We start from the raw sequence: 57,671 nt of genomic DNA on the forward strand, positions 1-57,671 counted from the left end.
CTACGATCTTAGAATGAAGCTATTTGCTGGTATCATTAATTCCGAGCTTAAACTATGACTTTTGCAAGAGGTCTATTGATTTGAAGTCCTAAACGCTATTAATACTGAAGCAGTTGAACTGTTAACGAATGCTTTAGAAAAATGGGAGAAAGACTCTAACGTAGTGTTTGTTTATATAGTCGATACCAAATAAAATCGATACGTTGTAACGTGATGCGCAACTGGTATAAATTTTTCTTGCTTGCTGTGTCTACGCTGACAGAGGCTGCAAAAAATTTATACCAGTCTCGCTGTATCGTTTTTATAGCGAATTGACTATATGGTGAGGGTCAAAAAGGATTTTGTGCGGGAGGAGGCATGCGCAAATTCTATGACTTGAAAGCTGAAGATGTCATATCTTATGCAGAGAGTTTCTTTTCGACAGAATACCGTCTAGATGCACTTATACATGACGTTATGTTTTGTCAGGACTAATTATTCCACTATCCCCCCAAGCTATGGTCTTTATAGAATAATTTTGTTAATAATTGAAGTAATGCTTAATGCTGCAAGAAGTTAGACTGCCTAAATTATTCAATCTAACATACTTATGTATAGTAAATTTAAACGTAAAAGACGTTTACAGCCTTTGCATTAGTAGTTTTACTTCCCATAGCTTTTTATACCGTTTCTCTTTAGACTAGGACTGCGTCAGTCGGGGCAATTAATCTATATTTGTGTTTTCATAACCTCAAATATAACATCTTTGCTTTGGCTGGCACCCCTCCTTTATTTAATCAGCATATTTACTCAGCATAATTTTTGATACATTACCGGAACTTCTACAGAGCCGACTAAATAGTATATCGACACTGGCCATCTTTGCTGCATCCGTGGGTCGAAGAGCTGCACTTATTTAATGAAAACAAGAACAGAGCAAGAGGAAGCAATGAAAGAGATTAATGGAAAGCGGTTATCCTATCTTTATGAGGCTGTAACTATGGGTACGATCCGGGCTGCAGCAGATAAGCTCAATATTGCTCCCTCGGCTATTAGCCGGCAAATATCTCTGTTAGAGGAAGAATTAGCATGCATTCTTATTGAACGGCATCGTAAAGGAGTAACACCGACAGAAGCTGGTAGTATTCTCTTACAGTTTTATCGGGAATCACTCTCCGCTGAAGAGAATTGTGTTTCCAAATTACAGGCGTTGTTGGGATTACAACGGGGACATATAAAATTAGCTATGGGTGATGGTTTCGTTGGGGATTTGATGTTGGGCCCACTATCTGAATTCGCCCGTCTATATCCGGCGCTGACGCTTTCAATCAGTACTGGTGGATCAAACGAAGTGATTCGTCAGGTTGAGGAAGATGAAGCACATATCGGGCTAGTGTTCCATCCCAGCAGTCATCCGCGCATCCGCTCACAGGTTGTAAGTTGTCAGCCAATGTATATTATTATGTCCCCTGACCACCCTTTAGCCGATCAAGATAAACCGATGCAGTTGAAGGAGCTTCTAGAATACCCAGTGGGGCTGGCTGAAAGTCGTTTTGGCATACGTCAGTTACTAGCGATGGCCGAATTTCAACAAAAAATTCGATTTAACCCTATCCTAACAACTGACTCATTCGCCGTACTAAAGAATTTTGCCCGCTCAAATATGGGATTTACCTTTCTACCGTATTTTGTAGTGTCCAAAGAAGTGAAAGACGGACATCTGGTAGCAATCCCTATAGACAATGCGCTACTGGCAAGCGGTGAAGCTCATATTGTAACTCGGTTGGGTCGTCATCTATCCCAAGGCCCGCATGAATTATTACAACATCTAAAGTCATGGATGAAAGCTTTGTAAGCGGGCGGCACGATTTATCGCTGTTTACAACAACGCCTGTGCGATAATCGCCGAGCCTAAAAAAGTACCAGTAAAGGTTAGCAGCGCTACAATAGCTATCTTAAAGCCAGACTTTTTGAATAAGTCCACCTCCATTTGCGAGATGGCGAAACCTGCGTAAGCTAGTACCGGGGTAATGAGTTGTAGCACACCCAGCTTATCAGTCTCGACTAAAACATAGTCACTAAATGGAAACTGCGGCAGCGATATCAAAATAGCGACAATAGATATCCAAGCAATAGCAGGCACATTAATTGGAATGACTCGTTTTAGTAGTATGCCAACGACACAACAGCCAAATAATATGAGCATACCAGGTAGCGCAGCAATCGGATTAAAACCTTGTCCAACCCAATTACTCAATAATAGCACGCCGCATATAGCGACCAATAATGATACTGACTGCCATACTGATAAGATAGCCTGCTCTTGCAAACCAAAATCCATGGCTTTACTGATATCAGCGCCATTATTTTTTCTGAATTTACTGGTAACTTTGTATAAAAACTCAGCGGCTGGTAGCGCTATGAATAAGCTGACAAACAGACCTGTAGCATAGGTAAGCAAATTAGAAGTCGCGGCAAAGGCAGTAATGGTCTCCTCTTGCGCCGGGACAGTCTCTGCTAGCGCTGCTGAACAGGCACCCATCATACTACCACTACCGATACCACAAGCCATTGCTAAAGCACGTATATCTAGAATGTCTAAAGAGGCAATGACCCCTGCCATAAGTGAAAAATAAATTGCACCAAATAAAGTACCCATCACATAGACACCCATTACGCCGATACCTTCAGCGCTCTGAAGTCCATATTTATCAGCAATTAGCGCAATATTAGGCTCACGAGCAATTGAGTGAGTGGCACCAATAGCCTCTCTTCCCATTCCAAACACCAATACAGCAACAGGCAAGGCGATAACGGCAGTAGCTACATTGCCTAACTCTTGTAATAAAAGGGCGGGACCTGCAGCTATTATTTCTTCTACTTTAGGGCCGACGCCAACGCCAAATTTTGCAATGAAAGGCATGATACTTAAAAGAACGGCGTAGCTTGCAAATTTTGCTCGGTCTTTGGAGATAACCGCTTTCATTGAGGATATGACGTTGGGGTTCAACAATATTGTAAATATAAATGCGTATAGTAGAGGCAGTAAGACTAATGTACCAATACCAATCGGAATCTTAATGATCCCTATCCATTCTGCAAGTAGCGATGTAATAATCACTAGTAAATGCAGCTTCCAATCAAATAAGCTCTTCGTCATTGTACTTGATAGCACACTGGTATTATTCATAGCAACTCCCTTTGCATTTTATGATTTCTAAGTTTTTTTATTATTTGGTTTATGCAGCATTTTTTGGTAGTTGAGACTCAACTAAAGAAGTCCATACTTTGATACCTGTCTCAATAGCATCGTCATTAAAATCATAAGACGCATTGTGTAATGGTTTGGAGGGGCTGCTACCATCAACACCTAACCAAAAATAAGCGCCTTTAACCACTTGGCTCATGAATGAAAAATCTTCAGAAGCCATTGATGGCTCTACGGCAGTATTTACCTTATCAGCACCCAGCACTTTAGTAGCAGCCTCTTTGATTTCAAGATAAGCTTGACTATTATTAGTGGTTACTGGATAGCGAATATGGTAATCCATCTCGCCTGTGACACCATATAGAGGCGGTAGTGTTTTAACCATTTCTGTGAGCATATCTTGCATGGACTGGCGTACGTCCATATCAAAGCTACGAACGGTTCCTTTTAAAATGGCGTAATCAGGGATGACGTTGGTAGTATCCCCACTATTCATCTGCGTTACGCTAATAACGCCTGATTTGAGCGGAGATATTCGACGAGAGACAATAGATTGAATATTAGTAATTAAAGCGGCTCCCGCTGCTATAGGATCAGCCCCTAAATGTGGCATAGCTGCATGAGTGCCTTTACCAGTCAAAGTAATCTCAAAGGTATCAAATGACGCCATCATCGGTCCATCATTAACGGCAACTTGTCCTACAGGAAGCCCTGGCCAATTGTGCAATCCATAGACCGCATCCATCGGGAATTTATCAAATAAGCCGTCATCAATCATGGCCTTAGCACCACCTAAGACCTCCTCAGCAGGTTGAAATATAAAATGAATGGTGCCATTAAAGTTTTTATGTTGGCTAAGGTGCTTTGCTGTACCAAGCAGAACTGAAGTGTGCCCATCATGGCCACAGGCGTGCATGCAGTTTTCATGAGTAGATTTATAATCAATGTCGTTTTGCTCTGCTATGGGTAAAGCATCGATATCTGCTCGTATGCCGATAGTAGGGCCTGAGCCATTCTTTAGAGTACCGACAACACCAGTACCGCCCAATCCTTGATACACCTCAATTCCAAAGGACTGTAACTTATCGACAATAAATGATGACGTTTTGAACTCTTTAAAACCGAGCTCTGGTTGACTATGAATCTGCTTACGCCACTGCTTTACTTCACTTAGTAGAGTTTCATTAATTAACATTTATTTTCTCCTTTTATTGAATTGAATAACCAAATTGAATAGCAGAATCTTTTGCGGTTTCGACCCATACACTTTTAGTCTGTGTATATTCGAGTAAACCTTCGTAGCCACTAGATCGGCCATAGCCGCTTTCACCAAAGCCACCAAACGGCGACATGACATTGATTGCTTTATAGCTATTTACCCAGAATGTTCCCGCATTTACTTGAGCGGCCATCCGATGAGCACGACCTACATCAGCAGTCCACACAGCGCCAGCTAAACCAAACCGGCTGTCGTTGGCTAACGCTACCGCTTCTTCTTCTTCTTCAAATAAAATCACAGAAACAACAGGTCCAAAAATTTCTTCCTGTGCTACACGCATATTATTTTTCACGTTGGCCAAAACTGTTGGCTGATAAAAATAACCATTTTCACCTCCACAAATTTCACCAGGCTTTCCGCCTGCGGCAACAACAGCACCTTCAGCAATACCATCAGAAACTAACGAACGCACGTGACTAAACTGTTTCTGGTTATTAATGGGCCCCACCATCGTGCCTTCATCCCATGGCAAACCTACAGGCAACTTACTGGCTGCCGAGGCAACACGCTCCACTACTTCTTTATAAACATCCCGATGAACCAATAACCGAGAACCCGATACACAGCTCTGTCCAGCGGCAGAAAATACGGCAGCTTGCGCACCCACTACCGCACGATCAAGATCAGCATCTGGAAAAATTATATTGGCTGACTTTCCACCTAGCTCCAATACACAAGGGATGACACGCTTTGCAGATGCCGAAGCAATGAGAGCACCGGTCTGTGGTGAACCTACAAAAACCACTTTTTTAGTCGCCGGATTAGTGATTGCGGCAGTACCTGTGGTATGCCCTAGTCCATTAATGACATTCACCAAACCACGCGGAATACCTGCTTGCTCAAGAATTTTGGCGAGTACTGTTGAGCTTAGTGGGGTTAATTCAGATGGCTTCAGTAAGACTGCATTTCCTGCACAGATAGCAGGGGCAATCTGCCAGCCTCCGGTAAATATAGGGGCGTTCCAAGGTGTGATTTGAGTCACCACACCATAAGGCTCATGACGAGTGTAGTTTAAGTGACTTGTTGGTACGGGAATAACTTGTCCCATAATTTTGTCACACCAACCAGCATAGTATTCAAACATATCTGCAACTTTTGCCACTTCAACCCGGCAATCGCGAATAGGCTTACCTGCAGATATACATTCTAGGCGTGCCAGAGATTCCGCGACGGCACGTATTTTCATGCCGCACTGCCACATTAACTGACCTCTTGCACTGGCGGTCATTGACCACCACACTTTTTGAGCTTTTATAGCCGCATCGGCTGCATTAGCAACAATATCTTTCCCCGCATCACGATAGATTAAAAATACCTGACCGGTTGCTGGGTTAATCAGCTCGATGTCGTCACCATTACCTGCAACCAATTCTCCATCAATCAAGCTGCCAAACTTTGAAGTACCCAGTAGTTCATTAAGCAGTATTTCAACTTGTTGCGCGCCATTTCCTTCTACTTCAAAACCCATAATCTATTCTCCCAAGCCGGCATTTTTGATAATGCAATTAAAATCATCCTGATCAGGTATGTTTTTTTCGCTCTGCGACCAAATTTCGGCTACCTGTTTAGCCAAAGGTAACTCTAATCCCATCTCACCGATCATATTTTCCGCCAGACGCACATCTTTACGCATCAGCTGCATAGTGAAACCGGAGTCAAAACCTTTATTAAGAATCCAACGAGGAAAATTCACTTCACTGATTGCACTACGACCTGAACCGGCGTTCAAACCAGCAATAAGGTCTGCAGGATCAAGTCCTGCCTTAGTACCTAGAGCTACTGCTTCGGCGGTAGTTATTAGATGTGCAGCACATAGTAGATTATTGATCAGTTTAGCCGCATGTCCATTGCCAGACTTTCCCATGTAGACCACTTTTGAGCTCAAGGCATCCAGATACACCTGTGCACGTTCAAGGGAACTACGTTCACCTCCAACAACCATTACCATAGTACCGGCTGCAGCACCCGCTGGACCGCCACTGACAGGACAGTCCAATAACTGATGGCCTAACTGATCCAGCTCTATCGAGAGTGCCCGCGTCACCTCTGGTTCTGAAGTAGAAGTATCAATAATCAGAGTTTTAGGCTGAGCAAAGTTAATAATGCCATCTTTGCCTTTAACAACTGCTTGTACATGCTTTGCCATTGGCAAAGATAGAATGATGACACTAGATTCAGCACACAGAGCTTTAATATCTGCAACAACATTTACGCCGATTTCCCTGGCAGCTTGGCTTTGTGCTTCCCCAATGTCCGTGCCGAACACTTTAAAACCTTTGCGAAGCAAAGACTGAGCCATACCGTTGCCCATACGGCCTAACCCGACGATACCTATAGTTTTTGTAGTCATGCCTACCTCCTTGTTTTGGTGCTTTCTATCACTTTTATTATGACTAATAAGCTATTAAGAAGAAGCATAACAAATAAACTTTTGTGTTCTAAAAAAGGCAACACCAAATTAAGCAGTTAGATAGATTCGTCCTCATCTAGCCCAAGTTTTAGCTCCTATGACGATATATCGCTAAAAATGGTTTTGAATATTAATACAATAAAAAAATGCATGCAGCTATTAAATCTTAATACCAATAAGAAAGGTTGCTAACGCTATGTACAGTATAGTTTTAGCAACCTTTTTCTAGTTGAGAATTTTACTCAGATGATGTTTTCAAAATTGGGGTTTGGGACGTGTTCCGTGGTTTGGAAGATTGAGGATTAGGGGATCAATGCATAATTTCAAGAAAAGCTTTGCATTAAGACATATTTAGTTTGGTATTATTAAATTCTTTTCAATTAAAAACGAAGCTAATGCACCTTAAATCATTTACCTTAAGAAGAAACTATAAGCGCTGATTTAACAGGTTTTGATAAACTAAGCAAAAATTCTTTCAATCTATTTGAGGAATATAGCGTCCAACTAGGCGAGCCTATTAACTCTCAACTCATAATCTGGGGAAAAATTTAGATATCTACAGACGTGGTATACGTATAAAATAACCTTTAGAAAGATTCGTAATAGATTATATATTTTAAAAAAGTCCCACAAACGCGAAGCCTTTTTCATTCAATATAGCAACGCTTTTTATCAGGATTAAGTTTGAGAGTCTGTTTATATTTATAATCTTACTTAGCCCCTCAACGTAAAAAAACGATCAATATATCATCGTCTTTTTTATTTTGGTCGTCTTACCAATGACTCAACCTAAACTCTATCAGCCTTGAGGGCTTTGGGTCATTTGACGACAGTAGCCTGCTAGGTTCTCAGGTAAATCCTCTGGACAGACACCGCATTGCTGATTGCCAGGTACCGCGTGATCAATGAATTTTGGATACGGCAGGTTCAAGTTATTCATGATATCTCGAAACGCCTCAATAGATATATCTCCGCCAAGCCGTGGATTACGCTTCTTTTCTTGTGCAATTGAGGAGACAAAGCGCTCTTTATAATCATGGGCAGGATAGACTAGCGTCTCATCAGGCAAAGCAAACAGTTTGTTGCGCACAGAGTCATACAAGGCATCGGCATCACCGTTTTGAAAGTCCGTACGACCGCAACCCTCAATCAATAAAGCATCTCCTGTGAATACCCGCCCATCAAATAGATAAGCAAAATGCCCAGCGGTATGCCCTGGCGTATGTAGAGGGTCTATAGTGATGCCAGCTACTGTTAAAGGGATACCCTCCTCCAGACCGATATCAGCACACTCTAACCGATCATAAGCTGGCGCTGCAATCTGACTGCCAACGGCGCGCTTCATCTCTAATGCAGCAGTGATATGGTCAGCATGAATATGCGTGTCCACAGTGTATGCCAGCTTTAAGCCCAGCTTGTGCAATTCGGCCAAATCTCGATCCATAGTGGCGATCACCGGATCAATTAAAATCGCCTCCCCTGTGTCTTCATCCCCTATTAAATAGGTATAAGTGCTCGAGAGAGGCTCGTACAATTGCCGAAAAATCATAACGCTTCCTTATTTGTTATAGACTCAATATATATGATATCCATATATTATATTACAGTATAGTATTTTTATATAACGCTACACAATAGATAACGTATGCTGATTCTAACTGCACATAGTCGTATAGCGCTTATTTGATGTCTATATAAGGCATTAACGGTCGCTAAAGCTAACAAGTCATCTAAGCGAGCAATGGAAACTGATAAATACCTGCATATATCAAAGTACCAATTAGCACACTAATGATACTAAACCCAACCAAATAGGCCTGCTTGTTTGACCAAGGTATTTGCCAGTTAATTTTATCTTTAGTGGTCAACCATTCCGTCACGCTGATCGCCACTAGCAGCCATAGCGTGCCAACCAAATAGCCGCCTAATACATCGCTCAAATAATGCTCATTTAGTAGTATTCGACTCAGCCCTATCAGTACGGTTAATAAAATAGTTGCCATAACGATGCGTACTTGTGTCGCAAAGTGCTGGCTAAAGCGAATAGCGATGTATGCGACAAACCCATATAAGGCAACGGTGACGGTAGCGTGTCCACTAGGAAAAGAGTATGTGCCCTCATACAATAAGATATCTATAGGACGAGCACGCTCGAAGATCATTTTACTTAAAAAGGTAAATGCCGTGCTGCCGATGACGGCTATTAGTAAGCCTATGATGATATAATGTTGGCGCACAACCCAGCATGTGATAGCCGTCAATAACACCACTAAAATGGTAATTGGCGTAGAGGCTAAGCTGGTAATTAAAATAAAAAAATGTATGACGCCAGCTTCATTTAATAAGCTCATCTGCTTCGAGACCAAGAGATCGAGCGCAACTATCGCGTCGGAGGTGACCACATCCTCAACCAATCCCACGAACACCGCTGCTATATAGACCATTAACAAGAACAAGATAGTCAGCGGCAAGCCATAAAAATGCTCAACGTGTAGTCGCTGCCAAAAAAACTGATAAAGCTTTGGCTGGCTATTTTTTAAGTGAGTCAGTCGCCTATCCACGCCAAAATACTGCTCAAACTTGCACCAATATCTCCTGGCTAGCATAAAGGCGCGTTTGCCATAGCGAATGACAACGTATTGCAATGCCCATAAAACTACGATAACGATTAATAGTAGAATACTTAGTAAAAATAGCGGTGGCTGAGTTTGTAGAACAGTGATCACACCTAGCCCTCAAGAGTTTGTGGTCATAGTGCTAGGAGATAAAATCGCTGCTAGCGGCTCAGCGCTTAGTAGCCCTTCGCTTCTGACCAGCTCTGCCACGCCTAAGCCACTGTCCAAAGCTAGGCCTGCGATACGGCTAGCATTATCATAACCAATATGGGGTACAAGGGCGGTGACGATACCGATGCTTCTCTCGGCATACCGCGCGCAGTGCTCCTCATTCGCCGTAGTGCTATAAATACTATGTTCGTCCTCAATCAGCTCTATACATACGCGCGTAAATGGATCGTGGCTGGCTGATTTTTTTATTGTTATCATAGTTATGATCCTAGTTGTAATCTTTATCGGTGCTAAAACTGTCGTACTACTATTGGGTGAATTAAATGGAGGGTGCTTTTCAGCCCATTCTCATAAAACGTACTTACCATACTATGAGCTAGGATAAAGGTTTTCTAATCTTTATCCTAGCTCATGAAAAAATTCATAGCAAAAACCCCCCTATAAGTATTCACTTACAGAGGTTATTTTATGCTTTACCATCAGGGCCATTTATTTAGTATGGCAAGCTATGCTAATTTTATAGGTTAAACGGCTCTTGATTGAGCGCCAAGTCAGCGTAGCTATATTAAGTCAGACACAGATGTCATCTACGACACTACGTTTGATGGCCATTGCTTAATTGTGTCTATTGCCTGACATTTTTAACCGCCTGCGACTGGCGTGATGAATACCACGTTATCACCTTCATGTATCTCATCTGTCCACTTAGCAAAATAGTCATTTACTGCCACTCTTAGATCAGACTGTGGAAGATCAAAACGGTGCTGTTGACAAAGCGTCTCGTACAGCTCAGTTAATGATATTGATGGTGGCACTTGTATTTTTTCTTCATTACATCTGGCTTTATCAGCTAGACTGGCAAAATATAAAACATTAATATTTATTAAAGTATCTGTGTCCATGTTTTTAGCGATAACGCTCATTGCTTTTATCCTCTTATTTAATAAACCAGATTACTGTTGGGGTAGGTCATCAACTAAAACACGTACATTTTATAGACTAAAAACCTAGTCACTAAGAGCCTATTCTAGGTATGCTTATAAAAGGATGACAAAACAGGATCAGGTCATGGGTACGGTTAAGTAACACTGTATTTTTTGGTCATCTTAGTAGATTTAGCCATGACTAGGATTTACCCGCATAAAGTGCGGCACAAAGTTACAAGGACGCGTACGGCTATCAAATTGCTCTTGTAATATCTCCTCCCAACCAGTGCGGCAGGCTCCTGTCGATCCTGGCAGACAAAAGATACCCGTACCATTGGCCATGCCAGCCACTGCTCGCGATTGTACTGTTGACATACCGATATCGTCTTTTGAGATTAGACGGAACATCTCACCAAAGCCGTCGATAGCTTTATCGAACAACACCCCTACCGCCTCCGGCATACTGTCTCTAATATAAAAGCCCGTGCCACCAGTAGTAATTACTGCATGCACATCAGAATCTGCTATCCAGCGACTAATTACCGCCCTGATTTGATAGATATCATCTTTAATCAGCTTACGGTCCGCCAAATGATGACCTGCGGTGGTTAGCTGATCGACCAAATATTGTCCTGAGCTATCTTGAGCGGTAGTGCGACTATCGGAGACTGTCAAAATAGCGATATTAAGAGGGATAAAGTCAGCGGCAGGCTTACTCATGGATATTCCTTAATAGTTATTTGGTTGTTATAAAATTAGTGATGAAGAATTTTAACCACCAATCATCGACAAGTTATGCATCATGCCACTATTGGCATCGTGCAAATGATGGTGCTCAGGCTTAATCGGCATAAAGCTATATAAGGTGTTGATGAGCCCTTCGACATCATCACCTTTTAGATGCTCACGAATATCGTAATTGCCTTGATCAAAGAGACATAAATGTACCTTGCCCTGAGAGCTTACACGCAGACGATTACAGCTATCACAAAAGTGTGCAGCATAGGGAGCAATCATACCAATGCGTCCTAGGTAGTCTGGGTGACTGTATTCGATAGCGGGGCCATCTGCATGACCGCGCGCGTGTGGCTGCCAACCGTGGCTAATCAGATAATTGGTAATCAGCTCGGACTGGGCGTGTTGAGCGAAGAATAATTCGCTGTTATCACTGGTCTGCATAAACTCAATAAAGCGATAAGTGACTGGGCGCTGTTTGATATAGTCGATGGCATTAATAAGATTTTCATAGGCGGTTTCGGCCATCAAAATACTGTTTATCTTTAGTTTAATATCAGTAGTGGCCAATAGCTCATCCATATCAGCCATCAATTGCGGTAGCATATTAAACCCTGTCACCTTATGAAAAACATCAGGCTCAAAACTATCCATACTGATATTAATCTGGTTCAGCCCAGCAGCTTGCCAACTCGCTAAATGCTTGCCAAGTTTATAGCCATTGCTCGTCATCGCGACCATCTCAATACCGGGAGTTTGTTTGATGGTCTTAATGATATCGACGACATCGCGGCGAATAGAGGGCTCGCCGCCGGTAATCCTCACTTTGGTCGTACCTACTTGCGCAAACCCACGCACTAGCGTTGCAATTTCAGCGACTGTCAATTCATCTTCAGGAGGCCTACCTTGGTAACCATCGGGCAAGCAATACTCACAGCGAAAGTTGCAAAAGTCAGTAATAGACAAACGCAGATATGTCAGCTCCCGAGCAAAACTATCCGTCAGCGGTCGTTGGGGTTCGCTACGATTAAAAAGCGCTGTAGACGCTACAGCAGTAGCTGCTGATGGTATGGACAATGCTTTATGATCAGCAGTAAAGGCGGCGTCTTTACTGGGATAATAGCGTTGCACGTTCCCTAAAGTGGGGGCAAGATGGGTCATATCAGTATACCGTTAATAAGGATAAATGGTTGGCTCTAAGCATCGCCTCAGGTTATGAATGGAAAAATAATAGTGAATAGCTATTATGACAAAAAACGATTACCGACGAAATAACCCTAAATGATCTCACCTCTACCCCTTAAGGAGTAGAAACTAGATTACTTAGGGTTCATGAGACGCTATAAAGTTTTTATGGGAAGTATAGAAAAACAGTACAAAGGCCACTACCCTCGAAAGATGTTTTCTTGCTCCAGACTCATCTCAATACCTTCTATATTGGCCTCATTGGCTAAAGTAAAAAGGTAATCACATAATGCTTGATGAAAAGCTTGTTGGCTAAGCTTATTGTGAATGGCCGGACTCACCTGCTCATAAGTCATTTGAATGCCCGGCTGCTTATCTAGCACCTCAACAATATGAAAACCATATCGGCTCTCAATAGGGCTGGGTGCCAATCCTTTATCTAGTTTAAACAAATGGCTTTCAAACTCTGGCACGGTTTGTCCTTTATCAATCACGCCAAGCTCGCCGCCCTGCTCTCTTGAGGGGCAAGCAGAATACTGACGAGCCAGTTCAATAAACTGTGCACTAGGATTGGCATCGTTGTTAATTTGCTTAATCAGCTCATAAGCATTCTTTTTTAGTTTTAGACGTTCATCGCCGTCATCAGGGGCGCACGCTAACAAAATATGCCGCACCGACATAATAGGATCGGTCTTAAAGTCAGTGATATTTTGCTGATAATAACGCTCACAAGTGGCGGTATCCGCAATAGTGGCTTGCACATTTTTATCAATTAAATTAGAGATAGCCTGCTCTTCATCTTGCTTCCAAGCAGAGATGCCAAGACTTGGCTCAGCTAGTACTGCTAGGCGCAACAGCTCGCGCACGACCAAAGCTTGCGTCGCCAAAAACACCGCGTCTTCTTTATTAGCGGCCGGATGATACTGTAGCTCTTGCGCAATATCAGTGCGATCAATCATTACCCCGTTGACGGTGACAGAGGGTAGCTCATCTCGGCTAGAAGCAATTAGGTTTTTGTGGTTACTACGCTCCTCACTCATCGCTCGTTCGATAAACTCTTGATCCGAATGCGGTTTTTTCAGGTCTGCTGTCGTTGGCATGATACGGATAATATCCTCGTTATTCTCCATAGCAGCATTCGGGGCTTTAGACTCGTGATTTACGTGGTGGCTTGGGTGATAAGTATTGACAGTCATCATTGTTGCTCCGCTCAGTATTCGTATGTAGAAATTTTAGATATCGTTGCATCATTTTATAATTACTAGCCCACTCGCGACTAGCAATCAAAGCTTTTTTTAACATCACTTTAAGCCAGTTATTAGCCTAAAATGACCACTATCTTATTGTGATTTTTTCTGTCTGACGATCTGATAACGACGGCCAAAGTACCATACCGGCGCACTGATAATATGAATCAAGCGCGTGAATGGGAAGATCATAATCAAGGTAATCCCAAGTGCCATGTGCAGCTGATAAATCAGATCCGCCTGCTCAATACGCGCCGCGGCTTGCAGTGGTCTTAGCACGGTAATGTCCTGCGCCCAGCCAGCGAAGTTGAGCATGGTTAAACCATCTAAATGCTGCGCTGAGGTAAAGATGGTGATCATCCCTAACGTCAATTGGATAAATAACAGAACCAGTACCAGCTTGTCGGAGAAATTTGAGGTGTTAGAGATGCGATCATCAGTGAAGCGGCGCCACATCAGCATCACCAGCCCCACCCAGCAAAACGCGCCTGCGATACCGCCGACCACGACCGCTAAGATTTGCTTATTGCCGGCGCTGATAAAGCGATCATAAAAAATATGCGGCGTGAGTAGACCGAAAAAATGTCCCAGCAGTACAATGATGATACCGACATGGAATAGATTGCTTGCCCAGCGCATGTTTTTAGATCTGAGCATCTGCGAGGAGCCCGTCTTCCATGAGTACTGCGACAAATCAAAGCGTACCCAAGTGCCAACGATAGCAACCGCTAGCGCAATATAGGGATACACCCCAAAAAGGAATATTTGCAGCCAATTTAGGCTGGCTAAAGCTTGTATACTAGGCGCTCCAAGATTCATGTCCTCTCTCCTTATGATTGGCTAGCCGATTGATTTTGTTTTGGACTTTGGTTAAAGTCCACCCAATGCACCGGAGCATCCACCATAGGCGCTGTTGAGTTGGCCTTAACGCCCGCTTTAGCCGCAAGGTTTTGCGTGCTGGTTTGCGAAGGACAACGCTCTTCTTGCTGCGCATCTAAGAAGGTCACCACTTCTTCTTCCCACTCTTTATCTAGTGCATCAAAGGTATCATCACGCTGCTCTTCGCTGATTTTTTCTTGATATTCCTCAACTATCTCTAGAGGCTTGCCAGCAATCTGTAATAGCGCATTAAAACAGCCTTGATAGACACTGCCGCGATCCTCAAGTCTTGCTGCAAGTAGCGCAATGATATGGCTGACGTCAGCAATATCCATACGGATTTGAATATCGTCGTTGATGACGGCGGCTTGATAAGCCAAAAACTCAAGATATAACGGTAAGAAATCAGGCAGCTCTTTAACGCTAATCTCAAAACCGGCTTCCTGATACTGATTCATCAGATCAACCATCGCTTGGCCGCGATCACGCGATTCGCCATGCACATGCTCAAACAGCCATAGCGATAACGAGCGACCACGCTCAAAGAGGCCGTCATAACGCGCCTGCGCCTCAAGGCAACCGGTATCGATTAAGTCTTCAATCAAGTCGATAATTTGTGTGCGTACTTGCGGGCTAATCAATGTCGACCTAGCAACAATCTCGGTACAATCGGCCAAGGTATCGCCTAAGAATAGCTCGTTGCTTGGATAGTCGATAAGCAGGCTTAAGACTTTGAGTATCTTTAGGTCTGATGAGCCGATTACGGCCGGCTCAATAGACTCATGCACTGTGCTGTCATTGTGAGTTTGAGTAGTTTGCATCTTATGACTCCCACTTTTGTACGGTATCGATAAAATCACGACGATTGGTTTTGCGTTGACCGAACATACTGTTATCAGATTGTCCTGAACAACCTTCACCAAAGCTAAAGCCGCAGCCATTACGTTCCGCGAAAGCATCGCTCAATGCCTCTTCGCGGTGCGCGGTTGGAATGACAAAACGATCTTCATAATTGGCAATCGCCAGGTAACGATACATCTCTTCCACTTGGTGCTTGGTCAAACCAACTTCGTCCAAAATGCTTTGTACCTCTTGCTTCTCAACCAATTGCATACGCTTGTAGCTACGCATGGCAAGCAAGCGTTTGAGCGCTAAACGTACCGGTTCTTCATCGCCTGCGGTGAGCATATTGGCCAAATAACGCAGCGGAATACGCAAGCTATCGACATCTGGAATCAGACCATCCATACCGACTTTGCCCGCTTCAGCCGCGTTTTGAATCGGTGATAATGGCGGTACATACCAGACCATCGGTAGCGTCCGGTATTCAGGGTGTAGTGGTAACGCAAGCTTCCAATCCATCGCCAGCTTATAAACGGGTGATTTCTGCGCTGAATCAATGACCGATTGCGGCACGCCATCTTTTAGGGCTTGCGCGATAACTGCTGGGTCATTAGGATCTAAGAACACATCGAGCTGCGCTTGATACAGATCTTGCTCGTTTGGCATGCTGGCCGCTTCGGCGATTTTGTCTGCATCATAAAGTAGCACGCCTAGGTAGCGAATACGGCCAACACAGGTCTCTGAGCAAACCGTTGGCATGCCCGCCTCGATACGTGGATAGCAGAAAATGCATTTCTCTGACTTGCCCGATTTCCAGTTGTAGTAAATCTTTTTGTATGGGCAGCCTGAGATACACATGCGCCAGCCGCGGCATTTTTCTTGGTCGATGAGGACAATGCCGTCTTCTTCACGCTTATAAATTGCGCCACTGGGGCATGACGCCACACAGGTGGGATTCAGACAATGCTCGCATAGACGCGGCAAATACATCATAAAAGTGTTTTCGTATTCGCCATAAATTTCAGCTTGAATATTGTCGAAGTTTTTATCCTTACGGCGTTTTTCAAACTCTGAGCCGAGGATTTCCTCCCAGTTAGGACCCCATTCAATCTTTTGCATCCGCTTGCCGGTGATGGCTGAGCGCGGGCGGGCGATTGGGGAGTAGTTACCGATAGGCGCGGTATGCAGATGTTGATAATCAAAATCAAACGGCTCGTAATAATCATCAATCTCTGGCAAATCAGGGTTGGCAAAAATATTGGCCAGTACGCGAAACTTACCGCCAATACGCGGGTTTATCGTGCCGTTGGCATTACGTATCCAGCCGCCGCGCCATTTGCTTTGATTTTCCCACTCTTTGGGATAACCAATACCAGGCTTTGATTCAACGTTATTAAACCACGCGTATTCCATCCCTTCGCGGCTGGTCCAGACGTTTTTACAGGTAACTGAGCAAGTGTGACAACCGATACATTTATCAAGGTTAAGCACCATGCCGACTTGTGAACGAATTTTCATGGGTGTGCTCCAAATAGTAGTAAAAAAGCAGCTTTGGTTTCTTAAGAGATAGCCAAAAATTAGGATATCTCTTTGAGAAAAATAGCTTTAGCCATCGATGCTAGTAGGCAATGGGCGCGGTAATGAGTCATCTGGTTTTTCCTCTAACCAGTCGATCTTCGACATTTTGCGAATTACCACAAACTCATCGCGGTTACAGCCGACTGTGCCATAGTAGTTGAAGCCATAAGACTGCTGGGCATAGCTACCAATCATATGCGTCGGTTTTAAGATAGTACGGGTCACCGAGTTATGGATACCACCGCGGATACCGGTTTGCTGCGAGCCGGGTACATTGACCAATTTTTCTTGCGCGTGATACATCATGGTCATGCCTTCTTTGACGCGCTGACTGACGATGGCGCGAGCCGTGATAGCGCCGTTGGCATTAAAAACCTCAATCCAGTCGTTATCGACAATACCGGCTTTTTGTGCATCCACTTCTGACATCCAAACACAAGGACCACCGCGACTTAGCGTCAGCATCAGCAGGTTTTCAGAGTAGGTACTGTGGATGCCCCATTTTTGGTGCGGCGTTAAGAAGTTCAGTACGATCTCTTTATTACCATTGGGTTTGGTGTTTTGGATGATATCGGTGGTCTTGGTGTCGATAGGCGGACGATATTGCTGCATCTGCTCACCGAACGCTTGCATCCATGGGTGATCCTGATAAAACTGCTGACGGCCGGTAATGGTGCGCCAGGGGATCAGCTCATGAACGTTGGTATAGCCGGCGTTATAGCTCACCTCATCAGACTCAATGCCAGACCACGTCGGGCTTGAGATAATTTTACGCGGTTGGGCGACGATGTCTTTAAAGCGGATTTTTTCGTGCTCGCTGGATTTGGCCAAATGGGTATGATCGCGACCCGTAAACTCAGACAATGCCGACCACCCTTTGACCGCCACGTGACCATTGGTTTCAGGCGCCAGCATCAAAATCATCTCAGAGGCATTCACTGCGGTATTCAGACGGGGTCGCCCTTCAGAGATACCTGGCTCAGTGACACGGTGGTTTAAGTCGCCCAATTGTTTGACTTCGGTTTTCATATCCCAATTCAGACCTTTTGAGCCGTTGCCTAATGCCTCAAGCGCCGGCCCCATAGAGGTGAACTTCTTATAGGTATTGGGATAATCGCGCTCAACGATCTTAATCATGGGACAGTTTTTACCCGGTACTGGTTTTTCACCGGCAGTTTTCCAGTCCGTACCACCAAAGGGCTGCGCTAGCTCACCTGGGCTATCATGCTGCATTGGCAAAGTCACCACATCAGTTTCAACACCTAAATGACCTTTTGAGAGCTCAGAGAAGCTTTTGGCGATACCTTTATAGATTTCCCAGTCTGATTTGGACTCCCAAGCAGGGTCGGTTGCCGCCGTTAAGGGATGAATAAACGGATGCATGTCTGAGGTATTCATGTCATCTTTTTCGTACCACGTCGCTGTTGGCAAAACGATGTCTGAGTATAGACAAGTCGAGGACATCCGAAAATCTAAGGTAACGACCAAATCAAGCTTGCCAGTTGGGCCTTTTTCGACCCAATCGACTTCTTTTGGCTGCAAATGACCCGTAGGGTTTTCTTCATTTAAGAGACCGTTTCTGGTCCCTAAGAAGTAATGCAGCATATATTCGTGGCCCTTTCCTGATGAGCCCAGCAGGTTTGAGCGCCAAATAAACATGTTGCGTGGGAAGTTAGCAGGATTATCTGGAGACTCACAGGCAAAACGTAGGCTATTATCTTGTAGTGAGTCCACTACGTATTCTTCAACGCCCTTACCACTAGCTTTAGCTTGGGCTGCTATCGTCAATGGGTTACGGTTGAGCTGCGGCGCTGATGGCAACCAGCCAGCACGCTCAGCCTGAATGTTGTAATCCAGCATGTGCTCAGGGAAGAATTTTTTATTGGCATTGGGCGAGAGTATCTCGTGAGCGGAGATAGTCTCGTGACGCCACTGTGAGCTGTGCGCGTAGAAAAAACTCGTCCCGTTCATATGACGCGGCGGACGGTGCCAATCAAGGGCAAAGGCTAGTGGTAACCAGCCGGTTTGCGGGCGCAGTTTTTCTTGACCGACATAATGCGCCCAGCCGCCGCCAGATTTGCCGATACAGCCGCAGAGCATGAGCATGTTAATGACGCCGCGATAGTTCATATCGAGGTGATACCAGTGGTTCATGCCGGCACCAATAATAATCATCGATTTACCATGAGTTTTATGCGCGTTTTCTGCAAACTCGCGCGCGACTTGAATGACACGCTCACGGCTAAGACCGGTGATCACTTCTTGCCAAGCTGGCGTGCCTGGTACCATAGCATCATTATAATCATCGGTGACATGTTCGCCGCCAACGCCATTATCGACACCAAGATTGACCACAGTTAAATCAAAAACGGTTGCCACAATAGCGGTACTACCATCGGCCAGGGTGATGGTTTTACAAGGGACAGTTTTTCGTTGTATTGGCTCGCCTGGCACTGAGGTAAAGTGCGGATGATCGACATGACCAAAGTAATCAAAGTCAACGACACAAGTCTCAGAGCTGCCTTTTAGAGTCAAAGTTAAGTCAATATCTGCGCCTGTTGCGCCGTTTTTTTGTTCAAGATTCCATTTGCCTTTTTCGCCCCAGCGATAGCCGATAGAGCCTAGTGGCGATACCAGTTCACCATCATTATTTAAGCCAATAGTTTTCCATTCTGGATTGTTTGCTTCCCCTAAATTGTCCACCAAGTCAGAAGCGCGCAAATAACGACCCGCACGGCGCGAATTCTCATCTCCTTCTAACATCACTAGCACCGGCAAATCGGTATAGCGCTTGGCATAGTCTAAGAAATAATCGCTTGGCTGCTTAAGATAAAACTCTTTGATAATCACATGACAAAAGGCTTGCGCCACTGCCGCATCCGTTCCTTGCTTTGGGTTGAGCCATAAGTCGGTCAGCTTAGAGATCTCAGCATAATCAGGCGTGATAGAAACGGTCTTAGTGCCTTTATAGCGAACTTCGGTAAAAAAGTGCGCGTCAGGCGTGCGCGTTTGTGGTACGTTTGAGCCCCAAGCGATGATATAGTCAGAGTTGTACCAATCAGCGGATTCTGGCACGTCGGTTTGCTCGCCCCAAGTCATCGGGGATGCTGGCGGCAGATCACAATACCAGTCATAAAACGACAAACAGACCCCGCCAATGAGTGATAAATAGCGACTACCAGAAGCATAGCTGACCATCGACATCGCCGGAATCGGTGAGAAACCAATAATGCGATCAGGGCCAAAAGTTTTGGCAGTATAGACGTTACTGGCGGCGATAATCTCATTCACCTCCACCCACGTCGAGCGAATAAAGCCGCCCAAGCCGCGCTTAGACTTGTACTGCTCAGCTTTGATTGGGTCCTCAACGATACTGGCCCAAGCATCGACGGGATCAGGATATTGGGCTTTGGCTTCGCGCCATAGTTTGAGTAGCGGCTTACGTACCTTTGGGTATTTGACGCGGTTGGCTGAGTACATATACCAGCTATAGCTTGCGCCTCGTGGGCAGCCGCGTGGTTCGTGGTTTGGTAGATCAGGGCGGGTTTCTGGATAGTCAGTTTGCTGCGTCTCCCACGTCACCAAGCCGTTTTTGACATAGATTTTCCATGAGCAAGAACCTGTGCAGTTGACCCCATGCGTTGAGCGCACAATCTTGTCATACTGCCAGCGGCTACGATAGACGTTCTCCCACGCGCGCGACTCATCACGAGTCTCGCCATGTCCATCGGCAAATTCGCCTTGTTTGCGTTTAAAAAAGCGGAACTGGTCGAGTAAATGACTCATTTGGCTATCCTCTACTTAATGGCTTATATTGTGAACAGGGATTGATTGAGCGCTAAAGTCATAAAATTGGGTTTGTGTGACAGGCTTTGGATAAATCGCTCTATGCTTAACAGCTGTTCATACTGTTTTGATAAATACTATTTAGATATCATCATTCTAAGTGAGCCTTGATAACCTGACTATCAGCTAATATGAGCAGTGCTCTACCTCCTAAGTAGTAGTTACTATCATGCTTGACCTATAAAAAACGCTCCTAAAGCACATAGACTTAACCACACAAAAACAAATTTTTGGCAAAAAAAATGCCACTTACTGGAGTAAGTAGCATTATCAAAAACCTTTAAGCTTATAAAACTAAAGCGATAACCTTAACAAGGAATCTCAGCATTGCCGCGGCTGTAATACCACCAAGTCAGCACGATACAAATGACATAAAAGATGATTAAAGCGATAAAGGTGCCATTGACACCCAATCCTGAGCCAAACATTTTTGGGACAAAAAATGCCCCGTAAGCGGCTATAGCAGCGGTAAAGCCAACCACCGCTGCGGACTCTTTACGTATCTCAATAAATAGCTCTTCAGTGCCAACTTTACTCGGATGGCGGCGCTCCAAAAAGGTTCTAAAAATATTCGGAATCATGCTAAAGGTGGAGCCATTACCGATACCCGTAGTGATAAACAGCACCATAAAGGAGATGAAATAGCCGACAAAGCTACCTGGATGGCTGTCACTAGGTAAGAAATACATCACGCTTACCACCGCCAGCACCATCACAATATAATTCCAAAACGTCACTCTCGCGCCGCCGATCTTATCCGCTATCCAGCCGCCCAGTGGACGAAATATGGCACCAACAAAAGGCCCTAAAAAGGCGTATTTGAGTGGATTGATATCAGGGAAGGCGTTTCTAATGAGCATGGGGAAGGCGGCAGAGAAACCAATAAATGAGCCAAAGGTTGCCATATAAAGGATGCACATGATCCAGTTGTGTTTACGTTTAAAAATAACCGACTGATCTTTAAAAGAGGCTTTGGCTGAGGAGATATCATTCATCATAAACCAAGCCAATACAGAGACCAAGGCGATAAAGGGCACCCAAATAAAGCCCGCGTTTTGTAAATAAAGCGCTTTCCCCGCCGCGGTTATCTGCGGTGCGCCGCCCAAAGCACCAAAGACACCTAGCCCAATGACAATAGGAATAGCGAACTGCATGACTGAGACGCCAAGATTACCTAAGCCGGCATTGAGACCGAGCGCTGTCCCTTGTTCAGCCTTGGGGTAGAAAAATGAGATATTAGACATTGAAGATGAGAAGTTTGCACCGCCAAAGCCGCAAAGTAGCGCAATGATGGCAAAAATCATAAATGGCGTATCAGGGTTTTGTACCGCAAAGCCCATCCATAGTGCCGGAATCAGTAATGACGCGGTTGAGATAGCAGTCCAGCGTCTGCCGCCAAAGATAGGCACCATAAAGGAGTAAAAAATACGCAAGGTCGCCCCCGTCAGACCGGGCAGTGCGGCAAGCCAAAACAGTTGACCATCATCAAACGAAAAGCCAATGTCTGGCAAATTAACGATGACCGCGCTCCATACCATCCATACTGCAAACGCTAGTAGTAGCGCGGGTATCGATATCCATAAGTTACGCGTGGCGACTTTTTTGCCGCCGTTTTGCCAAAACTCATCTACTTCAGGACGCCAATCAGTAATGAGCTTACCGCCTTTTGTATAATATTTACCGCTCATCTTTTCCTCACTTAATAGAGTTTATCCCATTATTAGTAGTAGGCTTATCTAGTTAACCAGTGATAGAAGTTAAAAAGCATGCAGCGAGTGATGACGGTTTGGCTATGACTACTAAGCGGTTGCTACTAGTCTGTTACTACTTGGCAGCAACTCAACTATCCTTGCTTGCTCAGCCGGCTTTTAAACTTGATCACGCATTAACAAAAAGTCATAACTCAGCTTACTGAGTTGCCTTTTTGATTGGTATTCACATATAGAGGTAGACTATTATCTAAAGGAGTTAATTGACGTACGCCAAATTGGCTACTGCTTTAGAGGTATAGCGAGTAATGGGAAATAAGTGATAAGGTACGATGGCAGTTTTTTAGCGTTTAAAAAGTACGATGTGAAAACAGATTAGTTATAAGGAATACATTTTTCCATTATGAAAAATTACTTAGGACGTTCTTTGCCTGCCCAAGCGTTAGCATCTGTGTTTGCTATTGCTATACTTTGCTTTATATCTGCTGTAGGCAGCGGCGTGTTGGCTTGGGTGTCTCAAGCAGATGGCCAAGCCATCAATACGGCAGGCTCGATACGTATGGCGACTTATCGTATCAAGTTTCAAATAGCGACTGACTTTGATAGGCTCTACTCCGCTGATTTGGATAGCAACCCCAAAACCAATCCGGCACAGACGGACTCTGCCAGTTACTCTGATGCGTCCGCTTTTTTGATTACTGACATGGAGAACCGGCTAGCCAGCCTAAGACAATATCAACGTCACTATGGTAATGAACATGACAGTATTAATGATCAATTAGCAAAGATCGAAACACAGTGGTTCAATGGTCTAAAACCTGCTTTACTGTCTCGTGATAAAGCCTCTTTATATAGTGCATCAGACTCCTACGTCAAAGACGCAGATGGATTGGTTGATGCATTACAGTATCGCAACGAGCAAAGACAGATGTGGCAGCAGTTGTTACAGATCGCCTCTTTGGTATTAACGCTTATCATCATGCTTGTTGGTTTTGCTAAGTTACAGCAAAACGTTTTATTACCCGTGCAGCGCTTAATCACAGCCAATAGCCAATTTCGACAAGGCAAGCGCGATACTAGAGTGTCCATCTCAGGCTATAAAGAATTCAAAAAACTGGGCGATTCTTTTAATGATATGGCGCGCACGATTGAAACCTCTCAGCAATCATTAGAAAATGAAGTACAAATAAAAACGCGGCATCTGATTAAAGCCAATCAAGCCTTATCGTTGTTTTATGATTTCTCTAAACAGCTCACCATTAGCCCCGTCAGCTTACATAAGCTGGACAGTCTGATTACCGATTTTGGTCATATTTTTTCGCATTTAGACATCACTTTATGTATACAAAGCAATATATTGAGTAATAAAGACAGCATCGCCTTGCACGATGACAGAATGAAAGAGTTATGCACCAAGCTTACTTGCGACAACTGCATTATTAAAGACAATAGCCATACCCAAACTTTCCCGATTGTTCACCAAGATGTCGAGTTTGGTGAACTAAACGTTCGGCCCAAATCCGTCTTATTATCAAATGACGCCTTCTTGACAGATAATGCCAATACCAACGCCAATGTCGATCTCAATGCCAACGCTAATACCAACCAAGAGTCCTCGTCATCGCGTATCAATATGGTAGATATAGATAGCACGTATTTGGATGCTAGAAGTCATGAGCTGATTGTCGCGCTCACCAACCTTGTCAGTACCGCCCTATCTTTACGTAAGCAAAAACAACAAGAGCATCAGCTGATCTTACTTGAAGAGAGGTCAACTATTGCAAGAGAGCTACACGACTCTCTAGCCCAGTCGTTATCTTATTTGAAGATACAAGTGAGTGTGCTTGAGAAACATCTAAAAAAATACTCAGATAAAAACTATCAGCACCCTTTTGATGAGCAAAATCAAGCCAGCGTCTGGCAGCATATCTCTCAAATTAAAACGGGGCTTAATTCAGCTTATCAAGAGCTGCGAGACTTGCTGACTACTTTTCGACTCTCTATTGATAGTGCTAATTTTGATGAAGCCTTATATGAAGCCGCTGATGAGTTCGCTGTAAAAGGCGACTTTGCGGTGAAAGTAAACAATCAAATCATGTCACTAAATTTGAGCGCTGCCGAGCAGGTACATCTGATACAAATTATCAGAGAGGCGCTATCCAACGTTAGCCGTCATGCGCAAGCCAAAAACGTCACTATAGATTTGGGTTATGATGATGAGAGCAATTATATCGCCCTAGCAGTGATAGACGATGGCATCGGTATGTCAGGTACGGTCAATCAAACGCAGCATCATGGTCTCATGATTATGAAAGAGCGGGCTTATAAGCTTGGCGGCGACCTGATTGTCACTGCCAATGAACCAACAGGCGTCAGTGTTATTGTTAGGTTTGTACCCCATTTTTTCACCGACTATATGACGGAAACCACTGATTTTAACGAGTCTTTTTAACTGACAATTAATTAATTAGACTACCTTGTAACACTTTTAATTTGTGAGCACCTTATGAGTCTGAATGTCTATACCCCAACCTCTCCTGCCAAACTGCTATTAGTCGATGATCATCCAATGCTGCGCCGAGGCATCGCTGAGCTATTAAGCCTTGAAGATGATGTAGAGGTGGTTAGTGAAGCCAGTAATGGGCAAGAAGCATTAGATTTTTTGGTCAGTAATAGGGTTGATTTGGTCATATTGGATCATAAAATGCCGATACTGACAGGTATTGAGACCTTAAGGGAGATCAAGTCTCGCGGCATCGAGGCCAAGACCTTATTGTTTACGGTTTCTGATGCTGGTGAAGATGTGCAAGAAGCTTTGGAGCTGGGAGTAGATGGCTACTTGTTAAAGGATATGGAGCCTGAGCTGATTATTGTTAATATCAGAAAGGTGCTGCGAGGCGAGCTAGTTATTAGCCCCAACCTAGCCGCAATATTGGCGCAAACCTTACGTAAGCCCACCATTGATGATATTGCTGGCAATTTGACCGCAAGAGAGTTGCAAGTGATTCAAATGATCGCTGAAGGTCTTAGTAATAAAATGATCGCCAATAAACTAGATATCGCTGAATCAACTGTGAAGGTGCATGTCAAGCATATCCTTAACAAAACCGGTCTACGCAGCCGAGTAGAAGCGGCAGTATGGGCCGTCAACAACTTAACAAAATAGATTTTAATCAAACAGATAACTCAAAAACCAGCCGATGGTACATCAGCTGGTTTTTTGATAAAAAGATGATTTTAGCCGTTAGCTTCAGCTGCAATCTGACGATCCACCGATGACATTTGATACTCATCACCAAAGGCGTCTTTAGGTTCTTTTAGCCAAAAGAAGCAGAGCACCCAAGCAATAAAGGCGCCAACTGCGATGATAAAGAAAAACTGGCTAGGTTCCACTAGAGTGAATACAAACAAATAAAATACCGCGCCCACATTACCATAAGCACCTGCCAAACCTGATATCTGACCGGTCAGGCGGCGCTTGATAGAAGGAATCACCCCAAAGGTTGCCCCTTCTGCGCCTTGTACAAATACGGAGCATAAAATAGTAAAAACTACCGCAATAAACAACGGCCACTGAGCATTGAGTAGTCCCATCAACCCAAAGCCAATGCCTATTCCAAACATATAAATCAGCATCACTAGCCGGCGGTTACCGACTTTATCAGAGATGTAGCCGCCAAGCGGCCGCGCCCATAAGTTCACAAAAGCAAAGGTTGAGGCAACCAAACCTGCAACCGTCGGATCAAGTGTCCAAGTCGCCGCAAAGAACATCGGTAGCATAGACACTACCGCAAGCTCAGCCCCAAAGTTGGCAAAGTAGGTCACGTTAAGCGCCGCAACAGAAGTAAATGGGTATTTGTCGTCTTCAGGAATACCGGCTTTAATCATAGGCGCATTGACGCTAATGGCTTTATATATCTGATAAACCACCATCAGCGCAACAACGCCGTAGAGTATCCAAGCATTTGTATCACTTAAAAAGCCCATATTTTGCGTACGATATACCAGGAGTGATAACACGCCATATAAAGGGATAATAAACAAACAATAAAGCAGCAAATCTGCCCAAGTAGAGACTTCTAATGCACCCGCCTTACGTGATTTTTGATGGGTATCAACGCTTGGACCATCAGTAATCAAAAACCAATACGCTACCCCGTATATTGCCATCAGCAGGCCTGATAAAGCGATCGCCCAGCGCCATCCATCATCGCCGCCAAAAAACTGTAGTGCCACCGTTGGAATAGTAATCGCGGCCGCCGCTGAACCAAAGTTGCCCCAACCGGCATAGAACCCTTCGGCAAAACCAATGTCTTTGGGCTTAAACCAAAGCGCAGTCATATGAATACCAACGACGAAACCTGCACCGACGATCGACATAAATAGTCGCGCTACAAACAATTGCATGGCTGAGGTACCAAAGGCAAAGAACCAAGTCGGTATCGCCATTACGACCATGAGTATTGAAAATACCCGCCGAGGACCAAAACGGTCTAGTGCCATACCGACAATGACGCGACCAGGAATAGTCAAGGCCACGTTGGCAATTAAAAATAGCTTGATATGATCAGGGGTCAAGTAGCTCTCAGTCGCTAGCATAGAAGTGGCTAGCGGAGCCATATTAAACCAAACATAAAAGGTTAGAAAAAAAGCAATCCACGTATAATGCAGCGCCCTTATTTCACGGCGTTCCATCTCAAGCAGCTCTTTTGCATGCATAACTTATATCCTCCGCCATAAAACTCGATAGTTTTAAATAATTGTGATGGAGATAAGTTAGCAATAAAAAGCGAGCATACCTATTGAGCAAAAGCAGTATGTTTTATGCGTTTAAGACTACGACTAGTACTACTAAAGGAGGACTTTATTAATTCATCTTTAAGCTATAATGAGGTAAATGATAATTATTCAATATGTAAAATACTGATAACTTATTAAGGAGTCACTATGAATCAGCAAGTCATTCCAAGCCACTGGAAAATAAAGCGCTCTACGCATTTCTTTACCAAAGATAAAGTGCCTAAAGCACTGCTCACGCATCACAATACCGCTGAGGGTGTATATGGTCAGATTTGTGTGATGCAAGGTGTGGTAACTTTTTATGGCTTCGCTAACGAGACCGCCACTGAGCCCGAGCAGACCATTATTATTCGCGCAGGAGAGTTTGCCGTTAGCCCGCCGCAGTATTGGCACCGGGTTGAGCTAAGCGATGATGCGCAGTTCAATATTAACTTTTGGACAGAGGGCGACACTAAGGGCAAATCTCTATTCAACAGCTCCACTATTCATAGCAAACCAATTGAAAAGCTGTTTGATAAGCCCGATTAACCAAAGCCGCAAAATAAAACCGTGGGAGACAAGTCACACTAACAAGCGTTTTTCATGATACAGACATGAAAAACGCTATTGCGTCAGCAAAACTATTTATATCTCAAGATGTCCCTACTCGTACTACGCTTTGAGCCTTCAGCTTATTGTAGTATTTTCTTTCTTATTAAATTGTTTGTATCATAGAATCCTGTCTTGACAGGTAGTTATTTAGATTGATTGAGTGTTATCAATTAGCTTGGCACCTGTCTTGGCTTGCAGCTCAGTAAAAGTTAAGCCATCAACCATTTTACGGACTTTCAAGCCTTGATCAGTCACATCAATTACTGCTAAATCTGTATAAATTCGATTAACGCACTTTTTACCGGTAATAGGCAGTTTGAGTTTTTCAACAATTTTGGGCGCGCCATTTCTGTTGACATGATCCATCATCACATACACTTTTTTAGCGCCTACCGCTAAATCCATCGCCCCACCAACTGCAGGAATATCTTTAGGGCGACCTAAAAACCAGTTAGCAATATCACCATTTTCAGCCACTTCAAAGGCCCCTAGGACGCATAAATCGATGTGCCCTCCTCGAATCATGGTAAAAGAATCGCCATGATGAAAATAACTGCCGCCTTTTAATAAAGTAATATATTGCTTGCCAGCATTGATTAAGTCACCATCCTCCTCTCCTGCAGTTGGCTCAGGACCCATACCCAACACCCCATTTTCACTGTGCAAAAAGATGTCTTTATCGTCCGGCAAAAAATCTGCAACCTTGGTGGGTTGACCAATACCCAAATTGACGTACATCCCTTCTTGAATATCTTGGGCGACGTACCTTGCGATCTCATCGACCGACCATGGTGTATAATTACTCATTATGTTTATGCTCCCACATGCACGACTTCATGGACGAAAATACCAGGGGTAACAATATGTTCAGGATCTAAAACCCCCAAATCTACCACTTCGCTGACTTGGGCAACCGTATGCTTAGAGGCTGCAGCCATAATAGGGCCAAAGTTGCGGGCCGCTTTGCGATAAGTTAAGTTGCCCCAACGATCTCCTTGAAAGGCCTTAATCAGAGCGAAATCCGCTTTGATAGGATACTCTAATACATAGTCGATGCCATCGATGGTACGAGTCTCTTTACCCTCAGCGAGTAGTGTGCCATAGGCGGTTGGCGTATAAATAGCCCCAAGCCCACTACCTCCTGCTTGCATGCGAGCCGCTAGTGTCCCTTGTGGCACAACCTCAAGCTTAATTTTGCCTGCACGGTATAAGTCATCAAAAATATAAGAATCGTGCTGGCGCGGAAATGAGCAAATAATCTTCCGTACACAGCCTGATTTTAATAATAAAGCCAGTCCTGTTTCACCATTGCCAGCATTATTACTAACGATCGTGAGATCTTTAGCATTGCGCTCAATTAATGCATCGATTAATTCTGCCGGTTGTCCTGCCAAGCCAAAACCACCTATCAAGATAGTGGCGCCATCCGTTATATTGCTCATAGCTTGAGCCGCAGATTCTGTCACCTTATTTAACATTGAGTCATCCTATAAAAAAGTGCTTATACCTGCAAATATGTCTGTCTAACGTTATGAGCTGTCTTAATGTACAGCCCGTTATATGGTAAACAAATCAGCAGGTTGTCATTGTTGTTTTTAAGGTAGGTCGGTGCTAAACCTTAGCCCTTAAGCCCTTACTCTAATTTCTCTAGGGGCAATCCAACATAGTTTTCAGCGATATTACTCTTACCCGCTTCTGAATTAATAAAATAGTCAAACTCAGCTTGCTGTACGCGAAAATCAAAGCGGCTAGAGCTTGGGAAACGATGCAATAGCATGGTCATCCACCAAGAAAAGCGTACTGACTTCCATACTCGGGCTAGACACACCTCTTGGTAACGTGGAATTAAATCTGTACGGCCTTCTTGGTATATTTTGACAAATAAGCGGTAAGCCGTTTCTACATCGCTGGCCGCTAAGTTAAGACCTTTAGCGCCGGTGGGCGGCACGATATGTGCTGAGTCGCCCAATAAAAACAACTTGCCGTATTGCATGGTTTCACACACATAAGAGCGTAGCGGAGCAATACTCATCTCCAAGGCTGGCCCTGTCACTAAACGCTCGGCCATCTCTTTTGGAATACGGCGCTTTAACTCTTCCCAAAATTTCTCTTCACTCCAGTCCTCAATCGTGTCTGTGTTGGGAACTTGAAGATAATAACGACTGCGGGTGGCAGAGCGCATTGAGCATAAGGCAAACCCGCGCTCATGAGCACAGTAAACCAGCTCATCGTTGACAGGCGGTGTATCACTCATTAAGCCCAACCACCCAAAGGGATAGACTTTCTCATACTCTTCTAGCTCAGTTTTTGGGATAGACTTTCTAGACACTCCATGAAAACCGTCACAACCAGCAACATAATCACAGTCTAGACGCAGGGTTTCGCCCTTATGCTCATAAGTTACGTACGGATTGTCTGATTCAATATCATGCAACTGCACGTTAGCAGCTTCATAAATAGTGACGCCCCCAGCCTTTTTACGCTCTGCCATCAAATCGCGTGTGACTTCGGTTTGACCATAAACGATGACCTGTTTACCACCGCTATATGTTTCTAGGTCTAGGTGATAATGCTCTCCTTGGAAACTAAAGTCCGTTCCAGTATGAATTAAGCCATCTGCATCCATACGAGCGCCAGCACCAGATTCGCGGATCAAATCTACAGTACCTTGTTCTAAGACGCCTGCACGAATACGACTTAGTACGTATTCTCCTGACTTTCGTTCTAAAACAACATTATCAATCCCAGCTTTCGTCAATAACTGACCAAGTAATAACCCAGATGGACCTGCTCCGATAATAGCTACTTTTGTTTTAGTCATGAAATCCCTCTCATTGTCTAATTAGATATGGTTCTTTGAAATACCCAACTTAAAAATCAAAGAACACGGTTTCGTTGTCACCTTGCAAGTAGATATCAAAACGATAGCGCGGCTGAGTATTACCCGCTTCTTTTACCGCTATTAGTGTATTGCGACGCGCTAATGAAGGTACCGCGTTTAAGATTGGACAGTTATCATTATGCGCCTGCTCATCTTCAAAATAAGCTCTGGTTTGTAGATGCAAATTGATACCTCGTGCAAACACGGCGATATTGACATGCGGGGCCATCAGCTTACCATTAAAGTCTACTGGTCCAGGCTTGATAGTATTGAAATGAAAGTCTCCATCTATGGCGCAAGCGCTGCGTCCAAAGCCACTAAAGGGTTTTTTATTGTCAAAACTAGCGATATAATTGCCATGGCTATCGGCTTGCCACATCTCAATCAAAGCATCATGCACCAGCTCACCATTGCCATCATAGACTCGGCCGACCAATTCAATATGCTCACCCTCAGCCCCTTCTTTGGCTAAGTCTTCCCAGATTTCATCTTCTCGCGATGCAAACCCGGCGATCTCTAAGGCCAAACCGATATGCACAAAAGGACCCGATGTTTGTGAGGCGGTTTCGCGCAATATACCTGTGTCATCTTGTAGTTTATATTGACTGTACATTTGTTACTCCTCAAAGTAGGTTTGCAAGGCACCACGAACGACAACGTCAAAACGATAGGCCAAGCAATCCATAGGCTTACTCATCGCCATATCTAAACGCGCAATCATAGTTTCCACTGCTTCTGGGTCTTTTAATACTTGAACAATAGGACACAAAGGGATTAATGGATCACCTTCAAAATACATTTGTGTGATCAACCGTGTTGAGATCGACGGCCCCATAACTGAGACGTGAATATGGGCAGGGCGCCAAGTATTGATGCCATTTGGCCATGGATAAGGCCCTGGACGTACCGTGCGAAAACGGTAGCGGCCATCAGCATCAGTCATACAACGACCTACCCCGCCAAAGTTTGGATCAAGCGGTGCTAGGTAGTTATCTTTTTTATGGCGGTAGCGACCTCCAGAATTGGCTTGCCACATCTCAACTAGTGTATTGGCAACTGGCTTACCAAATTGATCGATAACACGGCCATGCATAATGATACGCTCACCGATGGGCAAGCCAGCTTGTGTCCCCTCTGTACGAAAATTCATGAGCAAATCATTGTCGTATTGACCAATTTCTAAACCGTCAAATACTGGCCCACTGCGCTCAGATGGACTGGCATTTTGAATGCTAACCAAGGCTTGTTTTGGCGAACGTGTGATGGAAGTTTTATAACCTGGAGTATATTGCGCCGGTTGCCATGCTCGATCACGCGCCAGAAAATAAGGATACTTTTGACTCATTTTGATTTTCTCCACTCTTATCTATAAAATTTTATAAGCAATAGTATTGACGGCTATGACTTTACAAAATGGTCGTGCCCCAACCATTGTCTTTTGCCAAAGCAAAGGCATGGTTGGCCGCAGGGACGCCAGCATAAATTGAGACATGCATCAATACTTGCCTTAATTGAGCCTCATCGATACCTAAACGCTTAGCGGTACGTAAATGCAACCCCAGCTCTCCATCGCGGCCAAGCGCCGCTAATATTGCAGTCGTAATCATACTGCGCTGTTGTATCGTTAAAGATGGATCGCCCCAAAGCTCACCCCAAGCGTTACGCGTGATAAATTGCTGAAACGGGCTGTCTAACGTCGTTGCGTTTTTAGAGGCTCTCTCAACATGAGCTTCTCCTAAAATGCGCTTACGCTGCATCAGTCCTTGCTCGTAGCTGACACCAGTCTGCCCGACATTCTCTCGCCCAGCCTTAGCTTGTATATGCTCAACCAATAAATCGGATGCTTCAATAGATGGCACATGACCGACCCCTGAAAATACACTTAAGCTTGCAGCAGTAAATTCAGTTTGCAGTGTTTCTAACGCTTCGATAGGCGTAGAGACGTCGTCACCGCCAGCTATCAACGCCACACTATCTGTATAGCCGCTCAACTTACCGCGATTATCAACTTCTGCTAGAACCTCGCAAAGCTTGACGTAGCTCTCAGCATCGCTACGTGACAGTTGCACTTGCCAGCCTTGTATCACCGCCGGATTTTGCTGGGTATAACTGGGTGAAAACCACCGCGGCACAATCGTCTCTGCCATGGCAGTCAAACCCAAACGACGCACATTTTCAGCGCGCTCAGACCAGCCCGCTTTAGTGCCGATGACAGCCCCCGTATTGGTAAGCCACACTTGTTCTAATCGCTGCGGTGCAAGCTGGCATAAGCTTTGTCCAATGACCCCGCCAATTGAAGTCCCAATAAAATCAAAACTGGCCACCTCTAGGGTATCCGCTAAAGCCAACACATCATAAGCAAGCAACTCTGCCGATAAGGTTTCTGCTGCGACACCACTGCTGCCATGACCTGGTAAATCCCAACGAATACACCGGTAATGACCATGCAATTGATCACATACTGTATCCCAAACATCACGGCTCATTCCCAAAGGATGCGCCATAAATAACGCAGGCAGATAGGTCTCACCACTGTCTTGATAAGCCATAAGGTGAGCGTCGGTCGCTAAAAAGGTCATCGTTATGCTCCTACTCGTGAAATGACTAGGGCAATACCCTGCCCGACGCCAATGCACATCGTGCAAAGCGCTTTATCTTTATTGGTATGTTGTAATTCATGGATAGCTGAGATTAGAATACGAGCGCCTGATGCGCCTAGTGGATGACCTAAAGCAATAGCGCCACCTCTAGGATTAATACGCTCATCACGATCTCCTAATCCCAACTCACGAGAGCAAGCGAGGGCTTGCGCTGCGAAAGCTTCATTTAGCTCTATGACGTCGATGTCATCCAAGCTGAGGTTTAAACGTTTTAACAACTTCTGAGTGGCAGGCACAGGACCAATACCCATGATGGTTGGTAACACGCCTGCTGTAGCCATACCTTCGATTTTGGCGACTGGGGTTAAGCCATATTTTTTTACGGCAGCTTCACTAGCCACTAGCATAGCGGCTGCACCATCGTTGATGCCGGACGCATTACCAGCGGTAATCGTGCCGTTTTCATATATTGGACGTAATTTGCTTAATGCTGCTATATCAGTATTGGGTCTTGGGTGCTCATCTGTATCGACAATAAGGGCGGCTTGTTTGCGTCTTTCGATGGTGATTGGCGTAATCTCAGCGGGCAAGCGACCGTCGTTTTGTGCTTGTGCAGCTTTCTGCTGTGACCATACTGCAAAAGCATCTTGATCTTCGCGCGAAATATGATATTTGTCAGCCAGGTTCTCAGCTGTGCGTGGCATGGCCTCTGTACCATATAAGGCATCAAGCTTTTTGTTAATAAAGCGCCAGCCCATGGTGGTATCTTGCAGCTTTTGACTACGGTCATAGGCTTTTTCTGGCTTGCCCATTACGAAGGGAGCGCGCGTCATCGATTCAACGCCGCCAGCTATTGCCAACTCCATCTCACCACTAACAATCGCACGAAAAGCTGTACCGACAGCGTCCAAGCCTGAACCACATAGTCGGTTGATAGTGGTAGCGGATACCTGCTCTGTTAAGCCTGATAGTAAGCTGCTCATGCGAGCGACGTTGCGGTTGTCCTCACCGCTTTGGTTGGCACACCCCATGAACACATCGTCAATCATACTATGATCAAACTCAGGGGCATCAGCCAATACAGCCTTTATCACTTGAGCTAGCAAGTCATCAGGACGAATATCCGCTAAAGAGCCACCATAACGACCGACCGCTGAACGCTTTGGATGACATATATAGACTGCTGTCATTTTCCTCTCTCCCTAGAGATATTATCAATACCATTTAATTGCGAATAACTTTTGTTCTATATAAGAATTATTGTTCGTATTGTGAATTAACTTATACTTTTTTTAGGACTCTGTCAATATAGTTGACTACTTTTTTAATAGTAAAAAGACCTACGAATTATCGTAGGTCTTTTATTTTATAGGATATATATAGATAAGTGGGCCGATATATCGACTATTACTATATCATCCATATGTACTCATCGTTTTTTGCTATGAGATTACTACCATAGCTTTACTATCTAATCCAGTTGGGATCAATGCGATTCATCAATCGATAATAAGCAGGCCATTCAGGCAGTCTAACTTGGGCACCCGCTTGTGCATCACCGCCTTCAAACTGCTCTCTTGTCTTACTCATCGCCTCATCACTGGCTTGTAGCAACTTGCCACCAGACGCCATGGCTTTTAGTTGAACTTGGCACCCTTGAATCATTTGGTACATGCGCATAAATGCCCACGCTACATCGGGTCCTGTGGTAATAACGCCGTGGTTATTCAGCATCAGCGTGTGATTTTTTGCTCCGATTGAGCGCACCAGCCTTTCTTGTTCCGTAGCATCTAATACAATTCCTTCAAAAGGATGATAACCAATACGATCGTGGAACATATAAGCTTCTTGAAACAAAGGGATAAATCCACACTCTAAAGCACTTACTGCTTGCACATCTGTACTGTGCGTATGCATCACACAATGGATATCAGGTCGGCCTTTATGCAATGCAGTATGTATCACGTTACCTGCTTTGTTAATCGGGTACGGTGAATCATCAATTTTATTGCCCTCAAAGTCTATTTTCACTAGATTTGAGGGGGTAATTTCACTATATAGCAGTCCAAAGGCATTAATCAATAAATGCTCTGTACCAGGAATGCGGTAGGAGATATGGTTATAAACTTGGGTAGTCCACCCATAGTAATCTACCATCCTATAGCATAATGCCAGCTCTATTCTTGCTTGCCATTCAACGTCACTATAGCCTGCAGGGGTTGTTATGGTGTCAAAAATATCTTTCATGATAACTTCCTTTTATTCTAAACTTTCATCCATTACTGCTGCGCGATGCATCTCTCTTTTATAGCAATCATAATCATTAAAAGCCTGATGTCAGCAGATTTTGTTGTCCCACATAATCATTGTATTGTTATATCACTTGAGTCTACAACATGTTTGGCACTCATCCAGACTTTGGGTAAATCTATCCTCTCTTTCATAGCTGGTCTCAAACTTTTATAGGTTAGCGCTGAATTTGCAAACGTTAAATTTGCAAATAAGGTATCTTCGCCATATGGAGGCATAGCTTTACCATCGTTGATAGCAACGACGCTTTATTCGTTCTCTATCAGAATAGTTGTTCGTATAGTGAATTAAGCTAACCTGTTTTTAGCCTACTGTCAATCTAGTTATGCGCTTTATCCTGCGCCAATGACAAAACCAACCTCTTAATAGTTAATAAGGTAAGCTTGTCTCGCTTAGTTATGATTACCGTGTATTAATGCAGGGTTAAGCAACATTATCGTTGCTGTATCGATCACCTCTTGACGGGTCACTGTTTAATGACAAGATAGTGTTAATGATTGAATTGAAGGACTCAGCTTAGATGACAAACAGAACGGATAGTAAAATTATTACTAAAGTAAGTTTGTGCTCCAATCGTATCGTTATCATATAAATCTATTGATCGCTCTTACTTCGTTTGCGGTAGCATACCTTTTAGAATAAGGCTATGATGTTCTCTAACTTCTATGATAGCCAGCTCAACATCTAACATCGCTTGTACAAACTAACGATTCAAAAGTTCGTTTTTGATGTCAGTATGTACAAAAGGTTGATTGATTAATTTGGTAACGGGCGTTTAAACTTCCTGATTTTAGTCATCATTAATTGGTAATTAGTAAACATCATGTATAAAGAACAAGAAAATAAAATATCCTCTGACAGTCCAGATTTTGTTGCCTCTCTTGCAGCAGGTTTAAGCGTCTTACTAACGTTCGATGAAAGTCATTCTAGTATGACTCTAAGTGAAGTGGCCGAACGCGCCAACATAGATAGAGCAAAAGCTAGGCGCTATCTATTAACCTTACATGCCCTTGGTTATGTGCACAAAGACAAGCGCCAATTTAGCTTGACTCCCAAAACGTTGAGTATTGGAGCAAGCTACTTAGATGGTATGCATCATCACGATATTATTCAGTTTTATCTAGAGCGCGTCACTGAAATAACTGGAGAGTCTTGTTCCTTTGCGGTACTAGATAATGATGAAGTGGTTTATATTGCCCGCTCGGCTGCCAAACATCGCTTATTATCTATTGGCATATCCGTTGGTACGCGCTTGCCTGCTGCTTATACCTCAATAGGACGCGCTATTTTGGCCAATCTTCCTGACGAGCAGCGCAAAGACTATGTTAATAGTGTTGAGCTTATCTCCCATACACCCTATAGCATTACTGACCCAAAACAGCTGCTTAAAACCTTACAACAAGCAAAAAACGATCAATATGTCATAGTAGATCAAGAGTTAGATACTGGCTTAAGATCGCTCGCACTGCCTGTATATAAGTCAAATAACGAATTGATTGGTGCTATTAACGTTAGTACCAATGCTTCACGAGTCTCTCATGAGGTTTTGATAAACGAGTTTTTACCTACATTGCGTGATTGTGTTGAACAAATACAGACGTATTATGTTTAGGAGAAAACATACTATGTTTGAGATAGGCTATCTGTCGACATGGTGGGATTCTTAATATAAAAGTAACAATCTTAATCATCAATTTTATCTAAGTGATAACCGCGTATTGGTTAATAATAGACGTCATATGATAATAGTCAAGCAGGCTATAAATTGTTATATTATGAGAATGGTTATCATTCATATTATAATAGGTCGTCAACTAAACACATCGACTTCATAAACTGGAGATTACGAATGAAACGCGCCCCTCAATTACAGCCATTATCACGCCAGCATCATCTTGGTTTACATATAGGACGTCACGCTAAAGAGTGCACCGATAACCCGCAAGCGATTACTACACATTGGCAAGCACTGTCCTCTTATATTGATGATATGCAAAACCATTTTAGTATCGAGGACAATTTAATCACAAAAGCCTTGCTACCTTATCAAGCTACCCAACCTGAGGTTGGATCCGTACTCGATACAATGAGAGAACAGCATAGACTGTTGAACAATACGAAGATGGAAATTCAAGCTGCTCAAGCTTGTGAGAATACTATAGTCACTGTTAAACAAGTCAAACAACTTGGTAACTTATTATATGATCATATACGTTTTGAAGAACGTAAGCTCTTTCCTATTGCCGAAAAATATTTAACGCAGCATGAGCTTGACGCTATCTATGCAGCCAGCCCAGATAATATCAAGCACTTAGACGAAAAGCGTTAATTTAGAAAAATATAAGACGTTTTACAATTCCACCTTCATAGAGCGATTTTAATAAATGGCTAATAGGAAAGATGACAAGAATTATCAGCCAACGCATGGAGTATCCCGCATGATTCAGCTGGTGCTTCTTTGGCGCATTTTTGGCGCAAATCTAATAGATGCTGCTTTAATTGCACCAACTCTTTCATACGTGTTTCTACCGCATCGATATGCTCGTCTAATAGTATATTTACCTCTCCGCAGTTTTTATCTGGCGTATCCCAATACTGCAGCAAAACTCGCACTTCCTCCAAAGTCATATCGAGCGTACGGCAATGTAGGATAAATTGCAGACGTTCAATATGATCCTCACGATACAAACGATAATTCCCTTGACTGCGCGTAGGCTCCGGTAACAATTTTTCTTTTTCGTAATAGCGAATGGTTTCTACCGTCGCCCCTGTACGTTTGGCAAGCTCGCCAATTTTGATAGGCATTTTTCTCTCCTTAAATAGCTATAGTCATCAATAGTGATTCTAAAATTTAGACCATAAAGTAACTATAAGGTTCAGTAAGTGAAAAATCAAACAAACTGGTTAATCAAAGCCTTGACCCTAAAGCCACTATAGGGTTCATAATACCTTTAATAAGAGGATAAAATATTATGCAATATCATATTGAAGGTATGGACTGTGCCAGTTGCGTGGGCAAGATTGAAACAGCGTTGACACGTATGCCTGGTGTCTCTGATGTTCAGCTAAACTTTGCCACCCAAAAGCTCGCGCTAACCTTAGCGCCTAATGCGGCAACTAAAAACACAGATATCGAAAAAACCATCAAGCGTCTTGGATTTGGTGTGTCAGAGTTAACCGACCAACAAAATGAGGCAGGCAACAATGAGCTTCAAACAACAGTAAACGACCAGCGCTGGTGGCAAACGTTAAAGGGCAAACAGGTCATTGGTGTTGGTCTGTTGATGAGCGCAGCCTACGTCTTATCATTGGTTTTTCCTGCCTATGGCACATGGGCTTTTATTGCTGCTGTCGTTATCGGCGTCATACCATTTGCCCGCAAAGCGTTTGCATTGACGCTGACAGGCTCGCCTTTTTCAATTGAAATGCTCATGTCCGTCGCAGCCATTGGCGCCCTTATCATCGGTGAAGCTGAAGAAGCGGCTGCAGTGGTCTTTTTGTTCTCTGTTGGTGAGCTGTTAGAGAGCGTAGCGGCCGATCATGCCCGCGCTGGTATTAGAGCGTTATCGGCGCTTGTACCAAAGACTGCCATTTTATTAGACGCACAAGGTCAACAGCGTCAGGTGCCAGCAGCTTCACTACAAGTAAATGATAAAGTGCTGGTGCGTCCTGGAGATAGAGTCTCTGCTGATGGCGTCATTATTCAAGGAACGTCCAGCCTTGATGAATCGCCTGTGACTGGTGAGTCCGTTCCTGTCGCTAAGACTATAAACGATGAGGTCTTTGCTGGCTCAATTAACGTCGATGGCGTACTACACATACGCGTGGAGAAAACAGCGGCTGATAATACGATTGCACGTATCATCGAGCTTGTAGAGCAGGCGCAAGCATCTAAAGCCCCGACCGCGCGCTTTATTGAAACCTTTAGCCGCTACTATACGCCTATCGTAATGGCACTTGCTGCGCTGGTTATTGTCATTCCACCGCTATTTATGGGCGTAGAATGGATGACATGGCTATATCGTGGTCTAGCACTATTACTCATTGCCTGCCCTTGCGCGTTGGTACTCTCAACACCAGCCGCTATCGCCTCAGGTTTGGCGGTCGGTGCGCGTCACGGACTGCTTATCAAAGGCGGTAATGTCATGGAATTGATTGGTCAAGTCAGTACCGTCGCTTTTGATAAAACAGGTACGCTAACCGAAGGTAAGCCACGGGTAACCGATATTATCGGCTTTACCTCAGCGCATACGGACGCTAAAGGTCAAGACAAGTTATTGGCACTGTTTGCAAGCGTAGATTCGGCTTCTAGTCATCCACTTGCTAAAGCTATTGTAGATCATGCCAAAGACGCTCAGGTAACTATCCTTGATGCCTCCGATGCTTCTGCTACTGCGGGTAAAGCCGTACATGCTACGGTCACTGGGCGCTCTTTAAGCATTGGCTCACCAGTCTACATAGCAGAGAAAACTACGTTGCCGATGACGCAGCAAACGCAAATCGAGACCCTGCAAAATGAAGGAAAAACGGTTTCGATCTTGTTTGATGAGCAAAAAGGTGAGGCGCTTGGATTGATCGCGCTGCGTGATGAGCTGCGAGAAGATGCAAAGCAGGCTGTATCAATGCTGAGCACAATGAACGTGAGCTCTGTCATGCTCACAGGTGACAATAGCCGTACAGCAAAAGCGCTTGCCAGTCAGTTAGATATAGAATGGAAGGCTGAGCTGTTACCTGAAGACAAGCTACGTCTGCTAAGCGAGATGAAAAATAACAACCAAATAGCGATGATTGGTGACGGCATTAATGATGCACCAGCACTAGCAACAGCAGATGTCGGTATTGCTATGGGTAGTGGTACCGATGTGGCTATCGAAACGGCTGATATTGCGCTGTTGAAAAGCCGCGTGATGGACGTTGCCAATCTTATTGCACTATCGCGTGCCACGATGACCAATATTCATCAAAATGTGACGTTTGCGCTCGGACTAAAGGGCATATTTTTGATTACTACTGTGTTTGGTATTACAGGACTTTGGATTGCGGTACTGGCCGATGCTGGCGCGACGGTTCTGGTCACGCTCAATGCTTTGCGTTTACTGCGTTTTAAAGGCGCTTCATCGCTTGAAAAAAGAATAGAATAATAAATTTCTAGGTAAGTGACCTATTAGAGCTGAAGCCCGAAAATTATCGACAACATCGTTTTAAACGATTTTTGACAATCAACTTATTTAGTATTAACGGTATGACCATTTCATTGATATAAAAAATACGCTACCTGATTCCTAGTCGAATTCACCAATTAAGTTTGCCACAACAGACGTTAATAGTGTGACTGTTTATCCCAACCGTATACTCTATCTATAGAACGTAAATGATCTATTATCTACAAAGAAAGTCTATCAAGTGGGTTTCCAGTAAGATTGATACATTTTAAATGGGTTAGCTGCAAAAGACTGTCCGGCAGATCTCTAAGATTACAATGAATAAGCTCAAGCTTAGTCAGGCTGGTCAGCTGTCCAATACTATTAGGCAGCTCATCAAATTTGCAATAACTCATAAAAATCTCAGCTAGATTCTTGAGTTGCCCGATGCTGGTAGGTAGGACTTCAAACTTGGAATGATTAAAATTGAGCTTAGTTGGGTTAATAAGCTGCCCAATACTATAAGCTTAGAATGACTAATAGACAGTTTGGTTAGATTGCTAAGCTGACCTATATTCTGCGGTAAATGACTTGAAGAGATACCACTGATATTTATTTCTACTAGACTGGTAAGATTAGCGAGCTCATCGGGCATATAGCCTATTCTATAAAGGTCTCTTGAGCGCTGTTCATCACGTTCAGGCTCTAAAATATCTAGCTTTGTTATGGCTAGCAATGACTCTTTATCACGAGGGACTTCGAACTCCTTGAGCCCAAACTCATCTGCCCTCGCCCATATTTTCTTAATCCAACTGTCATCAGTATCTAACGTTTTATTGAAAATATCAGGCTGAGAAATGTCTTGATGATAGTTATTATCCCCTTGAGTCATAGCTTCGCTCCTCAACCCGCTTGATTAATTAGCATGTTACGCAAATTGCCAATGGCTTTGGTTGGATTCAAGCCTTTTGGACAATACAACACGCAGTTCATAATACCTCGGCAACGGAATAAGCTACAAGCCTTCAAGGTCAATTCAATAGCTTCTATCGCATTAGCAAAAGCATCTTGATAATCGTCTGCCGCTGAAAAACATCTCTCTATATCAGGATATAAATATAGCGGGCGCTGTAGAGCTGTTGCCCTTAGTAATAGCAACGGGATATAACATATCTAAACTCCTTTGTTGATTAAGTGCAAAAAAGCCTTCCAAGCCATATGTTTTATAGCTTGAAAGGCTTAATCAAATGGGGTGTTTGACCTGGAGGATATTTACAATTGAGCTTAGGCATCTACTATATTAGGCATCTACCCTAAGTAACTGATCTAAATCATTAACTAACGTAAATCATCCACCACTGCCAACATGGCAACTAATGAGGCTTCCCCTAATTTGTTAGAACGCTCTGGTGACCAACCTGTGTCTGCGTCCGGTAGATTATCGTTATCTTTAAAAGGCATCTCTAAAGTATTGGCAAGGCAATCAAAGCGTTCCGCCACCCAATTAGTTGCAACCGTCATGTTCGCTTTACCTGGCGCATCAATATCATAGCCCACTTCAGACTGAAAATCGGCACTGGCTAACTTTAATACCTCTGAAAATCTATCACGCAAATGTGCGAGGCGCTCGTTATAACTTGGCGTCCCTTGAGAGCCGGCAAGAAACACATAAGGCAATGCTTCATCGCCGTGCACGTCATAAAATAGATCCACGCCAGTCGCTTCCATTTTATTGATGACATGAAATACTTCAGGACTTTTCTCCAAGCTTGGATTTGACCATTCACGGTTTAAATTGGTGCCAACTGCATTAGTACGCAGATGTCCGCGTACACTCCCATCTGGGTTCATATTCGGCACAATGTAGAAGTTCGCTTTTTCTAATAACAATTTACCAGTAGCATTGTCATCATCTAACAAACTATCCAGCAAACCTTCAATCAGCCATTCGGCCATGGTCTCGCCGGGGTGCTGACGGGCCGTAATCCAAATGTTGCGTTTATTCACATCACTATTGCTATCTTTATTAGCGATTTTTATTAAGGTTAAGTCACGCTTATCAAGGGTGTCACCCAAATGCTCCAATGTCACCAACGGATGCGTTTGTACAGCTGCTAATAAATCTTGATGGCGCTCATAGCTATAAGGGGCAAAATACGCAATTTGAATGGTGTCACATTCCAATTCTGCCACGATGGTTAATTTGCCGTCTTTATAAGTGGTAGGCAGACGGAACCAATACTCCCGATCGTAGGAAGCCACCGCTTGGTAATTTTCCCACCCTTCAACGTATGACGCCTCCCCTGCATTTAGGATATTAAGAGTATATCGCTCGCCAATCTCACCTGACAGACGAAAATTAAACCACTGAAAAAATTCGCCACCAACATCTGGGCGAATCGCCAATTGAATATCTTTTTTATTCTCTACATTGATAACATCAATATTACCTGCATCGAAATTTGCAGTGATATACATAATCTATCCTTAATGAGTTCTTAAAAATCTGAAAATCAATTCTAAATTTAGAAGTATTTTATCCACCTTAAAATACAGTAAAGCCTTTTAAACTATATACTTTATAGCCTAAAAAGCTCAATCAATCACGGATTTTATCTAGGTGATAACTTTAAATTTCTAGTCTATTCTAGCATCCATCAACATCACAAATCACTCGATGAATAGCTTTGGTTTACACAGATACCGCTTTATTTTTTCATAATTAAAATACGGTATTGGGAAAATTTTGTCATAAGTCCAGTCATAAGAGAAAGTATAAGTCAGATAAAGTACAACCAATGACGCCTCCATAATCAAGGCTTGTTATAGGCTAATATGAAGATACACCACCATGACTAGATAGCACATCAGCAGACCACTTTCAAAAATAAAACATGAAGCGCCCTTATCGCTTAGTCTAAAAGTACTACGCTTAAATCTGATCACTCCCTTCTCAAAGACAATATTGAACCTGTAGTTTCATAAGATAGATATCAATAATGGCTTTTTTAATATTACGATAGACTTTAGGAATGGCATGAAATAAAACGGCGTTAAAATAATGGAGACCATTATTTATCTCGTCATAAACCAAAGGTGTACGTGTACGCACTTCACTAGATGACCATAATAAATCGTTTGCGCCGAACGACAACTCTCATGTCACTCTTAAGCAGGAGGTAGTCCTTGATACGCTTTATTTAATAAATCTTTTAATTCCTCATAGTCATAATCACGAGGATTATAATAAGGACTATCACAGACGATTTGTGCCACGTTAGCTGGACCCTCTTTGGGTAGACCAATGTCTTTTAGTGCCAACGGAATCTTTAAGGATTGATTTAAACGATAAATTTCTAAACCGACCTCTTCACGGCTACTAACACCTAAAGCCTCTGCCAATCGATCCATGGCTTCAATATCAGCGTTACGGTTGTAATGCACTGAATACGCAAGCGTAATAGCGTGTGCTTGAGCATGTGGCAGACTGTATGTGCCGTCCAAAGTATGGCAAATCTTATGATGAATGGCCATACCAACTGATCCTAGACAAACTCCAGCAAGCCAAGCACCATAGGTTGCTTTCTGGCGTGCTGAAATATCGCTCAAGTCATCTACAATCACAGGCGAAGCAGACTTTAATGCTTTGATAGAGTCAACCGCCATGAGACTGACAATTGGGTTTTTATCCTCAGCATATAGCGCTTCTATCGCATGTGCCATGGCATTCATACCTGAACAAGCCGAGATTTGCGCAGGCAAGGTTAAGTTTAGCTCTGGATCATAAATCACTACTTTGGGTAGGATGTGAATATCCTTACCTGTGGTTTTTAGATTGTTTTTAGTCATGCCATAAATAGTTGTCATCTCGCTACCTGAATAGGTAGTTGGTATAGCGACTATCGGTAAATGCGTCTTTAATGCAATGGCTTTGGCAAGTCCAATCGTAGAGCCGCCGCCCAAAGCCAGGCAACAATCAATGTCGTTTGATTGGACAAACTCTACCGCCTTGTCCGCGACTTCTACCAGAACATGCATGACAGCGTGCGGATACACGCCTGCTGAAATCTCTTGTAGTTGCTGCGATAACTTCTGACCTGCTTCTTTTTGACCCGGTGTCGTAATTACTATAACTTTACGATAACCATGCTGTATTAGAATATCTTTGGCTTCAGCTGACTTACCGTTCCCAAAATGAACGTCGAGCGGTAACGCTTGGTAATGAAAATCTTTCATAATATCATCCTGACTTGAAAAGCAAGTCTCACTGAGAATACGCTGGAATATCGTTAGCATGGAGAAATATCACCTAATTCATCTGGATTTTTTACACCAATAATTAAAACCGTTTGCTTAAAATGAAATATCAATGACGTTTAACTGAGTTTATACACTAGCAATAACCTGCCAGCTGGCAGTCGCTTGATACTTGTCTTGATGCGCAAACAAAGGATGGCTTTGAGCTTCTGCCAAATTAAGTACTGGGGTTACGCAAGCATCAACCTCTGCGAACAATTCTTCCCAATACGTCATCGTTTGACTAGCAAACTTCTCTATCATTGCTTGCTCAGCTTGTTTACTCTCAGCTGTATTTGGCATTGATCCACGCTGCCAATGAGCATCAACGTATTCAGATAAGTCTAAGGTCTCGCATAATAATCGCCAGAACTTAAACTCCAACGAGCCGACTGCCATATGGCGACCATCTTGTGTTTTGTACAACCGATAGCACGGCAGCCATCCACCCAAGAAGTCATTCTGAGGCTCTGGGCGTTGTCCATTTATATTTTTCATCATATCAGCTGTCGCTTTTGGCATGACCAGATGCTGATACAAGCTATGCGTCATACTCACGGCTATGTGTCGACCGCGACCAGTATTTTTAGCGGCAAGTACCGCTGCTAATAAGGTAATCACTGCGGTATCGCTACCACCAGCCAAATCTGCAAATTGCATATTGGGCATAGCTTGATCGCCTGAGGCTGTTTTGAGTTGATCGAGGGTGCCGCTCATTGCCATAAAGTTGATATCATGCCCCGCCTTCGCTGCCCAAGACTTACCTGTAGCATCAAGCGCCTCTGGAATACCATAGCCTGTGATAGAAACCATCACCAGTTTTGGATTAATAGCATGTAAAGTAGCGGCATCTAAACCCATTCCAACAAGGACCTCAGGGCGAAAACTATCAAGCATAACGTCTGCATCTTTGATGTGCGCTTTTATTGCTTCAATGCCTGCTTCGCTACGAAAATCCACTTTTTCGCAGTGTTTGCCATGGTTTAAAGCTTTGAATAGTTCACCAAATGCCCGTCCTGGATCGCCATTTTCTGGTTCAATTTTAATGATTTCTGCACCAAGATCGGCGAGTAAGCGCGTCGCGAACGGACCGGGAAGATTACGTGTGAGATCGACAACTTTGAGCCCGTTTAGACAGTCAGCCATCATGCTTTTTGAGATACCTGATATCGAACTGTCCGGTATTAACTCTCTATTAGTCATCTGAAAACACCTCGCCTTTTTTTGCCATTTCTATCAAAATTTGTGCAGGCTCAAAACGCGTACCAAACTTAGCGGCCAGCTCATGACTACGCTTAACGAAATTTTCTATTCCTACCGCATTGATAAACTGTAGCGTCCCCCCTTGAGGCGGGGCGAAACCCCAACCAAAGATAGAGCCTACATTACCTTCAGCGACAGAGCGTAAGACGTTTTCTTCGTAACAGCGCGCTGACTCGTTGGCTTGAATATAGAGGAGGCGATCTATCAGCTCTGCCATGTTTGGCTGCTCATCAACGGATGGAAATAGCTCAGTCAATTTTGGCCATAACTGCTTATCACCCTTGCCCTCTGTATTTTGCGAATAATCATAAAAGCCTTTGCCGACCTTTTTACCTAAGCGCTCATGATCTTTTGCAATCACTTTAAGTACCGCTTCTGCCGGATGACTGACCCACTCTTTACCCTCGCTGATTGTATCTTTTTTGGTCTGTTCTTTAATACGCAATGATAAATCAAGCGACACCTCATCTTGCAGTGCAAGCGGCGGCATCGGCATACCAGCTTTAAGACCAGCCACTTCAATTCGTCGAGGATGTACGCCCTCACCTAACATCGCAATACCTTCTGACACATACGTACCAAATACGCGCGAGGTATAAAAGCCGCGACTGTCGTTGACGACGATAGGCGTTTTGCCAATTTGTAGCACAAAATCAAAAGCTTTTGCTAAGGTTGCATCATCAGTCTGCTCGCCCATGATAATCTCAACTAAGGGCATCTTATCGACTGGTGAGAAAAAGTGCAGCCCGATGAATTGAGAAGGACGTTTACTTGTAGTGGCTAAGCTCGTAATAGGAATGGTCGACGTATTAGAAGCATAAACGACCGTTTCAGCGATGACGGCTTCTGCTTGCTCAGTACATTTGGCTTTGATATCGCGATTTTCAAATACCGCTTCGATGACCAAATCACAACTTGCAATATCATCATAGGAAATGGTGGTTTGAATTTTACTTAATAACGCTTCTTTTTTGGTATCGTTTGAGCGTCCGCGATTAATGGCTTTATCAAGTAGGTTTTCTGAATACTGTTTACCCTTATTTGCGTTTTCAATACTGGTATCTAATAGCACCACATTGATGCCCGCTTTGGCGGCAACATATGCAATCCCAGCACCCATCATCCCTGCGCCAAGTACCGCAACCTTATTTACTTTTTGACGATCAAAGCTGTTAGGACGCGATTGTCCTTTTTTAATTTGGTTTAATTGCGTCCACATAGAAGTGATTAAATTGTTAGATTCAGGCGACAGCACACAAGCGGCAAAGTAGCTCGATTCGACCTCAAGGGCAGCATCGATAGCAAGTAAGCTACCTTCAAATACGCAAGACATAATATGGGTAATGGCAGGATAATTGCCGTGAGATTTTTGGTACGCCATAGCTGGTGCAACAGATAGCATTTGCGCGTTCTTTGGGTTATTCGCATTGCCACCAGGAATGCTAAAGCCTTTTTTGTCCCACGGTTGCTGTGCGTCAGGATTGGCTTTAATCCACGCTTTAGCTTGGTGTAACATGTCGTCTTTGTCACTAGCTATCGCATCAATAAACCCAATATCTTTAGCAGCGGTAGCATTGACAATTTTACCTTGAGTCATCATCTCAAGCGACTTTTGCATGCCAAGTAGGCGCATGAGACGCTGAGTACCACCGCCGCCAGGTAGTAAGCCTAATTTCACCTCGGGCAAACCAAGTTTGGTTTTAGGTGAATCAATAGCGAGTCGGTAATGACAGCCCAACGCAACTTCTAGCCCGCCACCAAGCGCCGAACCTGTCATCGCGGCAACGACCGGTTTGCCAGATTTTTCAAGCTTACGTAGGCTTGCTTTGAGCGACTCCGCCAATTCAAACGCTTGCTCGTGAGTATGAATACTCGCGAGCTGGTCAATATCTGCGCCAACGATAAAGCTGTCTTTACCTGACGTTAAGATAAGCCCTTTAACCGTCTCATCGTTTGTGAAAGCATCGACCAATACTTTAAACGATTGATTAAAAGTATCATCAATCACATTCATCTGACGCTCGGTTTGGTTGATAGTGACTGTTACGATATTGTCATCGTCACGCTCAGCAGAAAAATCTGCCAACTTATTAATCGTTGGGGTGCAATCCATGCTCATTATTATTCCTTTTTAAATTCAAACTTATTATTTAACCATTGTTTTACAGATAGCTTATACACGCTCAATGATAGTGGCGATGCCCATACCGCCACCGACACAAAGCGTAATCATCGCCGTTTTTAAATCACGGCGCTCTAACTCTTCAAGCACAGTGGTAAGTAGCATGGCACCCGTGGCTCCTAACGGGTGTCCCATCGCAATAGCGCCACCATTAACGTTGACTTTGTCCAATGAAACGCCCAAATCTTTCGCCGTCTTCATCGGTATCGCGGCGAACGCTTCATTGATTTCCCATAGATCAATATCGGCTGCCGTCATACCGGCTTTTTTGAGCGCCTTTTGACAAGCAGGTGTCGGACCGGTCAGCATAATAGAGGGCTCAGAGCCAATGACCGACGCCATAATGACTTTTGCACGCGGACGCAATCCTGCTTTTTTACCCGCAGCTTCGCTCCCCAGAAGGCAAAGCGCAGCGCCATCAACAATACCAGAGGAATTACCAGCATGATGCACATGATTGATACGCTCAATGCTGGTATATTTGTCCAGCAAGACGCTATCAAAGCCCATCGCGCCAAGCTGGGCAAAGGAAGGCTTGAGCCCTGCTAAAGTATCGACTGTCGTATCGGGACGAATGGTCTCATCTTTATCAAGCAACAATCGACCATTTAAATCATGCACAGGTATTACCGCATTGTCGTAATAGCCAGCAGCCCATGCGTTAGTAGCGCGCTGATGCGACTCGGTAGCAAAGGCATCAACATCTGTACGACTAAACCCTTCAAGTGTCACAATGGTATCGGCACCAACGCCTTGCGGGGCAAAGCCAGTCACAGAATTTACCCGCGGATCCATAAACCAAGCGCCACCATCTGCGCCCATTTTTACACGGCTCATTGATTCGACACCGCCTGCAACGACCATATCCTCCATACCTGACATGATTTTACTCGCCGCCAAGTTAATAGATTCAAGGCCAGAGGCGCAAAACCGCGACAATGTCACGCCAGCGACCGTTTCATGCCAGCCCGCATCAAGCACCGCAATGCGGGCAATATCTGCCCCCTGTTCGCCGATTGGGGTCACACAGCCGAGCACCACATCATCGACCAAGCTAGTGTCTAAATCATTGCGCTGTTGCATGGCATTAAGTAAGGTGCGTACCAGCCAAATGGGTGTCGCTTGATTTAAGCTGCCGCCTGCTTTGCCTTTACCGCGAGGGGTACGAATGGCGTCGTAAATATAAGCCGTCTGAATCATGCTATATCCTTATAGTCTTAATGAAATGGTTTTGATGAAAATTTGAAAAAACGAGTCGCTTACATAAAGCGTGACGCCAGCTCTTTCATAATCTCGTTGGTACCGCCATAGATTTTCTGTACCCGCGCATCAGCGTACAAACGCGCAATCGGATATTCCATCATATAGCCATAACCACCAAATAACTGGACGCACTCATCCATTACGATGCACTGTTTTTCGGTCACCCAATATTTAATTAAAGCAGCATGCTGCACCGTGAGCTTATCTTCGACCAATGCTTCAATAGCAGCATCACATAAGGCGCTTGAGGCAATATAGTGTGTGTTACATTCTGTCAGCTTAAAGCGGGTATTTTGAAAGCTCCATACCGGCTTGCCAAAAGCGGTGCGTTCTTTGGTATAGTCAATGGTCAAATCTAGTGCTAATTTCATCGCCCCAATCGCTGCCAGTGCTACGATCAAACGCTCTTGCGGTAATTCTTGCATTAATTGCGCAAAACCTAACCCTTCAACCGTACCCAACAAATTGGCTTGCGGCACGCGCATGTTATTGAAGAACAGCTCTGAGGTATCTTGTGAGGCTAAGCCGAGTTTTTTAAGCTTTTTGCCACGCTCAAACCCCGGAGCATTATCGGTTTCGACAATTATAAGCGATACACCTTTAGCGCCAAGAGATCGGTCAGTTTTGCAAGCAACGATAATTAAATTACCCAATTGACCGTTAGTGATAAAGGTCTTTGAACCATTGATAATATAATCATCGCCTTCTTTGACTGCGTAGGTCTTGATGTTTTGCAAATCTGAGCCTGTGCCCGGCTCAGTCATAGCAATCGCGCCGATTAACTCCCCTGTTGCCATTTTGGGTAGCCACTTTTGCTTTTGCTCTTCAGTACCATGATGCAAAATATAAGGGGCGACGATGCCTGAATGCAAAAAGCCACCGAAGCCTGCTTGATTGGCTTCAGATTGCGCATAAATCAGCGCTGCTTCATGACGAAAGTCACCACCTGCCCCGCCGTATTCTTCTGGCATTGAAGCACACAAAAACCCCATCTCGCCTGCTTCTAGCCAAGCTTCCCGATCGAGCATACCGTTTTCACGCCACTTCTCATCGTGTGCTTCCCAATCTCTAAATACTTTGAGCGCACTCTCATGCAGCATTTCAATCTCTTCATCCATCCACTTTGGCTTAAAGCATGCAATAGTCATTGATCCATCCTTGGTCTTGGGTTACTAGGTAATTTGATTATTTACTATACTTGTTTATACAATGCCTGCCAAACCAAAGCTCATGAACTACTAGGTCATTAACTTTATTGATTATTAGCCAGTATCGTTAATTGCAAGCGAGGTTATTATGTTTTTAATCATTGCTTTAATCCATTCTATAACATCATAATTACGCAAAAACCCCGTATTGGGGCTTTTTTATGGAGATAGCATTCAGATAATAAGTTGACTATAATTACGTCAAGCTTACAAAGCTGACTTAAAACGCTTTATTAATGGTTGTATTAAGTTGGCTAATGCTCTTGAAATTTAGGTCTACGTTATGAAGAACACGTTGTTAATATCTGGTTTAATCGTCACTATCTCTATACCTGTCCATGCAGCAGATTATCAAAGCTTTATTGCGCCAAGCTCCTTAGGCAAAAGCATACATACACTGAACAAGAAGTATCAGTTAGGATTGAAAAAACAAAGTTCCGGCAAATATGGCAATCGTGAGCTTAATGATTGCAGGCTTATTGTAAAAACAAATAAGAAAAATCGGATTAATGAAATTAAAATAATAGACAGTAAAAGCTGCAAATATTCTACTACCTCCAATGTGAACTATAATAGTCAAACTACCAAGACTCAGGATTTGCTCAGCCAAGTTGATATTCAAGACGTACAGTTTGTTCCAGGCTGTTTTAACTGTCCCTCACGGTTAGAAATAACCGATACACTAGTTATTGAGCGCGAAAAAGACAACTACCTCACAAAGTTTGAGATAAATGGACATAATAGAAAGTACTTAAACTATATTGCCAAAAATCTTTTTGGTGATTTCTCAGATGAAAATTATTACTCCACCATGAATCTGCTCGAGTCAAGAGCTGCTGAGGAACCTAGCCTTTACGATCGTAACGAGTTCAAATTACAAGCCATTGAAGCTTACAATTTGCAAGACAAACCGCAGAGCTATACGATTGCACTTAAATAGCTTATTTAAAATGGCCACTTACATTAAGTGGCTATAAGTTCTGCTAGTAAGACAATTTATGTTGCTATGTAGGTAACTGCTGTGCAAATTACGCAGAATAGGCGGGCAACACTATTTGCACCACCAACCCTTGAATACCATCTTGTCGATTATAGACACTGATCTGACCCTTATGTGCCATCACCACCGCATGGACGATCGCTAATCCTAATCCATAGCCACCAGTTTCGCGATGGCGGGCAGAGTCTAGCCGTACAAAGGGCTGAAAAATACGCTCCAAATCTTCATCCGCAACACCGCCGCCCTCATCTATTATGCTAATTTGAATAGCAGAGGTTTTACCGTCCATCTCTGCTTGTTTAATCTCAGCAATAACCGTTGAATCAGCTGCAGTATGCATAAAAGCATTACGAATGACGTTTTCAAGTGCACTGTGTAGCTGTTCTTGATTGCCTAGCACTGTCCAAGGAGTATCTGGAGAAGTAGCTGATAAAGGCATGACTAATGAAGAATCTGTCAATAATGAATTATCCGGCTGCCATTGCCAGTGTACGTTTTTCTGTTGAAACTCAAAGCAGACATCTTGTCCAATCTCACTGATAATCTCAGCAATATCAACTGCTTCATTTTCTAAATTGTCGATAGTATATTGCTGCATTTGTAGAGATTGAATATGAATGATTTGCTCGATTAGCTCATTCATCCGCGCAGATTCTTTATCAATACGGTCAAGGTAACGATTGGCATTCGGCGCAAAGTCTCGCGTCAGCTCAGTTGCAACGTCAAGCCGTGCCAATGGCGAGCGTAGTTCGTGTGAGATATCACTGAGCATCTGCTTGCGTGCCAGCTCACTCTCAGCCAGCCTTGTTGATAGCTTGGCTACGTCTTTTGCGAGTAAACCAAGCTCATCATCTCCCATCTTAGATAGATTGGGATTAGCCTGATAATCGCCGTCAATCATACGGTGCACCGTGTTTTGTACACGGCGAATACGCTGGGTCAGTGTACGACTCAGCCAAATGCAGACTAAGACACTAAAAAGGATAATCAGCAATAAACGTATCGGAAAATTACCACGTTGCAGTGCTACAACGTCGGCAAAACGCAGATGCGGACGCAATTGTACAATGACCGCTTGCTCATCTGGTAAGACGACCGTCACGTCAGCCAACTCAGGACGACTATCGGGATTAGCTATATTCGCACGATTCGCTGTCATCGGTGACAGGATATTATCTAAAAGTGACGGCTCATTATCCGATATTCTATCGTTGTTGTTATTAGACATTTTATTATCAGACATTTCATCATCAGGCTTAGGCACTGACTGCATTAATGGCATTAATGAAGGCCTCATTACCTGCCGACCATCTGGCATTCGCTCTTGTCTATGTTCTTGCCTACGCTCATCTCTATCACCATAACGCGGAAATATAATGGCGCCTTGCTCATCATAGACTCTGATTTGATTCATCAGCCATCGGTCTTCACGATACATCTGCCTAACGGTAGTTAAATCACCTACTTGTAACGCTTCAACCATCTCTTGACGCTTAATTAATAAACTATCAATTTGTACATCCATGCGAGCATTCAGCGCTTTTTCGACCAACCAGCGCTCCACCACGATAGATAGAATAGAGGTGATCAGAATCGTTAATAATAGGCTCAGAAACAGACGCCAAAACAGCGTGATTCGCAGCTTAAATTTAGTCGCTTGATTAAGCGTTTTATTGTTAATAGCTTTCTTGGCAGGTTTCATCGATAAGTCCGTCATTACAGCACCAGCTGATAGCCTTTACCACGGATAGCTTTGATAGGCTCATCGTGGAAAGGTTGGAGTTTTTTGCGTAGGCGCGACACATGTACATCAAGGCTACGATCGAATGGCTGCAGTTCACGCTGCAACACATGCTCTGATAGCCACGCCTTACTCACCACCTCACCTTTTTGTTTGAGTAGCGCGACCAATAAATCAAATTCTGTCCCCGTCACTTGTAGCTCTACGCCATCTATCTGACAAAGCCGCTGATTTTGATCCAGATGCAAACGACTCTCTGGTAGCGGAGTATGCTCTGATGCTGCCGCATTAGTCCGCTTGATAACGGCATTGATACGTGCCAGCAACTCACGCGGATTGCAGGGTTTAGTGATGTAATCATCAGCGCCAAGCTCAAGCCCAATGATACGATCGATCTCTTCACCTTTTGCCGTCAACATAATGACTGGAATATCACTAATATTCGGCAATTGACGTAGCACACTAAGCCCATCGATTTTTGGCATCATAATATCCAGTACCAGCAAATCATAAGCAGAAGCTGAAACATCGCTATTTGCGGTTTTAAGCTTCTGGATGACCGCCTCACCATCGTGAACGCAATCACATTGAATACCATGATTGTGCAAGTATTCTTGTAATAACTGGGTCAACTCTTCGTCATCATCACCTAGCAATATATTTGGCACATCTGTCTCCTTGAGCCTTAATAGCGTTATCATCCATATTATCAGGCATGTGCTTATCAATACGCTATAAACGTTACCTTTCTTAATACTTTATAAATGTTCGCAACCTTTAACTGTCGTAAGATAGCGCATATCAACAGCAAGTATTGCTTTTATAAATTGTGCTTATACAGCGTAGTGCTTATAGAGTAGCTGACAGTACTTATCTACAACGTTCTAAAAATCATGCTTGCAAGATAAAAACTTAATGTTCATTTAACCAAATCGAATTAAATAAAGGATATCTTTATGAAAAAATTATTAATGGGTTCAGTACTAGCAATGTCTAGCGTATTTACAGTTACCGCTTGTACGAGTGTCAACGCAACCACTGATACAGCAACAACGACCAGCAAAATGCAGCATCATAAAACAGGTGTGAAAGGCGGCATGCATAAAGGCGGTATGAGAGGTCCAATGTCGCAGCTAGACTTGACCGCCACACAGCAGGCGCAAATCAAAGCCATCATGGAGGCCAAACACGGCAACCGTAAAGCTGAGCGCGCACAAAGCAAGGCAGAACGGGCACAAATGCATCAGCAACTACAAGCACTGACCAATGCCAGCACGCTGAACACCGCCAGCACGCTGAACACCGCCGCGCTTAACCGCCTAGCGGATCAGCAAGCAGCTAAAATCAAACAACGCTTTATCGAGCGCGTCCAGACCCAGCATGCTATTTCGCAGGTCTTAACTGCTGAGCAGCGTGCCAAGATGGAACAACTCAGATCAGAAAGACAAGAAAAAGGGCGTCAGCATTCACAGAACCGTAAAGGACATGATAAACAGCAACGCCAAGGCATGTAATTTGTCATTAATATAGAGATTTATATTAAGGCTTAATGTCTCATAAAACTCGGTATAAAAATATAAAAAAGCGCATCGTATGAACGGTGCGCTTTTTAGTTGTCTATGTTAATAAAGGTTAATCAAACTAAACTTACCTATTTTCAAACAGTCTTCAATCGATCGAATCAAGACGCTCTTTAGCCATCGGTAACATAGCAAAAACCATCTTACCCATCGTAGTGCCATTACCATCGCGATAATACTGTATCAGCTCATCACCATACTCGCGCACATCAATACTATTACTCGCGTTCGGCACTTGCATATCACTTGGTAAGTTAGGAAATGCCTTGTCCTGAGGACGTATAGCAGAGTATTGCTGCAAAATGTCCATTACCAAATTCTTATCAGAGTCGGTTTTGTTTGGAAACTCACTACGCAGATGCTGCCATTTTAGCTGACCACGTTTATCAAATCCGTATAGCTCCTGCACCATTGAACTCGTTTCTATCTCAGCTTCTGATGTCTCAACCTCGCTATATATGCGTCCTTTTATCATTGCTAACATTTGCTGCATTAACACTTTACTAGTGAATTTATCAGAACTTGCGGCGGTTGCTTGGTAAGTTTCATTCTTATTGACTAACTCTGGATATTTCTTAGTAATACGATCATAAAAAATACCCATGTAGTCTTGGTAAAATTGCTCATAGCTTGCAGCGCTTTGTACACGGCGAATAACTTCATCGCTTGCTAGCATTGCTGGCAGTTGATGCGCAGGCAGCTTGGGAGTAAGTGACGCTAATGTATTAGGAGCGACATAGTCAAACTGGCTAATAGATGCGCTGTCGAATGTAATATCTAACGCGGCAAAGTGGCTTTTTATCAATTCATTGCCAAAGCCTTTAGGCAGCGTGCCGTCGTTAATGGCTATTTTTAACCACTTATTTAGCCATTTTGTACCGAGCTTATCGTCTAACATTTCTGAATTGAGCATCGCAAAGTTATCTGCCCATAGATAAATATTACCGTTTTTAAAATCTATATAGATGGGCTGATTGATACTGCTTTGATGATTGCGCGCTTGGTACTGTGCGCTTGCGAGCATCGTAGCCTTGCCAGCCATAGGCTGATAAACACCTTGCGAGTTGATAGATAACGGTTTTAACAAGTAAGCATCTAGCAACTGCGCTTTCTTGATATCTTGCGGTGTTGATTTGTTGTCATAATTGTCAAATAGCTGTTGGTAATGAGGCGATACGGTGACATCACTATCGTACTGATTATCTTCCCATGCTTGATAGGCATCCGCGCATTCAAGGTAAGACTGCTTAATTGCCGTTCGCAGAGCTTCATAACTAACAGCTTCGATATCTTTACTCTGGGTTTCCGCTTGGCTTACTAATGCTACATACGCCTGATCATGGGTTTCTTCGCAGTAATCATAAATATAATCTGAGCCGACTAAATTCTTGGCATTTATATTGGTAAATTGCTGATCGTTACCAATCTCAAGATTGGCATGATAGCTAAAAGACTGGCGTCGTTGCTTCTGTAAGGCAGTTGCCAACGCTTTTTTGGCCGCAGCTGGCGTTTGCTTTGCTGTCATAGCGTTCGATTGGCTCAAGCTGGTAGATTGGCAACCCGTTAATAACAGTGCTCCCGTTAGAAGCGTACTGCTAAATAATACACTGCCTTTAATCATTGATGGAAGGCTAGTTAAAGGTGGGCTAGCTAACGGAAAAAGATTTGCGATGGCTTGACGTACTGTTTTCATTTTTTATCCTTATAAATATGGGCTTGAACATAACAAGATAGGATTATTTATTTTCCTTTGTCAGTATCATCTTCAGCATCGTCGTATTCACCATTCTCATAGTTGCTACTGTCATCACCGTAACCACTGCTTTCGTCATCACTTAAGCTACTATCGTCATATTCATAGCGTACATAACGAGCCGCTTGCAGTCTGTCTTTCTGTTGACGTTGCTCGACCATCCAAGCGTTGCCATCGATAGCAGGTTTGGCATTTGCGTCAAAAGACTCCGCTAATACAGGCGTTAGTGTATGGTTATTAAAACTACTTTTATCGTAGCGTATTTGGTTTAGTACAGTAGTAGTTGAACCCATCAAATCGCTACCGATATTGGTACGTTGCTGCTTAGCAAGCAAGTGATCTGAGCTGTCTAAGTAATAGTAATTCACCTGATTAAATGAGATAGGAGCGATGGCTTCGATTAGCTGTAATAATGCGCCCACATCTGCACTTTGGTAGCCTTTGTTGTATAG

General features: G+C 43.7%; 48 protein-coding genes and 3 pseudogenes (1 of these 51 running past the window's edge). 10 read left to right on the top strand and 41 right to left on the bottom strand.

Annotated elements, in window-relative coordinates; genetic code table 11:
• Positions 1-330 precede the first annotated feature (330 nt).
• Together ACS8FC_RS10725 and ACS8FC_RS10730 are read left to right on the top strand one after the other, a co-directional pair.
• Positions 331-474, top strand: a pseudogene (locus ACS8FC_RS10725) (enoyl-CoA hydratase/isomerase family protein); the annotation flags it as partial.
• A gap of 454 nt (positions 475-928) precedes the next feature.
• Complete coding sequence (locus ACS8FC_RS10730; RefSeq protein ID WP_439296755.1) at positions 929-1,834, top strand: LysR family transcriptional regulator; 906 nt, start codon at positions 929-931, stop codon at positions 1,832-1,834.
• 24 nt (positions 1,835-1,858) lie between these two features.
• On the opposite strand, the gene ACS8FC_RS10735 is transcribed toward ACS8FC_RS10730, so the two are convergent.
• From ACS8FC_RS10735 to ACS8FC_RS10810, 16 genes are all read right to left on the bottom strand, one after another.
• Complete coding sequence (locus ACS8FC_RS10735) at positions 1,859-3,169, bottom strand: DUF3100 domain-containing protein (RefSeq protein WP_439296757.1); 1,311 nt, start codon at positions 3,167-3,169, stop codon at positions 1,859-1,861.
• 49 nt (positions 3,170-3,218) lie between these two features.
• Positions 3,219-4,382, bottom strand: coding sequence for a M20 aminoacylase family protein (locus tag ACS8FC_RS10740; RefSeq protein WP_439296758.1), 1,164 nt, complete (start codon positions 4,380-4,382; stop codon positions 3,219-3,221).
• A gap of 13 nt (positions 4,383-4,395) precedes the next feature.
• Entirely contained in the window at positions 4,396-5,934 is a 1,539-nt protein-coding gene (locus ACS8FC_RS10745; protein WP_439296759.1) for an aldehyde dehydrogenase family protein, read from the bottom strand.
• A 3-nt stretch (positions 5,935-5,937) separates the two neighbouring features.
• Complete coding sequence (locus ACS8FC_RS10750; protein ID WP_439296830.1) at positions 5,938-6,864, bottom strand: NAD(P)-dependent oxidoreductase; 927 nt, start codon at positions 6,862-6,864, stop codon at positions 5,938-5,940.
• A gap of 811 nt (positions 6,865-7,675) precedes the next feature.
• Positions 7,676-8,425 carry an MBL fold metallo-hydrolase gene (locus ACS8FC_RS10755; RefSeq protein ID WP_439296760.1) on the bottom strand — a complete coding sequence of 250 codons (750 nt, stop codon included), beginning with the start codon at positions 8,423-8,425 and terminating at the stop codon, positions 7,676-7,678.
• Between the two features lie 181 nt (positions 8,426-8,606).
• Entirely contained in the window at positions 8,607-9,602 is a 996-nt protein-coding gene (locus ACS8FC_RS10760; RefSeq protein WP_439296761.1) for a phosphatase PAP2 family protein, read from the bottom strand.
• Positions 9,603-9,611: 9 nt separating this feature from the next.
• A complete protein-coding gene (locus tag ACS8FC_RS10765) occupies positions 9,612-9,920 on the bottom strand; it encodes a hypothetical protein (RefSeq protein WP_439296763.1) in 309 nt (102 codons plus the stop codon).
• Positions 9,921-10,303: 383 nt separating this feature from the next.
• Complete coding sequence (locus tag ACS8FC_RS10770; protein ID WP_439296764.1) at positions 10,304-10,585, bottom strand: MoaD/ThiS family protein; 282 nt, start codon at positions 10,583-10,585, stop codon at positions 10,304-10,306.
• Between the two features lie 192 nt (positions 10,586-10,777).
• Entirely contained in the window at positions 10,778-11,308 is a 531-nt protein-coding gene (moaB, locus tag ACS8FC_RS10775; protein ID WP_439296766.1) for a molybdenum cofactor biosynthesis protein B, read from the bottom strand.
• 51 nt (positions 11,309-11,359) lie between these two features.
• Positions 11,360-12,484, bottom strand: a complete 1,125-nt coding sequence (gene moaA / locus ACS8FC_RS10780) for a GTP 3',8-cyclase MoaA (protein WP_439261386.1) — start codon at positions 12,482-12,484, stop codon at positions 11,360-11,362.
• A gap of 224 nt (positions 12,485-12,708) precedes the next feature.
• On the bottom strand, positions 12,709-13,704 hold the full coding sequence (locus ACS8FC_RS10785; RefSeq protein WP_439296831.1) for a peptidylprolyl isomerase: 996 nt from the start codon (positions 13,702-13,704) through the stop codon (positions 12,709-12,711).
• A 144-nt stretch (positions 13,705-13,848) separates the two neighbouring features.
• Complete coding sequence (gene narI, locus ACS8FC_RS10790) at positions 13,849-14,574, bottom strand: respiratory nitrate reductase subunit gamma (RefSeq protein WP_439261387.1); 726 nt, start codon at positions 14,572-14,574, stop codon at positions 13,849-13,851.
• Between the two features lie 11 nt (positions 14,575-14,585).
• Complete coding sequence (gene narJ, locus ACS8FC_RS10795) at positions 14,586-15,455, bottom strand: nitrate reductase molybdenum cofactor assembly chaperone (RefSeq protein ID WP_439296767.1); 870 nt, start codon at positions 15,453-15,455, stop codon at positions 14,586-14,588.
• 1 nt (position 15,456) lies between these two features.
• Positions 15,457-16,995 carry a nitrate reductase subunit beta gene (narH, locus tag ACS8FC_RS10800; RefSeq protein ID WP_439296768.1) on the bottom strand — a complete coding sequence of 513 codons (1,539 nt, stop codon included), beginning with the start codon at positions 16,993-16,995 and terminating at the stop codon, positions 15,457-15,459.
• An 87-nt stretch (positions 16,996-17,082) separates the two neighbouring features.
• The gene (locus ACS8FC_RS10805; protein WP_439296769.1) at positions 17,083-20,841 is read right to left on the bottom strand and encodes a nitrate reductase subunit alpha; all 3,759 of its coding nucleotides are present in this window, start codon (positions 20,839-20,841) and stop codon (positions 17,083-17,085) included.
• 368 nt (positions 20,842-21,209) lie between these two features.
• The gene (locus ACS8FC_RS10810) at positions 21,210-22,589 is read right to left on the bottom strand and encodes a NarK family nitrate/nitrite MFS transporter (RefSeq protein WP_439296770.1); all 1,380 of its coding nucleotides are present in this window, start codon (positions 22,587-22,589) and stop codon (positions 21,210-21,212) included.
• Between the two features lie 424 nt (positions 22,590-23,013).
• Here ACS8FC_RS10810 and ACS8FC_RS10815 point away from each other — a divergent pair, with 424 nt between their 5' ends.
• Entirely contained in the window at positions 23,014-25,062 is a 2,049-nt protein-coding gene (locus tag ACS8FC_RS10815) for a histidine kinase (RefSeq protein WP_439296771.1), read from the top strand.
• Positions 25,063-25,116: 54 nt separating this feature from the next.
• Positions 25,117-25,776: a two-component system response regulator NarL gene (narL, locus tag ACS8FC_RS10820; RefSeq protein WP_439296772.1), complete on the top strand. Its 660-nt coding sequence runs from the start codon at positions 25,117-25,119 to the stop codon at positions 25,774-25,776.
• Between the two features lie 71 nt (positions 25,777-25,847).
• Here narL and ACS8FC_RS10825 read toward each other — a convergent pair whose 3' ends face one another.
• A complete protein-coding gene (locus tag ACS8FC_RS10825; protein WP_439296773.1) occupies positions 25,848-27,329 on the bottom strand; it encodes an MFS transporter in 1,482 nt (493 codons plus the stop codon).
• Positions 27,330-27,557: 228 nt separating this feature from the next.
• Here ACS8FC_RS10825 and ACS8FC_RS10830 point away from each other — a divergent pair, with 228 nt between their 5' ends.
• A complete protein-coding gene (locus ACS8FC_RS10830) occupies positions 27,558-27,938 on the top strand; it encodes a DUF1971 domain-containing protein (RefSeq protein ID WP_439296774.1) in 381 nt (126 codons plus the stop codon).
• Positions 27,939-28,148: 210 nt separating this feature from the next.
• On the opposite strand, the gene ACS8FC_RS10835 is transcribed toward ACS8FC_RS10830, so the two are convergent.
• From ACS8FC_RS10835 to ACS8FC_RS10870, 8 genes are all read right to left on the bottom strand, one after another.
• On the bottom strand, positions 28,149-28,808 hold the full coding sequence (locus ACS8FC_RS10835; protein ID WP_439296775.1) for a 3-oxoacid CoA-transferase subunit B: 660 nt from the start codon (positions 28,806-28,808) through the stop codon (positions 28,149-28,151).
• A gap of 5 nt (positions 28,809-28,813) precedes the next feature.
• The gene (locus tag ACS8FC_RS10840; RefSeq protein ID WP_439296776.1) at positions 28,814-29,479 is read right to left on the bottom strand and encodes a 3-oxoacid CoA-transferase subunit A; all 666 of its coding nucleotides are present in this window, start codon (positions 29,477-29,479) and stop codon (positions 28,814-28,816) included.
• Between the two features lie 155 nt (positions 29,480-29,634).
• Positions 29,635-30,822, bottom strand: a complete 1,188-nt coding sequence (pobA, locus tag ACS8FC_RS10845) for a 4-hydroxybenzoate 3-monooxygenase (protein ID WP_439296778.1) — start codon at positions 30,820-30,822, stop codon at positions 29,635-29,637.
• 49 nt (positions 30,823-30,871) lie between these two features.
• The gene (gene pcaG / locus ACS8FC_RS10850) at positions 30,872-31,495 is read right to left on the bottom strand and encodes a protocatechuate 3,4-dioxygenase subunit alpha (RefSeq protein ID WP_439296779.1); all 624 of its coding nucleotides are present in this window, start codon (positions 31,493-31,495) and stop codon (positions 30,872-30,874) included.
• 3 nt (positions 31,496-31,498) lie between these two features.
• A complete protein-coding gene (gene pcaH, locus ACS8FC_RS10855) occupies positions 31,499-32,227 on the bottom strand; it encodes a protocatechuate 3,4-dioxygenase subunit beta (protein ID WP_439296780.1) in 729 nt (242 codons plus the stop codon).
• Positions 32,228-32,288: 61 nt separating this feature from the next.
• A complete protein-coding gene (locus ACS8FC_RS10860) occupies positions 32,289-33,461 on the bottom strand; it encodes an alpha/beta fold hydrolase (protein WP_439296781.1) in 1,173 nt (390 codons plus the stop codon).
• Positions 33,462-33,463: 2 nt separating this feature from the next.
• Positions 33,464-34,672 carry a 3-oxoadipyl-CoA thiolase gene (pcaF, locus tag ACS8FC_RS10865; protein ID WP_439296782.1) on the bottom strand — a complete coding sequence of 403 codons (1,209 nt, stop codon included), beginning with the start codon at positions 34,670-34,672 and terminating at the stop codon, positions 33,464-33,466.
• 277 nt (positions 34,673-34,949) lie between these two features.
• Entirely contained in the window at positions 34,950-35,729 is a 780-nt protein-coding gene (locus tag ACS8FC_RS10870) for a class II aldolase/adducin family protein (RefSeq protein ID WP_299220587.1), read from the bottom strand.
• An 886-nt stretch (positions 35,730-36,615) separates the two neighbouring features.
• Here ACS8FC_RS10870 and ACS8FC_RS10875 point away from each other — a divergent pair.
• A complete protein-coding gene (locus ACS8FC_RS10875) occupies positions 36,616-37,404 on the top strand; it encodes an IclR family transcriptional regulator domain-containing protein (RefSeq protein ID WP_439296783.1) in 789 nt (262 codons plus the stop codon).
• Positions 37,405-37,641: 237 nt separating this feature from the next.
• A complete protein-coding gene (locus ACS8FC_RS10880; RefSeq protein ID WP_439296784.1) occupies positions 37,642-38,121 on the top strand; it encodes a hemerythrin domain-containing protein in 480 nt (159 codons plus the stop codon).
• A 59-nt stretch (positions 38,122-38,180) separates the two neighbouring features.
• On the opposite strand, the gene cadR is transcribed toward ACS8FC_RS10880, so the two are convergent.
• Positions 38,181-38,597: a Cd(II)/Pb(II)-responsive transcriptional regulator gene (gene cadR / locus ACS8FC_RS10885; RefSeq protein ID WP_299188752.1), complete on the bottom strand. Its 417-nt coding sequence runs from the start codon at positions 38,595-38,597 to the stop codon at positions 38,181-38,183.
• Positions 38,598-38,764: 167 nt separating this feature from the next.
• Between cadR and ACS8FC_RS10890 the strand changes: the two genes are divergently transcribed.
• Positions 38,765-40,933, top strand: a complete 2,169-nt coding sequence (locus ACS8FC_RS10890; protein WP_439296785.1) for a heavy metal translocating P-type ATPase — start codon at positions 38,765-38,767, stop codon at positions 40,931-40,933.
• Positions 40,934-41,175: 242 nt separating this feature from the next.
• Here the strand turns inward: ACS8FC_RS10890 and ACS8FC_RS10895 are convergent, their stop codons facing one another.
• The 11 genes and pseudogenes from ACS8FC_RS10895 to ACS8FC_RS10945 form a co-directional block, all read right to left on the bottom strand.
• Positions 41,176-41,349, bottom strand: a complete 174-nt coding sequence (locus tag ACS8FC_RS10895) for a hypothetical protein (RefSeq protein ID WP_439296786.1) — start codon at positions 41,347-41,349, stop codon at positions 41,176-41,178.
• 11 nt (positions 41,350-41,360) lie between these two features.
• Complete coding sequence (locus ACS8FC_RS10900; RefSeq protein WP_439296787.1) at positions 41,361-41,825, bottom strand: hypothetical protein; 465 nt, start codon at positions 41,823-41,825, stop codon at positions 41,361-41,363.
• A gap of 11 nt (positions 41,826-41,836) precedes the next feature.
• Positions 41,837-41,950 (bottom strand): annotated as a pseudogene (gene sdhB, locus ACS8FC_RS10905) (succinate dehydrogenase iron-sulfur subunit); the annotation flags it as partial.
• Positions 41,951-42,271: 321 nt separating this feature from the next.
• Entirely contained in the window at positions 42,272-43,411 is a 1,140-nt protein-coding gene (locus tag ACS8FC_RS10910) for a M14 family metallopeptidase (RefSeq protein WP_439296788.1), read from the bottom strand.
• Positions 43,412-43,603: 192 nt separating this feature from the next.
• Positions 43,604-43,744 (bottom strand): hypothetical protein, encoded by a 141-nt coding sequence (locus ACS8FC_RS10915; RefSeq protein ID WP_439296789.1) that lies wholly within the window; start codon positions 43,742-43,744, stop codon positions 43,604-43,606.
• A 175-nt stretch (positions 43,745-43,919) separates the two neighbouring features.
• Positions 43,920-44,069: pseudogene (locus ACS8FC_RS10920) on the bottom strand (phosphoenolpyruvate carboxylase); the annotation flags it as partial.
• 32 nt (positions 44,070-44,101) lie between these two features.
• Positions 44,102-45,169, bottom strand: coding sequence for a maleylacetate reductase (locus ACS8FC_RS10925; protein ID WP_439296790.1), 1,068 nt, complete (start codon positions 45,167-45,169; stop codon positions 44,102-44,104).
• Between the two features lie 150 nt (positions 45,170-45,319).
• Positions 45,320-46,432 (bottom strand): CaiB/BaiF CoA transferase family protein, encoded by a 1,113-nt coding sequence (locus ACS8FC_RS10930; protein ID WP_439296791.1) that lies wholly within the window; start codon positions 46,430-46,432, stop codon positions 45,320-45,322.
• Positions 46,425-48,611: a 3-hydroxyacyl-CoA dehydrogenase NAD-binding domain-containing protein gene (locus ACS8FC_RS10935; protein WP_439296792.1), complete on the bottom strand. Its 2,187-nt coding sequence runs from the start codon at positions 48,609-48,611 to the stop codon at positions 46,425-46,427. The genes ACS8FC_RS10930 and ACS8FC_RS10935 overlap by 8 nt, the downstream gene beginning before the upstream one ends.
• 54 nt (positions 48,612-48,665) lie before the next feature.
• Positions 48,666-49,871 (bottom strand): acetyl-CoA C-acetyltransferase, encoded by a 1,206-nt coding sequence (locus tag ACS8FC_RS10940; protein ID WP_439296833.1) that lies wholly within the window; start codon positions 49,869-49,871, stop codon positions 48,666-48,668.
• Between the two features lie 62 nt (positions 49,872-49,933).
• Positions 49,934-51,085, bottom strand: a complete 1,152-nt coding sequence (locus ACS8FC_RS10945) for an acyl-CoA dehydrogenase family protein (RefSeq protein WP_439296793.1) — start codon at positions 51,083-51,085, stop codon at positions 49,934-49,936.
• 343 nt (positions 51,086-51,428) lie between these two features.
• Between ACS8FC_RS10945 and ACS8FC_RS10950 the strand changes: the two genes are divergently transcribed.
• The gene (locus ACS8FC_RS10950; protein ID WP_439296794.1) at positions 51,429-52,085 is read left to right on the top strand and encodes a hypothetical protein; all 657 of its coding nucleotides are present in this window, start codon (positions 51,429-51,431) and stop codon (positions 52,083-52,085) included.
• A gap of 88 nt (positions 52,086-52,173) precedes the next feature.
• Here ACS8FC_RS10950 and ACS8FC_RS10955 read toward each other — a convergent pair whose 3' ends face one another.
• Together ACS8FC_RS10955 and ACS8FC_RS10960 are read right to left on the bottom strand one after the other, a co-directional pair.
• A complete protein-coding gene (locus ACS8FC_RS10955) occupies positions 52,174-53,847 on the bottom strand; it encodes a sensor histidine kinase (RefSeq protein ID WP_439296795.1) in 1,674 nt (557 codons plus the stop codon).
• 14 nt (positions 53,848-53,861) lie between these two features.
• Positions 53,862-54,554: a response regulator transcription factor gene (locus ACS8FC_RS10960; protein WP_439296796.1), complete on the bottom strand. Its 693-nt coding sequence runs from the start codon at positions 54,552-54,554 to the stop codon at positions 53,862-53,864.
• Between the two features lie 288 nt (positions 54,555-54,842).
• On the opposite strand from ACS8FC_RS10960, the gene ACS8FC_RS10965 reads away from it, so the two are divergent.
• Positions 54,843-55,400, top strand: a complete 558-nt coding sequence (locus ACS8FC_RS10965; protein WP_439296797.1) for a Spy/CpxP family protein refolding chaperone — start codon at positions 54,843-54,845, stop codon at positions 55,398-55,400.
• A 154-nt stretch (positions 55,401-55,554) separates the two neighbouring features.
• On the opposite strand, the gene ACS8FC_RS10970 is transcribed toward ACS8FC_RS10965, so the two are convergent.
• Both ACS8FC_RS10970 and ACS8FC_RS10975 read right to left on the bottom strand, forming a co-directional pair.
• The gene (locus ACS8FC_RS10970; RefSeq protein WP_439296798.1) at positions 55,555-57,159 is read right to left on the bottom strand and encodes a hypothetical protein; all 1,605 of its coding nucleotides are present in this window, start codon (positions 57,157-57,159) and stop codon (positions 55,555-55,557) included.
• Between the two features lie 47 nt (positions 57,160-57,206).
• A protein-coding gene (locus tag ACS8FC_RS10975) for a hypothetical protein (RefSeq protein ID WP_439296799.1) crosses the window boundary here: on the bottom strand, positions 57,207-57,671 show its end. It continues 1,434 nt past the right edge of the window; only the last 465 of its 1,899 coding nucleotides appear in the window; the start codon falls outside the window, past its right edge — the gene reads right to left on this strand; its stop codon occupies positions 57,207-57,209.

The sequence above is a fragment of the Psychrobacter sp. 1Y4 genome (assembly GCF_051847555.1).

What these genes read in the sequence shown, in the direction of transcription:
- ACS8FC_RS10730 (WP_439296755.1), top strand. Translation starts at nt 929, where the DNA reads ATGAAAGAGATTAATGGAAAGCGGTTATCCTATCTTTATGAGGCTGTA.
- ACS8FC_RS10735 (WP_439296757.1), bottom strand. Translation starts at nt 3,169, where the DNA reads ATGAATAATACCAGTGTGCTATCAAGTACAATGACGAAGAGCTTATTT.
- ACS8FC_RS10740 (WP_439296758.1), bottom strand. Translation starts at nt 4,382, where the DNA reads ATGTTAATTAATGAAACTCTACTAAGTGAAGTAAAGCAGTGGCGTAAG.
- ACS8FC_RS10745 (WP_439296759.1), bottom strand. Translation starts at nt 5,934, where the DNA reads ATGGGTTTTGAAGTAGAAGGAAATGGCGCGCAACAAGTTGAAATACTG.
- ACS8FC_RS10755 (WP_439296760.1), bottom strand. Translation starts at nt 8,425, where the DNA reads ATGATTTTTCGGCAATTGTACGAGCCTCTCTCGAGCACTTATACCTAT.
- ACS8FC_RS10765 (WP_439296763.1), bottom strand. Translation starts at nt 9,920, where the DNA reads ATGATAACAATAAAAAAATCAGCCAGCCACGATCCATTTACGCGCGTA.
- ACS8FC_RS10770 (WP_439296764.1), bottom strand. Translation starts at nt 10,585, where the DNA reads ATGAGCGTTATCGCTAAAAACATGGACACAGATACTTTAATAAATATT.
- moaB (WP_439296766.1), bottom strand. Translation starts at nt 11,308, where the DNA reads ATGAGTAAGCCTGCCGCTGACTTTATCCCTCTTAATATCGCTATTTTG.
- moaA (WP_439261386.1), bottom strand. Translation starts at nt 12,484, where the DNA reads ATGACCCATCTTGCCCCCACTTTAGGGAACGTGCAACGCTATTATCCC.
- ACS8FC_RS10785 (WP_439296831.1), bottom strand. Translation starts at nt 13,704, where the DNA reads ATGACTGTCAATACTTATCACCCAAGCCACCACGTAAATCACGAGTCT.
- narI (WP_439261387.1), bottom strand. Translation starts at nt 14,574, where the DNA reads ATGAATCTTGGAGCGCCTAGTATACAAGCTTTAGCCAGCCTAAATTGG.
- narJ (WP_439296767.1), bottom strand. Translation starts at nt 15,455, where the DNA reads ATGCAAACTACTCAAACTCACAATGACAGCACAGTGCATGAGTCTATT.
- narH (WP_439296768.1), bottom strand. Translation starts at nt 16,995, where the DNA reads ATGAAAATTCGTTCACAAGTCGGCATGGTGCTTAACCTTGATAAATGT.
- ACS8FC_RS10805 (WP_439296769.1), bottom strand. Translation starts at nt 20,841, where the DNA reads ATGAGTCATTTACTCGACCAGTTCCGCTTTTTTAAACGCAAACAAGGC.
- ACS8FC_RS10810 (WP_439296770.1), bottom strand. Translation starts at nt 22,589, where the DNA reads ATGAGCGGTAAATATTATACAAAAGGCGGTAAGCTCATTACTGATTGG.
- ACS8FC_RS10815 (WP_439296771.1), top strand. Translation starts at nt 23,014, where the DNA reads ATGAAAAATTACTTAGGACGTTCTTTGCCTGCCCAAGCGTTAGCATCT.
- narL (WP_439296772.1), top strand. Translation starts at nt 25,117, where the DNA reads ATGAGTCTGAATGTCTATACCCCAACCTCTCCTGCCAAACTGCTATTA.
- ACS8FC_RS10825 (WP_439296773.1), bottom strand. Translation starts at nt 27,329, where the DNA reads ATGCATGCAAAAGAGCTGCTTGAGATGGAACGCCGTGAAATAAGGGCG.
- ACS8FC_RS10830 (WP_439296774.1), top strand. Translation starts at nt 27,558, where the DNA reads ATGAATCAGCAAGTCATTCCAAGCCACTGGAAAATAAAGCGCTCTACG.
- ACS8FC_RS10835 (WP_439296775.1), bottom strand. Translation starts at nt 28,808, where the DNA reads ATGAGTAATTATACACCATGGTCGGTCGATGAGATCGCAAGGTACGTC.
- ACS8FC_RS10840 (WP_439296776.1), bottom strand. Translation starts at nt 29,479, where the DNA reads ATGTTAAATAAGGTGACAGAATCTGCGGCTCAAGCTATGAGCAATATA.
- pobA (WP_439296778.1), bottom strand. Translation starts at nt 30,822, where the DNA reads ATGACTAAAACAAAAGTAGCTATTATCGGAGCAGGTCCATCTGGGTTA.
- pcaG (WP_439296779.1), bottom strand. Translation starts at nt 31,495, where the DNA reads ATGTACAGTCAATATAAACTACAAGATGACACAGGTATATTGCGCGAA.
- pcaH (WP_439296780.1), bottom strand. Translation starts at nt 32,227, where the DNA reads ATGAGTCAAAAGTATCCTTATTTTCTGGCGCGTGATCGAGCATGGCAA.
- ACS8FC_RS10860 (WP_439296781.1), bottom strand. Translation starts at nt 33,461, where the DNA reads ATGACCTTTTTAGCGACCGACGCTCACCTTATGGCTTATCAAGACAGT.
- pcaF (WP_439296782.1), bottom strand. Translation starts at nt 34,672, where the DNA reads ATGACAGCAGTCTATATATGTCATCCAAAGCGTTCAGCGGTCGGTCGT.
- ACS8FC_RS10870 (WP_299220587.1), bottom strand. Translation starts at nt 35,729, where the DNA reads ATGAAAGATATTTTTGACACCATAACAACCCCTGCAGGCTATAGTGAC.
- ACS8FC_RS10875 (WP_439296783.1), top strand. Translation starts at nt 36,616, where the DNA reads ATGTATAAAGAACAAGAAAATAAAATATCCTCTGACAGTCCAGATTTT.
- ACS8FC_RS10880 (WP_439296784.1), top strand. Translation starts at nt 37,642, where the DNA reads ATGAAACGCGCCCCTCAATTACAGCCATTATCACGCCAGCATCATCTT.
- cadR (WP_299188752.1), bottom strand. Translation starts at nt 38,597, where the DNA reads ATGCCTATCAAAATTGGCGAGCTTGCCAAACGTACAGGGGCGACGGTA.
- ACS8FC_RS10890 (WP_439296785.1), top strand. Translation starts at nt 38,765, where the DNA reads ATGCAATATCATATTGAAGGTATGGACTGTGCCAGTTGCGTGGGCAAG.
- ACS8FC_RS10895 (WP_439296786.1), bottom strand. Translation starts at nt 41,349, where the DNA reads ATGAGTTATTGCAAATTTGATGAGCTGCCTAATAGTATTGGACAGCTG.
- ACS8FC_RS10900 (WP_439296787.1), bottom strand. Translation starts at nt 41,825, where the DNA reads ATGACTCAAGGGGATAATAACTATCATCAAGACATTTCTCAGCCTGAT.
- ACS8FC_RS10910 (WP_439296788.1), bottom strand. Translation starts at nt 43,411, where the DNA reads ATGTATATCACTGCAAATTTCGATGCAGGTAATATTGATGTTATCAAT.
- ACS8FC_RS10915 (WP_439296789.1), bottom strand. Translation starts at nt 43,744, where the DNA reads ATGGAGGCGTCATTGGTTGTACTTTATCTGACTTATACTTTCTCTTAT.
- ACS8FC_RS10925 (WP_439296790.1), bottom strand. Translation starts at nt 45,169, where the DNA reads ATGAAAGATTTTCATTACCAAGCGTTACCGCTCGACGTTCATTTTGGG.
- ACS8FC_RS10930 (WP_439296791.1), bottom strand. Translation starts at nt 46,432, where the DNA reads ATGACTAATAGAGAGTTAATACCGGACAGTTCGATATCAGGTATCTCA.
- ACS8FC_RS10935 (WP_439296792.1), bottom strand. Translation starts at nt 48,611, where the DNA reads ATGAGCATGGATTGCACCCCAACGATTAATAAGTTGGCAGATTTTTCT.
- ACS8FC_RS10945 (WP_439296793.1), bottom strand. Translation starts at nt 51,085, where the DNA reads ATGACTATTGCATGCTTTAAGCCAAAGTGGATGGATGAAGAGATTGAA.
- ACS8FC_RS10950 (WP_439296794.1), top strand. Translation starts at nt 51,429, where the DNA reads ATGAAGAACACGTTGTTAATATCTGGTTTAATCGTCACTATCTCTATA.
- ACS8FC_RS10955 (WP_439296795.1), bottom strand. Translation starts at nt 53,847, where the DNA reads ATGAAACCTGCCAAGAAAGCTATTAACAATAAAACGCTTAATCAAGCG.
- ACS8FC_RS10965 (WP_439296797.1), top strand. Translation starts at nt 54,843, where the DNA reads ATGAAAAAATTATTAATGGGTTCAGTACTAGCAATGTCTAGCGTATTT.
- ACS8FC_RS10970 (WP_439296798.1), bottom strand. Translation starts at nt 57,159, where the DNA reads ATGAAAACAGTACGTCAAGCCATCGCAAATCTTTTTCCGTTAGCTAGC.